This window comes from Hyphomonas sp., from assembly GCF_046313735.1.
GTDB lineage: Bacteria > Pseudomonadota > Alphaproteobacteria > Caulobacterales > Hyphomonadaceae > Hyphomonas.
Window position 1 is genome coordinate 1 of record NZ_JBKBXW010000022.1, and the last position, 53,571, is coordinate 53,571.

Annotated in this window: 58 protein-coding genes; 32 read left to right on the top strand and 26 right to left on the bottom strand. The window is 66.4% G+C overall.

All coding sequences use genetic code 11. From position 1 onward, the window contains the following. On the top strand, nt 1-297 hold a 297-nt coding region (locus ACK4SV_RS11535), incomplete at its 5' end, for an NtrZ family periplasmic regulatory protein (RefSeq protein ID WP_409917981.1). Here ACK4SV_RS11535 and ACK4SV_RS11540 read toward each other — a convergent pair. Next, nucleotides 280-924 carry a thiamine phosphate synthase gene (locus ACK4SV_RS11540; protein ID WP_409917982.1) on the bottom strand — a complete coding sequence of 215 codons (645 nt, stop codon included), beginning with the start codon at nt 922-924 and terminating at the stop codon, nt 280-282. The genes ACK4SV_RS11535 and ACK4SV_RS11540 overlap by 18 nt on opposite strands. Before the next feature lie 4 nt (nt 925-928). On the opposite strand from ACK4SV_RS11540, the gene ACK4SV_RS11545 reads away from it, so the two are divergent. Next, nucleotides 929-1,591 carry a YggS family pyridoxal phosphate-dependent enzyme gene (locus ACK4SV_RS11545; RefSeq protein ID WP_409917983.1) on the top strand — a complete coding sequence of 221 codons (663 nt, stop codon included), beginning with the start codon at nt 929-931 and terminating at the stop codon, nt 1,589-1,591. 156 nt (nt 1,592-1,747) lie between these two features. Here ACK4SV_RS11545 and ACK4SV_RS11550 read toward each other — a convergent pair whose 3' ends face one another. Further along, nucleotides 1,748-2,275 (bottom strand): L,D-transpeptidase, encoded by a 528-nt coding sequence (locus ACK4SV_RS11550; protein WP_409918051.1) that lies wholly within the window; start codon nt 2,273-2,275, stop codon nt 1,748-1,750. A 90-nt stretch (nt 2,276-2,365) separates the two neighbouring features. On the opposite strand from ACK4SV_RS11550, the gene ACK4SV_RS11555 reads away from it, so the two are divergent. Further along, complete coding sequence (locus ACK4SV_RS11555; RefSeq protein WP_409917984.1) at nt 2,366-3,055, top strand: response regulator transcription factor; 690 nt, start codon at nt 2,366-2,368, stop codon at nt 3,053-3,055. Nucleotides 3,056-3,213: 158 nt separating this feature from the next. On the opposite strand, the gene ACK4SV_RS11560 is transcribed toward ACK4SV_RS11555, so the two are convergent. Both ACK4SV_RS11560 and ACK4SV_RS11565 read right to left on the bottom strand, forming a co-directional pair. Further along, nucleotides 3,214-4,023 carry an exodeoxyribonuclease III gene (locus ACK4SV_RS11560; protein ID WP_409917985.1) on the bottom strand — a complete coding sequence of 270 codons (810 nt, stop codon included), beginning with the start codon at nt 4,021-4,023 and terminating at the stop codon, nt 3,214-3,216. A 261-nt stretch (nt 4,024-4,284) separates the two neighbouring features. Further along, nucleotides 4,285-4,947, bottom strand: a complete 663-nt coding sequence (locus ACK4SV_RS11565) for a LolA family protein (protein WP_409917986.1) — start codon at nt 4,945-4,947, stop codon at nt 4,285-4,287. Between the two features lie 181 nt (nt 4,948-5,128). Between ACK4SV_RS11565 and ACK4SV_RS11570 the strand changes: the two genes are divergently transcribed. From ACK4SV_RS11570 to ACK4SV_RS11585, 4 genes are read left to right on the top strand one after another with little or no spacing between them, the layout of a single operon-like run. After that, entirely contained in the window at nt 5,129-6,016 is an 888-nt protein-coding gene (locus ACK4SV_RS11570) for a tetratricopeptide repeat protein (protein WP_409917987.1), read from the top strand. A 53-nt stretch (nt 6,017-6,069) separates the two neighbouring features. Next, nucleotides 6,070-6,717: an LON peptidase substrate-binding domain-containing protein gene (locus ACK4SV_RS11575; RefSeq protein WP_409917988.1), complete on the top strand. Its 648-nt coding sequence runs from the start codon at nt 6,070-6,072 to the stop codon at nt 6,715-6,717. A gap of 14 nt (nt 6,718-6,731) precedes the next feature. Then, nucleotides 6,732-7,004, top strand: coding sequence for a Trm112 family protein (locus ACK4SV_RS11580; RefSeq protein ID WP_409917989.1), 273 nt, complete (start codon nt 6,732-6,734; stop codon nt 7,002-7,004). Continuing rightward, complete coding sequence (locus tag ACK4SV_RS11585; protein WP_409917990.1) at nt 7,001-7,306, top strand: gamma-butyrobetaine hydroxylase-like domain-containing protein; 306 nt, start codon at nt 7,001-7,003, stop codon at nt 7,304-7,306. Before ACK4SV_RS11580 ends, ACK4SV_RS11585 begins: the two co-directional genes overlap by 4 nt. Here ACK4SV_RS11585 and ACK4SV_RS11590 read toward each other — a convergent pair. Next, nucleotides 7,303-8,562, bottom strand: a complete 1,260-nt coding sequence (locus tag ACK4SV_RS11590) for an FAD-dependent monooxygenase (RefSeq protein ID WP_409917991.1) — start codon at nt 8,560-8,562, stop codon at nt 7,303-7,305. The two genes, ACK4SV_RS11585 and ACK4SV_RS11590, sit on opposite strands and share 4 nt — an antisense overlap. A 256-nt stretch (nt 8,563-8,818) precedes the next feature. Between ACK4SV_RS11590 and ACK4SV_RS11595 the strand changes: the two genes are divergently transcribed. Both ACK4SV_RS11595 and ACK4SV_RS11600 read left to right on the top strand, forming a co-directional pair. Then, a complete protein-coding gene (locus tag ACK4SV_RS11595; RefSeq protein ID WP_409917992.1) occupies nt 8,819-10,138 on the top strand; it encodes an ammonium transporter in 1,320 nt (439 codons plus the stop codon). Between the two features lie 195 nt (nt 10,139-10,333). Further along, on the top strand, nt 10,334-12,796 hold the full coding sequence (locus ACK4SV_RS11600; RefSeq protein ID WP_409917993.1) for a DNA translocase FtsK 4TM domain-containing protein: 2,463 nt from the start codon (nt 10,334-10,336) through the stop codon (nt 12,794-12,796). A 164-nt stretch (nt 12,797-12,960) separates the two neighbouring features. On the opposite strand, the gene ACK4SV_RS11605 is transcribed toward ACK4SV_RS11600, so the two are convergent. Together ACK4SV_RS11605 and ACK4SV_RS11610 are read right to left on the bottom strand one after the other, a co-directional pair. Then, on the bottom strand, nt 12,961-13,665 hold the full coding sequence (locus ACK4SV_RS11605; RefSeq protein WP_409917994.1) for a hypothetical protein: 705 nt from the start codon (nt 13,663-13,665) through the stop codon (nt 12,961-12,963). 155 nt (nt 13,666-13,820) lie between these two features. Continuing rightward, nucleotides 13,821-14,837 (bottom strand): aldo/keto reductase, encoded by a 1,017-nt coding sequence (locus ACK4SV_RS11610; RefSeq protein WP_409917995.1) that lies wholly within the window; start codon nt 14,835-14,837, stop codon nt 13,821-13,823. A 149-nt stretch (nt 14,838-14,986) separates the two neighbouring features. On the opposite strand from ACK4SV_RS11610, the gene rarD reads away from it, so the two are divergent. Continuing rightward, nucleotides 14,987-15,895, top strand: a complete 909-nt coding sequence (rarD, locus tag ACK4SV_RS11615) for an EamA family transporter RarD (RefSeq protein ID WP_409917996.1) — start codon at nt 14,987-14,989, stop codon at nt 15,893-15,895. 143 nt (nt 15,896-16,038) lie between these two features. Here the strand turns inward: rarD and ACK4SV_RS11620 are convergent, their stop codons facing one another. After that, the gene (locus ACK4SV_RS11620) at nt 16,039-17,163 is read right to left on the bottom strand and encodes a serine hydrolase domain-containing protein (RefSeq protein ID WP_409917997.1); all 1,125 of its coding nucleotides are present in this window, start codon (nt 17,161-17,163) and stop codon (nt 16,039-16,041) included. Between the two features lie 89 nt (nt 17,164-17,252). Here ACK4SV_RS11620 and ACK4SV_RS11625 point away from each other — a divergent pair, with 89 nt between their 5' ends. The 10 genes from ACK4SV_RS11625 (at nt 17,253) to ftsY (ending at nt 25,217) form a co-directional block, all read left to right on the top strand. After that, complete coding sequence (locus tag ACK4SV_RS11625) at nt 17,253-18,134, top strand: HpcH/HpaI aldolase/citrate lyase family protein (protein ID WP_409917998.1); 882 nt, start codon at nt 17,253-17,255, stop codon at nt 18,132-18,134. Nucleotides 18,135-18,408: 274 nt separating this feature from the next. Then, complete coding sequence (locus ACK4SV_RS11630) at nt 18,409-18,756, top strand: ArsC/Spx/MgsR family protein (protein WP_409917999.1); 348 nt, start codon at nt 18,409-18,411, stop codon at nt 18,754-18,756. Nucleotides 18,757-18,850: 94 nt separating this feature from the next. Further along, nucleotides 18,851-19,120 (top strand): hypothetical protein, encoded by a 270-nt coding sequence (locus ACK4SV_RS11635; protein WP_409918000.1) that lies wholly within the window; start codon nt 18,851-18,853, stop codon nt 19,118-19,120. Nucleotides 19,121-19,178: 58 nt separating this feature from the next. Next, complete coding sequence (locus ACK4SV_RS11640) at nt 19,179-20,231, top strand: MaoC family dehydratase (protein WP_409918001.1); 1,053 nt, start codon at nt 19,179-19,181, stop codon at nt 20,229-20,231. 31 nt (nt 20,232-20,262) lie between these two features. Further along, nucleotides 20,263-20,679 (top strand): hypothetical protein, encoded by a 417-nt coding sequence (locus ACK4SV_RS11645; RefSeq protein ID WP_409918002.1) that lies wholly within the window; start codon nt 20,263-20,265, stop codon nt 20,677-20,679. A gap of 76 nt (nt 20,680-20,755) precedes the next feature. Next, complete coding sequence (gene dapF, locus ACK4SV_RS11650) at nt 20,756-21,565, top strand: diaminopimelate epimerase (protein WP_409918003.1); 810 nt, start codon at nt 20,756-20,758, stop codon at nt 21,563-21,565. An 87-nt stretch (nt 21,566-21,652) separates the two neighbouring features. Beyond that, nucleotides 21,653-22,099: a hypothetical protein gene (locus tag ACK4SV_RS11655; protein ID WP_409918004.1), complete on the top strand. Its 447-nt coding sequence runs from the start codon at nt 21,653-21,655 to the stop codon at nt 22,097-22,099. Nucleotides 22,100-22,190: 91 nt separating this feature from the next. Continuing rightward, nucleotides 22,191-22,640, top strand: a complete 450-nt coding sequence (locus ACK4SV_RS11660; RefSeq protein WP_409918005.1) for a hypothetical protein — start codon at nt 22,191-22,193, stop codon at nt 22,638-22,640. A gap of 61 nt (nt 22,641-22,701) precedes the next feature. Then, nucleotides 22,702-23,979 (top strand): tRNA (N(6)-L-threonylcarbamoyladenosine(37)-C(2))-methylthiotransferase MtaB, encoded by a 1,278-nt coding sequence (mtaB, locus tag ACK4SV_RS11665; protein WP_409918006.1) that lies wholly within the window; start codon nt 22,702-22,704, stop codon nt 23,977-23,979. Then, nucleotides 23,976-25,217, top strand: a complete 1,242-nt coding sequence (ftsY, locus tag ACK4SV_RS11670) for a signal recognition particle-docking protein FtsY (protein ID WP_409918007.1) — start codon at nt 23,976-23,978, stop codon at nt 25,215-25,217. The genes mtaB and ftsY overlap by 4 nt, the downstream gene beginning before the upstream one ends. Before the next feature lie 158 nt (nt 25,218-25,375). On the opposite strand, the gene ACK4SV_RS11675 is transcribed toward ftsY, so the two are convergent. The 3 genes from ACK4SV_RS11675 to ACK4SV_RS11685 form a co-directional block, all read right to left on the bottom strand. Then, nucleotides 25,376-25,591 carry a helix-turn-helix transcriptional regulator gene (locus ACK4SV_RS11675; protein ID WP_409918008.1) on the bottom strand — a complete coding sequence of 72 codons (216 nt, stop codon included), beginning with the start codon at nt 25,589-25,591 and terminating at the stop codon, nt 25,376-25,378. Between the two features lie 6 nt (nt 25,592-25,597). Continuing rightward, nucleotides 25,598-26,005: a hypothetical protein gene (locus ACK4SV_RS11680; protein WP_409918009.1), complete on the bottom strand. Its 408-nt coding sequence runs from the start codon at nt 26,003-26,005 to the stop codon at nt 25,598-25,600. Nucleotides 26,006-26,237: 232 nt separating this feature from the next. Further along, entirely contained in the window at nt 26,238-27,977 is a 1,740-nt protein-coding gene (locus tag ACK4SV_RS11685; RefSeq protein ID WP_409918010.1) for an N-acyl-D-amino-acid deacylase family protein, read from the bottom strand. A gap of 118 nt (nt 27,978-28,095) precedes the next feature. Here ACK4SV_RS11685 and ACK4SV_RS11690 point away from each other — a divergent pair, with 118 nt between their 5' ends. Together ACK4SV_RS11690 and ACK4SV_RS11695 are read left to right on the top strand one after the other, a co-directional pair. Next, nucleotides 28,096-28,956 carry an EamA family transporter gene (locus ACK4SV_RS11690; protein WP_409918011.1) on the top strand — a complete coding sequence of 287 codons (861 nt, stop codon included), beginning with the start codon at nt 28,096-28,098 and terminating at the stop codon, nt 28,954-28,956. A 112-nt stretch (nt 28,957-29,068) separates the two neighbouring features. Continuing rightward, nucleotides 29,069-29,830, top strand: coding sequence for an inner membrane-spanning protein YciB (locus tag ACK4SV_RS11695; protein ID WP_409918012.1), 762 nt, complete (start codon nt 29,069-29,071; stop codon nt 29,828-29,830). A 15-nt stretch (nt 29,831-29,845) separates the two neighbouring features. Here the strand turns inward: ACK4SV_RS11695 and ACK4SV_RS11700 are convergent, their stop codons facing one another. After that, nucleotides 29,846-30,397, bottom strand: a complete 552-nt coding sequence (locus tag ACK4SV_RS11700; RefSeq protein WP_409918013.1) for an NUDIX hydrolase — start codon at nt 30,395-30,397, stop codon at nt 29,846-29,848. Between the two features lie 143 nt (nt 30,398-30,540). Here ACK4SV_RS11700 and ACK4SV_RS11705 point away from each other — a divergent pair, with 143 nt between their 5' ends. Next, complete coding sequence (locus tag ACK4SV_RS11705; protein WP_409918014.1) at nt 30,541-31,068, top strand: MarR family winged helix-turn-helix transcriptional regulator; 528 nt, start codon at nt 30,541-30,543, stop codon at nt 31,066-31,068. Nucleotides 31,069-31,093: 25 nt separating this feature from the next. Here the strand turns inward: ACK4SV_RS11705 and ACK4SV_RS11710 are convergent, their stop codons facing one another. The 5 genes from ACK4SV_RS11710 to ccmA are packed head-to-tail and all read right to left on the bottom strand — an operon-like array spanning nt 31,094 to nt 33,774. Then, the gene (locus tag ACK4SV_RS11710) at nt 31,094-31,615 is read right to left on the bottom strand and encodes a redoxin family protein (RefSeq protein WP_409918015.1); all 522 of its coding nucleotides are present in this window, start codon (nt 31,613-31,615) and stop codon (nt 31,094-31,096) included. Further along, nucleotides 31,612-31,770 (bottom strand): heme exporter protein CcmD, encoded by a 159-nt coding sequence (gene ccmD, locus ACK4SV_RS11715; RefSeq protein WP_409918016.1) that lies wholly within the window; start codon nt 31,768-31,770, stop codon nt 31,612-31,614. The genes ACK4SV_RS11710 and ccmD overlap by 4 nt, the downstream gene beginning before the upstream one ends. 4 nt (nt 31,771-31,774) lie before the next feature. Further along, the gene (ccmC, locus tag ACK4SV_RS11720) at nt 31,775-32,503 is read right to left on the bottom strand and encodes a heme ABC transporter permease CcmC (RefSeq protein WP_409918017.1); all 729 of its coding nucleotides are present in this window, start codon (nt 32,501-32,503) and stop codon (nt 31,775-31,777) included. Between the two features lie 24 nt (nt 32,504-32,527). Next, nucleotides 32,528-33,193 (bottom strand): heme exporter protein CcmB, encoded by a 666-nt coding sequence (ccmB, locus tag ACK4SV_RS11725; protein WP_409918018.1) that lies wholly within the window; start codon nt 33,191-33,193, stop codon nt 32,528-32,530. Next, nucleotides 33,190-33,774, bottom strand: a complete 585-nt coding sequence (gene ccmA / locus ACK4SV_RS11730) for a heme ABC exporter ATP-binding protein CcmA (RefSeq protein WP_409918019.1) — start codon at nt 33,772-33,774, stop codon at nt 33,190-33,192. The genes ccmB and ccmA overlap by 4 nt, the downstream gene beginning before the upstream one ends. A gap of 173 nt (nt 33,775-33,947) precedes the next feature. On the opposite strand from ccmA, the gene acnA reads away from it, so the two are divergent. Both acnA and ACK4SV_RS11740 read left to right on the top strand, forming a co-directional pair. Beyond that, nucleotides 33,948-36,713 carry an aconitate hydratase AcnA gene (acnA, locus tag ACK4SV_RS11735; protein WP_409918020.1) on the top strand — a complete coding sequence of 922 codons (2,766 nt, stop codon included), beginning with the start codon at nt 33,948-33,950 and terminating at the stop codon, nt 36,711-36,713. A gap of 103 nt (nt 36,714-36,816) precedes the next feature. Further along, nucleotides 36,817-37,470 carry a DUF1223 domain-containing protein gene (locus ACK4SV_RS11740; RefSeq protein ID WP_409918021.1) on the top strand — a complete coding sequence of 218 codons (654 nt, stop codon included), beginning with the start codon at nt 36,817-36,819 and terminating at the stop codon, nt 37,468-37,470. Here ACK4SV_RS11740 and ACK4SV_RS11745 read toward each other — a convergent pair. The 4 genes from ACK4SV_RS11745 to ACK4SV_RS11760 are packed head-to-tail and all read right to left on the bottom strand — an operon-like array spanning nt 37,467 to nt 41,899. After that, nucleotides 37,467-38,519 (bottom strand): DUF4340 domain-containing protein, encoded by a 1,053-nt coding sequence (locus tag ACK4SV_RS11745; protein WP_409918022.1) that lies wholly within the window; start codon nt 38,517-38,519, stop codon nt 37,467-37,469. The genes ACK4SV_RS11740 and ACK4SV_RS11745 overlap by 4 nt on opposite strands. Further along, nucleotides 38,516-40,420 carry a GldG family protein gene (locus ACK4SV_RS11750; protein ID WP_409918023.1) on the bottom strand — a complete coding sequence of 635 codons (1,905 nt, stop codon included), beginning with the start codon at nt 40,418-40,420 and terminating at the stop codon, nt 38,516-38,518. The genes ACK4SV_RS11745 and ACK4SV_RS11750 overlap by 4 nt, the downstream gene beginning before the upstream one ends. Further along, the gene (locus tag ACK4SV_RS11755) at nt 40,413-41,171 is read right to left on the bottom strand and encodes an ABC transporter permease subunit (protein ID WP_409918024.1); all 759 of its coding nucleotides are present in this window, start codon (nt 41,169-41,171) and stop codon (nt 40,413-40,415) included. The genes ACK4SV_RS11750 and ACK4SV_RS11755 overlap by 8 nt, the downstream gene beginning before the upstream one ends. Next, on the bottom strand, nt 41,168-41,899 hold the full coding sequence (locus ACK4SV_RS11760) for an ABC transporter ATP-binding protein (RefSeq protein ID WP_409918025.1): 732 nt from the start codon (nt 41,897-41,899) through the stop codon (nt 41,168-41,170). Before ACK4SV_RS11760 ends, ACK4SV_RS11755 begins: the two co-directional genes overlap by 4 nt. A 154-nt stretch (nt 41,900-42,053) precedes the next feature. On the opposite strand from ACK4SV_RS11760, the gene ACK4SV_RS11765 reads away from it, so the two are divergent. Next, entirely contained in the window at nt 42,054-42,929 is an 876-nt protein-coding gene (locus ACK4SV_RS11765) for a hypothetical protein (RefSeq protein ID WP_409918026.1), read from the top strand. 48 nt (nt 42,930-42,977) lie between these two features. On the opposite strand, the gene ACK4SV_RS11770 is transcribed toward ACK4SV_RS11765, so the two are convergent. From ACK4SV_RS11770 to purE, 3 genes are read right to left on the bottom strand one after another with little or no spacing between them, the layout of a single operon-like run. After that, the gene (locus ACK4SV_RS11770) at nt 42,978-43,733 is read right to left on the bottom strand and encodes a creatininase family protein (RefSeq protein ID WP_409918027.1); all 756 of its coding nucleotides are present in this window, start codon (nt 43,731-43,733) and stop codon (nt 42,978-42,980) included. 6 nt (nt 43,734-43,739) lie between these two features. Next, nucleotides 43,740-44,819: a 5-(carboxyamino)imidazole ribonucleotide synthase gene (locus tag ACK4SV_RS11775; protein ID WP_409918028.1), complete on the bottom strand. Its 1,080-nt coding sequence runs from the start codon at nt 44,817-44,819 to the stop codon at nt 43,740-43,742. Further along, nucleotides 44,816-45,322: a 5-(carboxyamino)imidazole ribonucleotide mutase gene (gene purE, locus ACK4SV_RS11780; RefSeq protein ID WP_409918029.1), complete on the bottom strand. Its 507-nt coding sequence runs from the start codon at nt 45,320-45,322 to the stop codon at nt 44,816-44,818. The genes ACK4SV_RS11775 and purE overlap by 4 nt, the downstream gene beginning before the upstream one ends. A gap of 123 nt (nt 45,323-45,445) precedes the next feature. On the opposite strand from purE, the gene ACK4SV_RS11785 reads away from it, so the two are divergent. From ACK4SV_RS11785 to ACK4SV_RS11795, 3 genes are all read left to right on the top strand, one after another. After that, nucleotides 45,446-46,135, top strand: a complete 690-nt coding sequence (locus ACK4SV_RS11785; RefSeq protein WP_409918030.1) for a GGDEF domain-containing protein — start codon at nt 45,446-45,448, stop codon at nt 46,133-46,135. A gap of 101 nt (nt 46,136-46,236) precedes the next feature. After that, entirely contained in the window at nt 46,237-46,404 is a 168-nt protein-coding gene (locus tag ACK4SV_RS11790; RefSeq protein WP_409918031.1) for a YdcH family protein, read from the top strand. 110 nt (nt 46,405-46,514) lie between these two features. After that, nucleotides 46,515-47,273, top strand: a complete 759-nt coding sequence (locus ACK4SV_RS11795; protein WP_409918032.1) for an SDR family NAD(P)-dependent oxidoreductase — start codon at nt 46,515-46,517, stop codon at nt 47,271-47,273. 12 nt (nt 47,274-47,285) lie between these two features. Here ACK4SV_RS11795 and ACK4SV_RS11800 read toward each other — a convergent pair whose 3' ends face one another. After that, on the bottom strand, nt 47,286-48,983 hold the full coding sequence (locus ACK4SV_RS11800) for an alkaline phosphatase D family protein (RefSeq protein ID WP_409918033.1): 1,698 nt from the start codon (nt 48,981-48,983) through the stop codon (nt 47,286-47,288). Nucleotides 48,984-49,076: 93 nt separating this feature from the next. Here ACK4SV_RS11800 and ACK4SV_RS11805 point away from each other — a divergent pair, with 93 nt between their 5' ends. Next, entirely contained in the window at nt 49,077-50,093 is a 1,017-nt protein-coding gene (locus tag ACK4SV_RS11805) for an RluA family pseudouridine synthase (RefSeq protein WP_409918052.1), read from the top strand. Between the two features lie 176 nt (nt 50,094-50,269). Here ACK4SV_RS11805 and ACK4SV_RS11810 read toward each other — a convergent pair whose 3' ends face one another. Beyond that, entirely contained in the window at nt 50,270-51,166 is an 897-nt protein-coding gene (locus tag ACK4SV_RS11810; RefSeq protein ID WP_409918034.1) for a DUF3108 domain-containing protein, read from the bottom strand. A 271-nt stretch (nt 51,167-51,437) separates the two neighbouring features. Here ACK4SV_RS11810 and rpmB point away from each other — a divergent pair, with 271 nt between their 5' ends. Together rpmB and ACK4SV_RS11820 are read left to right on the top strand one after the other, a co-directional pair. Continuing rightward, complete coding sequence (rpmB, locus tag ACK4SV_RS11815; protein ID WP_409918035.1) at nt 51,438-51,725, top strand: 50S ribosomal protein L28; 288 nt, start codon at nt 51,438-51,440, stop codon at nt 51,723-51,725. Nucleotides 51,726-51,870: 145 nt separating this feature from the next. Then, nucleotides 51,871-53,547: an amidohydrolase gene (locus ACK4SV_RS11820; protein ID WP_409918036.1), complete on the top strand. Its 1,677-nt coding sequence runs from the start codon at nt 51,871-51,873 to the stop codon at nt 53,545-53,547. The last annotated feature ends 24 nt before the right edge of the window (nt 53,548-53,571 follow it).

Here is a 53,571-nt window from a genome sequence, read left to right on the forward strand (position 1 = left end):
TCCGAAGGCCGGCCCGCTGAATCCCGCCTCGAATGGCAGGCAGAGCCGAACCATGATTTCTCGGTCCAGATCGGCCAGAACTCCCGCTGGCAGCTCAGCCTCGACAAGGTGACGCGCACCGGCGAAACGCCCCTGCCGCGCGAGGAAGTCCAGGCCGGCGCCAGCTTCCGCATCACGCCCCGCCTCTCGGTCGGCGGCGAAGTCCGCTTCGGCACCGATGAGGTGGACTCCTCCCGCCGTTGGGACAATTCGGACGTCGAAGCCGGCATCCGGCTGAAGTCAGCTTTCCGCTTCTGAAGCGGGCTGCCCCCCGAAACATCGCCATCCCTCGATTGCGGCCAGCCCCGCAAACCCGCTGATTCGGCGGGCATTGTCAGCGTTAACGCCGCCGAGGCCATAGACCGGCACCGGGCTCAGCCGCGCGAGCTGCCGCAGCCGCAGCGGGCCCATCGCCGCCCCCGCGCTCGGGCTCGCGGACGGGAACACCGCCGAGACCAGCGCCGCCTCAACCGGCAACCCCGCCAGCCGCGCCAGCTCCGCCCGCCCATGCGCGCTCGCGGTCTGCATCCCGAACCGCCCGGCCCAGCGCCGGGCCGCTCCCGCCAGCCGGCTGGGCCAGTGCACCCCGTCCGCGCCAACCTGCATCGCCAGCCGCGCATCCGCCCCGATCAGCAGCACCAGGCCCCGCGCCCGGCAGGCCGCTGCCAATTCCAGCGCCGCCGCCTCCTGGTCCGGCGCCCCGAAATGCCGGTAGATCACCCCCCAGCCGCGCGGCAGGCCGGCAGCAATCGCCGCCGGGTCCGGCGTCCGGGCCGGGTCTGTCAGGAAAAAAGCCGGCGGCAAACCGGCGGGCAGGTGCCGGCCGGCCTCGCGCGCCGCGCGCGCCGCCTTGCGCCTTGCGCCGGTTTGGGGTTCTTCGCTCATCATTATGACTGATAGCCTGAACGACGCCCTTGCCAATCGGCGCGCCGCGCTGCTCGCAGAACTTGCCGAGGCGCATGACCCTGCGCCGGTCCTCATCGCCGTCTCCAAATCCCAGCCCGACGAGGCGATTCTGGCGATGCTCGCCGCCGGCCAGCGCGTCTTTGGCGAGAACCGCGTCCAGGAAGCCCAGCGCCACTGGCAGGCCCGCCGCGAAGCGTATCCGGATCTCGAACTCCACCTCATCGGCCCCCTCCAGTCCAACAAGTCGGAAGATGCCGTCCGCCTGTTCGATGTCATCCAGACGCTCGACCGGGAAAAACTGGCAGGCGCCCTCGCCGCCGCCATGGAAAAGGTGGGCCGCCGCCCCCGCCTGATGATCCAGGTCAACACAGGCGAGGAGCCCCAGAAAGCCGGCATTGCGCCCAAGGGCGTCGGCGCGCTGCTGCGCCATGCGCGCGAGGAAGCCGGCCTTGAGATCACGGGCCTCATGTGCATCCCCCCGGCCGATGAGCCGGCAGGCCCGCACTTCGCCCTCCTGGCAAAAATCGCCCGCGATTATGGCCTCGCCCAGCTCTCCATGGGGATGAGCGGAGACTACTGCCTCGCCGCCCGCTACGGCGCCACCCATGTCCGCGTCGGCACCGCGCTCTTCGGCGAGCGGTCCTGACAAATCCGCGTCCATCCTATGTACTGTAGAAGGCTCATCCTGAGCGAAGTCGAAGGACGAGCCGGGGCGCGGGGCACCTCTGCTTGGCCCATCCTTCGACTTCGCTCAGGATGAGTACTGGGTCACTCAGGGTGAGCCTTAAAAAAACGCAGGCCACTAACCCCCCAAAATCCGGATCCGGCTGCCCCCGCCGAGCTGCTTCAGCACGGCCCGCAGGTCCTCCGCGCTCACCGCCACACAGCCCTCGGTCGGCGTATAATCTTCCTGCGCCACATGCAGGAAAATCGCGCTGCCCCGTCCAGGCACCGGCGGGTCGTCATTATATCCAAGCTCGACCACCAGGTCATAGAGCCCGTCCTCCCGCCACATCCGTTCATGCCGCGCGCGGTAGGGCAGGGGCACCCTGCGGTTATACTCCGGGTCTTCCGGCGCGTCGCACCAGCCATCCTCGGGCCGCAGCGCAATGACCGGCAGTCCCGTCTCCGGCGCCGGCCCCCGGTCGGCCCGGTACCAGACGCGGCGCACCTTCCAGTCGCCCGCGGGCGAAGCCCCGTCGCCCTCGCGCTTCTCATCGGCCGCCACAATCCCGCTCCGGCCGAGCGCGCAGCGGCAGGAAATCCCCGCGCCCTCAAGGCGCCCATCGGCATGGGCCGTAAAATCCGCTGGCAGGGGCCACCTCCCGATCCTGTTATTGGATCAGCCCGCCGGTTTCGCCTAAGGCGGGTTCACCCCATATATAGAGTGGGAAAACCCCTCCGCCAGCATGAGGCGCGCATGACGACCGGCCGGAAATTCATTCTCATCGCCGATGATGAGGCAGACCTTCGCGATAGCCTCGCCGAGCAGTTCGAGCTCAGTGATGGCTTTGTGGTCCTCACCGCCGCCGATGGCAATGAGGCCCTCGCGCGGCTCACCTCCGAGCGCGTCGATCTCGTCGTCCTTGATGTCGACATGCCCGGCCTCACCGGCCATGAAGTCGCCCGCCGGATGCGCGAGCAGGGCATCCGCATTCCCGTCATCATGCTCACGGGCCGCAAGGGCGAGGCCGATGCCGTCACCGGGCTCGATGCCGGCGCCAATGATTATGTCACCAAGCCGTTCAGCGTGTCGGTGCTGCTCGCCCGCGTCCGCGCCCAGCTGCGCGCCTTCGAGCAAACCGAGGACGCCACTTTCGAGATCGGTCCGTACGAGTTCCGCCCCTCCACCAAGGTCCTGCGCACGAAGGAAGGCCGCCGCATCCGCCTGACGGAGAAGGAAACCGAAATCCTGAAATACCTCTACCGCGCCGGCGGCAAGCCGGTCCCGCGCGAAACCCTGCTCACCGAAGTCTGGGGCTATAACGCTGCGGTCACCACCCACACGCTGGAAACCCACATCTACCGCCTCCGCCAGAAGGTCGAACCCGACCCCTCCAACGCCCAGCTCCTCCTGACAGACGCCGGCGGCTACCGGCTGCGGCCTTGAGCGCCGCCCTCTTGAGCGGCTCATCCTGCGCATAACCGAAGGCTCATCCTGAGCGAAGTCGAAGGACGAGCCGGGGCGCGGGACAGCCCGGCTGGGCCCATCCTTCGACTTCGCTCAGGATGAGCTCGGAGTTGCTGTGCGCGCCATCGCCCCCGGTGTCAACCGCTCACCTCAACACTCAGCGGCGCATGATCCGATGGTTTCCATCCGCCCCGCCAGGCGAGGTGGATGCGGTAGCTTTCCACCTTCACATCCTCCAGCGCCGCCTTGTTCGCCCAGATATGGTCCAGCCGCCGGCCCCGGTTGGAGGCCGCCCAGTCCGCTGCGCGGTAGCTCCACCATGTATAGAGTTTCTGCGTCTCCGGCACGGCGAGGCGCGCAATGTCATGGAAGGCGGCGGCCTTGCGGGAGGCCTCCAGCCGCTCGGTCTCCTCCGGCGTATGCGAGACGATGGACAGGAGCTGCTTGTGCGACCAGACATCATTCTCGTGCGGCGCCACATTGAGATCGCCGACCAGGATGCGTTTCACCCCCTTTTTCAGCGTCTTGTAGCCGGGCCCCAGCCGCTCGAGGAAATCGAGCTTGTGGGCAAACTTCTCATTCGCCGCCGGGTCCGGAATATCGCCCCCCGCCGGCAGGTAAATATTGTGCACCTCAAGCCCAGACGGCAGCCGCGCGGCAATCGTGCGCGCCTGTCCCTCCCGGCAGAGGTCGGGCATGTCGACCAGTTCCAGCGGCAGGCGCGAGGCAATCGCCACGCCCGCATGTCCGCCCCGCTGGCCGCGCATCACCACATGCGGCAAGCCCATCTCGCGAAAGGCCTTCAGCGGGAATTCCCCGTCCTGGCATTTCGTCTCCTGCAGGCAGACGACATCGGGCCGTTCGGCCGCAACAAAGGTTTCGACATTGGGCGCACGCAGGCGCACCGAGTTGATGTTCCAGCTGACGATTTTCAGGGGAGGGGCCATGCCTCTGGCTAGCAGCTTGCCCCCAAACGTCAACGCGCCCGAACGCGGGGAGTTCGGGCGCGCCGGACGCGGCAATTCGCATCTTTGTTCCGGACGACAGGGCATCCGGTTCGATCGGGCAGTGGGTTCACAGCGGGGGGTCGATGCTGCGCGAGGTTTCTGTCCCATCGATAGTGGCATTTATGTCACGCCGGGCCGGATTCAGCAAGTTAACTCGACGTAATTGCATACCTCCGGCCCAATACCCGTACCCGGCGCGCCTCAGCGATTGTCCAGGTCCCGCAGGATGAACAGGCGCGGATTGAGGCGGATGCCCGTCTCCACCCCGTTCAGCATCACAGACGTGCGCCCGCCATTGCCGTCCACCGTGCGCCAGCCGATCAGCGATTTGTCGCCCGCCGCCAGCACAAGGGTCAGCGTGCCGTCCATCTCGCCGGCGCGGTCGCGCACGGTGATGTTCAGCTGGTCGCCATTGACCCGCACATCGGTCACTTCCGCCTGCCGCTCGAAATCGATCCGGTCGGACAGGAGGATCGACAGCGGCGTCGAGGCCAGCGGCACCCGGTCGGTCGTCTCGAGGTCGAGGTCCTGCAGCGCAACCGTCGTCCCGTCGCTGACCAGCAGCAGCGGCACAGGGTCGTCATAGTCGAACCGCACCCGGCCAGGCCGCGAAATCGCGAACTGGCCCGTGGAATAGGATCCGTCCGGCGAGTATTGCTCGAACTTGCCGCGCGCGGTGCGCACGGCGCTCAGCGCCGAAGCGGCCTCGGTCAGCATCCGGGCGCGCTCCGCACCGCTCAGCTGGGCTGCGGCAACCGGGGAGGCAGCCACCGGGACAGCGGCCGTCTGTTGCAGGGCCGGCAGCATCGGGACGCCGGCGAAGAGCGCGGCGGCTGCCGCCATCGGAGCGATAAGATTCATCATGTTCGTTGGCCTCCTTATGACCAGACGTGTCAGCGCTACACTTAGGCGGCTGAACCGGGCCTAAACAGGGCTGTTAGCGGATTTTCATGTGGCGGCGGCTACGACCGTCCCGGCAAACCGGCTTGCGCTCACAGGCCTCGCGCCCCATCTTCGGGCAAGGAAATTCAGGGACACGTCTGACATGAGCACCGCCGGCCTCCAGCATACCAAAGACAGCACGGACAAGGATTTCATGGCCGATGTCGTCGAAGCCTCGATGACACAGCCGGTTATCGTCGATTTCTGGGCGCCCTGGTGCGGCCCGTGCCGCACGCTTGGCCCCATCCTCGAGCGCACGGTCGAGGCCAAGAAAGGCGCGGTCAAGCTCGTCAAGATCAATACCGAGGAACACCAGGCCTATGCCAGCCAGCTCGGCGTGCGCTCCATCCCGGCCGTCTATGCCTTCGACAAGGGCCGGCCGGTCGATGGCTTCCTCGGCGCGCTGCCCGAAAGCCAGGTCAAATCCTTTGTCGAGAAACTGCTGACCGGCACCGACAGCGCCGAGGTGATCGCCGAAGCCCTCGCCCAGGCCGAAGCCGCCAGCCAGGCCGGTGACATCGCCCTCGCTGCAGAGATCTATGCCGCGATCATCCAGGAAGACCCGGAAAACCTCGCCGCGATTGCCGGCCTCGCCCGCTGCTACCTCGCCAATGGCGACAAGGAACGCGCCGAGGCGACCCTCGCCATGGTGCCCGAGGACAAGAAGAACGACTCCGCCATCAAGGGCGTGCGCACCGCCATCGCCATGATGGCCGATGCCGCTCCGCCGAGCGCGCTCGATGAAGCCCTCGCCGCTGTCAGCGCCGCCCCCGACGATCACGCCAAACGCTACGAGCTGGCCGAGCAATATGCCGCCGCTGGCCGCTATGGTCCGGCTGCGGATCATCTGCTGATCATCCTCGGCGCCAAGCTCGACTGGGAAGGCGGCAAGGCAAAGGAGAAACTCCTGCAGGTCTTCGAAGCCGCAGGTGCCACCGATCCGGTCACCATAGAGGGCCGCCGCCGGCTCGCCTCGCTGATGTTCGCCTGACACCAAACCGCACCGCCCCCGCGCCGGGGCAGGCCGGGGAAGGGAGGACCGCCATGGCGCAGTACCGCAAGACATCCGACCTTCCGGCCGATGCGCTGGCCGTGTTCCCGCTGCCCGGCGCGCTGGTCTTCCCCCGCTGGCAGCTGCCGCTCAACATTTTCGAGCCGCGCTATCTCAACATGATCGATGATGCGATGCGCGGCCACCGGCTGATCGGCATGGTCCAGTCCTTCGGTGGCCCGCGCCATGCGCCGGAACTCGCCGATGTCGGCTGCGCCGGCCGCATCACCAGCTATGCCGAAACCCCGGATGGCCGATACATCATCACCCTCACCGGCATTTGCCGCTTCGCGGCCGCCCGGGAACTCGATGTCACCACGCCCTACCGGCAGGTAGTGCCGAACTGGTCGGCCTATGCCGGCGACCTTGATCCGCCTGCGGACGGCCCAGAGGGCGAGCGCCGCGCGCTTATCCGCGCCTTCCGCGACTATGCGACCCAGAACCGTCTGGAGGCGGACTGGTCGGCCATGGAAGATGCCGGCCTTGAAACCATCGTCCACGCCCTCGCGACCGGCTGCCCGTTTACGCCGGCGGAAAAACAGGCGCTGCTGGAAGCGCCGGACCTTGCCGCGCGCGCCTCTGCGCTGACGACCCTTCTCGAGTTCGGCGCTGCCCCCGGCGGCCCCGGCCCGGTCCAGTAGGGGAGGCAGGCCTGATGGCTGCAGACGCACGCGACACCGATGATCCGGTCCTGCCCCCGGCAGGGGTGGATCCGCGCCTCCTCGAAATCCTGATTTGCCCGCATACGCGCAAGCCGCTCGCCTATGACCGTATACGGAGCGAACTTGTGTCGAAATCCGCCGGTCTCGCCTACACCATTCGCGGTGGCATTCCGGTGATGCTGCCGGAAGAGGCCCGCGATCTCGAAGCGCCCGAAGATGCCCCTCCGGATACTCCGAAGACAGATGACGGGGCTGGCGCGCCATGAGCCGGCAGTCCTGGCCCACGCGTCTCACCTTCCGCGCCGGCGCGCAGGAGCTCCTCGCCGAGTTCGATGATGGCGCCTCCGGGCGCGTGTCCTATCGCACGCTGCGCCTCGAAAGTCCGTCAGCTGAGGTTCAGGGTCATGGCAGCGGCCCGAAACCGCCCCCGCCAACCGTGCCCGAAGACATCCGTATCCTGAAGGCCGAACCGGTCGGGCGCTATGCGTTGCGCCTCTTCTTCTCCGACGGCCATTCCAGCGGCCTCTACACCTGGAATATACTCCGCTCCCTGACGGTCGGGGATTAACGCATCAGGCTCGGCAGATGGTCCTGGTCGGCGCTCGCCTGCCGGGCCAGCATCTGGCGCAGCGGCGCAATCCGGCTTGCCGCCGCCATCGCAAGCGCGCGCGCCGGCTTCAAGAGAATGTTGTCGTTCGAGAAGGCCCGGTCGAGCGCGTCCATGAACAGCGCCGTTGCCGCCGCATCAAAGCGCCGCCATTCGCGGTAACGCGCCAGCACGGTCTCGCTCCCGGGGTCGAGGCCCGTTTCCCGCGCCTCGAGGATCACATCGATCAACGCGGCCGCATCCTTGAAGCCAAGGTTCAGGCCCTGGCCTGCCAGCGGGTTGATCCGCCGCGCAGCATCTCCTAGCAGGGCGACACGTGGGCCGATCATGTCCTCCGCAATCTGCAGCACCAGCGGATAGGCCAGCGGCGGTCCGTCCAGCACCATCGGCCCGGCAAATTCTGCAAACCGGGCATTCAGCTCGGCTTCGATCTCTTCCTTCGGCCGCTTCGCCAGCGTCTCGGCGGCGCCGGATTTCATATACCAGGCAAGGTTTGCGCGGTTGTCCGGCAAGGGCAGGGTGGCAAACGGCCCCTCGGGCGTGAACAGTTGCCGGGCAATGCCGCCATGCGGGCGGGTGAGTTTCACATCCGCCGCGAACACCGACTTGCCATAGCTGCGCCCCTCGGTGCGGATGCCGGACGCTTGCCTGACAGCCGAATGAAAGCCGTCACACGCAGCCACCAGCGCCGCGCGGATCGTGCAGCCATCTTCCAGCGTGACCGACGTTCCCGCCGGGCCGGCCTCACAGCCTGAAAACCGGGCGCCGCGCAGCCAGAGGAGTCCTTCGGTGGCCCCTGCCTGCCGGTCGAGCGCGGCCTGAAGCGCGCGCGCGGGCACCAGCTCTCCCAGCGGCTCACCCTCCGGGTCCGGCAGGTCTTCCCGGGTAAAGGCGGCTTGCGGCGCGCCAAACCAATGGGTGCCGCCATCAACTGCCTCAAGAACGTTCAGCGGTTCGGTCAGTCCGGCGAGGTCATCATGCACGCCTGCCCGGCCCAGAAGCCGCCAGCTGCCCCGCACAATCGCGAAACTCCGCGTGTCTGCTGCAGCTTCACCGGTTTCCGGCCGCGCATCAATGAGCACCGTGGGCACACCGGCCCTTGCGCTTAGAACGGCCAATGCGGTGCCCACCGGGCCTGCCCCGGCGATTACAAGGCAGGCCTCGAGTGCCGGGCTGCCGGAGTGTCTTTCAGGGGGCGAGGCCTCGGTTTCAGACATGTGTCTGAGGTAGCCCCGGGGCCTCAGAAGGTCCAGCACTGGCGAGCCTTTGGGCGATTGGCCGCAACCATGCTTAACATTTGGTCAGCGGGCGCGGGTTTGCGGGAGCGCCGCTGCGTCGAGTGCGACTTTTCCGGGCAGAGGCAATCATATCGCCGTGGGAGAGCGCGGGGGGTCCCGGGCTCTGCGTGTCGAGAACGCAAGTAACATGGAGGGGCCAATGGGCCGATTGACTGGACGATGGATCCGCGGGGCCATGCTAGCACCGCTGTCACTGCTCACGATGGGCATGGCGTATGCACAGGAAGGCGATATCGCCGAGCGCCTCGCCGCGCTTGAGGAAGCGGTCGCAGGGAGCGCGAGCTCCTATGTCGACAACAGCTACCTGTTCCTGATCGGTGGCCTCATCGTCATGTTCATGGCGGCCGGCTTCTGTATGCTCGAGGCTGGCCTCGTGCGCTCCAAGAACGCCGCGATGCAGGTGACGAAGAACGTCTCGCTGTTCGCTGTTGCCGGCCTGATGTTCTGGGTCGTCGGCTACAACATGGCCTATCCCGGCGCGTTCCTGTTCGACTTCATCGGCACGACCCCCGGCCCATGGGACACTGCCGATACCTCGATCGAGGACGAGGCAGGCTATGCCCCGGCCTCTGACTGGTTCTTCCAGATGGTATTCGTGGCGACTTGTGCCTCGATCGTCTCGGGCACGGTGGCAGAGCGGGTCAAGCTGTTCCCCTTCCTGATCTTCACTGCGGTTCTGACCGCGTTCATCTATCCCGTCGTCGCCGGCATCACCTGGGGCGGCGGCTACCTTTCTGAAACATGGGGCTTCTCCGACTTTGCCGGCTCGACCATCGTGCACTCGACAGGTGGCTGGGCGGCTCTCGTCGGCGCCCTCATCATCGGCGCACGCAAGGGCAAGTATTTCGGCAAGCAGGTGAACCCGATGCCCGGCTCCAGCATCCCGCTGGCTGCGCTGGGTACCTTCATCCTCTGGTTCGGCTGGTTCGGCTTCAATGGCGCCTCCGAGCTTGCGGCCGGCACGGCTGAGAGCATCAACAACGTCTCGAAGATCTTCGCCAACACCAACATGGCCGCTGTCGGCGGTGTCCTCGGCGCGCTGATCCTCACGGCCATCCTCTATAAGGGCAAGGTCGATGCAACGATGGTGTTCAACGGCGCGATCGGCGGTCTCGTCTCGATCACCGCAGAACCGCTGGCCCCGTCGATGGGTCTCTCTGTTCTCATCGGCGCCGTTGGCGGCGTGCTGGTTGTCCTCACGGTGCCGCTGCTCGACAAGTTCAAGATCGACGATGTCGTCGGCGCGATCCCGGCCCACCTTGTGTGCGGCATCTGGGGCACGATTGCAGTTGTCATCTCGAACGGCGATGCGACCATCGTCGGCCAGCTGGTCGGGATCGTTGTGGTCGCCGTCTGGGTTGTCGTCACTTCGGCGATCTTCTGGATGGCGCTGAAATTCACGCTGGGCCTGCGCCCGAGTGAAGAGGATGAAGAGCTTGGCCTGGACCGGGCAGAGATCGGCCTGGAAGCCTATCCGGATTTCTCCAGCCGCTGAGCGGTAACCGGAATTCCACAGGACAAACAGCCCCGGCGGAGCGATCCGCCGGGGTTTTTCCGTTTGCCCACAAGGGCAGGGCAGGCCTGCAGCTGAAGCAATCTCTGCGATTTTTAACGGCTTCGTTTGCCGGGTGTTAAGGCTAAGGACCGATGGTGCAGGTCCCGATCCAGCGACACCGGAGCGCCCTCGAAGATGACAGATTATGCCAGCCGCGAGCCAGAACTGCGCACCGTCAGCGACCCGGTGTGGCGGATTCTGACGGGCGCTGCCGCCTTTGCGGCCGGGGTGTTCGTGTGCGGCGCGGTGGGCTCCTATGCCCCCACCGATCCCAGCTGGAATGCGGCGACCAATGCGGCCGTCCAGAACCTGTTCGGCCAGCCGGGGGCAGTGTTTGCAGACCTTGCCCGGCAGACCCTTGGCTGGTCCGGCTGGATCGCCGGGGTGGCGCTGATGATCGGCGGGGCCATGCGGGCCGTGCTGGTCGGGCAGCCGCGCGTGCGCCGCTGGGTGTTCGGCTTTGTGGCCGTGCCCTTGTCGGCGGCCTGCTTTGCCGCCTGGCCGGTGCCGGAGAGCTGGCCGCTGAGCGCGGGGCTCGGCGGCATGTTCGGTGACGGGCTGTTTCACCTGTCTGTCCTCCCGTTCCGGGCGCTGATGTTGCCGACCCCGGATGTATGGGCCGGGTTCCTTCTGGGCGGGGCCGCGCTGTGGGCGGCGCTGTCGGCGCTGGGCTTTGGAAAGCGCGATGCGGTGCTGCTGCAGGAAACAGCTGCGCGCAGCAGCCGGCGGATGGCGCTCAGCGCCGCCGGGGCCGGCGGCCTGCTGATCCGAATGGGCCAGAAACTGTCCAACGCCAAGGAAGAGACCCACGCGCCGGAGGAACGCCCGAGCCGGACGCTGATCATCAAGTCGGACGAGGACTATGTGCCGACCTCCCGTTACCTGCCCTCCGATGATGAGGATGAGGACGGGTATGACGCCCGCTGGGACGAGGATGAAGACGAGGACGAGGCCGGCTTCGAGGCGGCGAACGACCAGGATGATGACAGCCGGCCTGCGCCGCCGCCGCGCTTTGCCCGGCCGCCATCGGCGCAGCGCGCAGGCGCGCCGCGTGTGACCGCGGCCCGGCGAATGTCGACACGGCTGCCCTCGATGGACCTGCTGCAGGAACCCGAAGAGCGCCGCGAGGCGGTGGACGAGGACGCCCTGATCGCCAAGGCCGCGCGCCTGTCCGAAGTGCTGAAGGAATTCGGCATCCGGGGCCGGATCAAGGAAGTGCGCCCCGGCCCGGTGATCACCCTGTTCGAGATGGAGCCGGCGCCCGGGGTGAAATCGAGCCGCGTGATTTCGCTGGCCGATGACATTGCCCGCTCGATGAGTGCGGTGTCTGCCCGCGTGGCGGTGGTGCCCGGCAAGAATGCCATCGGCATCGAGCTTCCGAATGAGGAGCGCGATACGGTGTACCTGCGCTCGCTGCTCGAAGCCGACGCCTATTCCGGAACGCGGGCGAGCCTGCCGATGGCGCTGGGCGAGGATATCGGCGGGGTGCCCACGGTGGTGGACCTGGCCAAGATGCCTCACCTGCTGATCGCGGGCACGACGGGTTCGGGCAAATCGGTCGGCGTCAATGCGATGATCCTGTCGCTGCTCTACCGGCATACGCCGGAACAGTGCCGCTTCATCATGATCGACCCGAAGAAGCTCGAACTGTCCGTATACGACAATATCCCGCACCTCCTCGCACCGGTGGTGACCGAGGCGGACAAGGCGGTGAACGCGCTGAAATGGGCTGTGCGGGAAATGGACAGCCGGTATGAGCTGATGTCCAAGGCCGGGGTACGCAACCTGGCGGGCTATAATGAGAAGGCCGCGAAATATCGCAGCGCCGGGGAAGAGATGACCCGGAAGGTCCCGACCGGATATGACGAGTTCGGCAAGCCGGTCTATGAGACCGAACTTCTGCCGACGGATCATATTCCGAACATCGTGATCGTCATTGACGAGATGGCCGACCTGATGCTGGTGGCGGGCAAGGAGGTCGAGGCCTGCGTGCAGCGCCTGGCGCAGATGGCGCGGGCGGCGGGCATCCACCTGATCACCGCAACGCAGAGACCGTCCGTGGACGTCATCACCGGCACGATCAAGGCGAACTTCCCGACACGGATTTCCTATATGGTGACCAACCGGGTGGACAGCCGGACGATCCTCAACGAGCAGGGCGCCGAACAGCTGCTGGGCATGGGCGACCTCTTGTATCAGGCGCCCGGCAAGAAATCCCAGCGCCTGCACGGGCCGTTTGTGTCGGATGAGGATGTCGGCGCGGTGGCCGACTGGCTGCGCAGCCAGGGCGAGCCGGACTATGTGATGGATATTCTCGAATCGCCGGAGGAAGGCTCCAGCGGCTCGGCGGTGATGGACGCGATCCTCGGCACCGGCGGCGGCAATGGCGATGAGGATGAGGAACTGTTTGCGCAGGCGGTGCAGATCGTCGTGCGCGACCAGCGGGCCTCGACCTCCTACCTGCAGCGGCGCCTGAAAGTGGGCTATAACAAGGCGGCCGGCCTCATCGACCGGCTTGAGGAAGAGGGCGTCATCTCTGCGCCCAACCATGCCGGCAAGCGCGAAGTGCTCGGCGGCGGCAAGGCGAGCGCAGCCTGAGGGCGGCTGTGCTGCGTGCTTGTCGCACACGAACTCAGTAGCAATACGAGCTCATCCTGAGCGAAGTCGAAGGATGGGCGGGCGGCAGGGATGGCCTCCGGCTCGTCCTTCGACTTCGCTCAGGATGAGCCTTCCGTAGACGAATTATCTGACCTCAATCCGCTTCAGGAGGAGTTCCAGAGGCCGCTGAGGGCGGCCTCGGCGCCCCAATGGGTATAGGTGAGGGAGGAGCGGTTTACGCTGTCGAGGGCGGCCGAATGCCGGCCCGGAATGTAGCCCGCCGGGCGGATGGGGAGGCGGCGGCGGATTTCGTGTGGCGGGGCGGCGCGGGCGCGGGAGAGCCAGCGGGCGAGGCGGGCGGTGAAGGGGTCCGGGTCCGCGAGGGCTGCGGCGAGGCGTTTTGCGCGGGCGAGGAAGCCGGCGGCGTCGATGCGTTCCAGAGGGTCCGGCCCGGTGACATCGAGGTTTTCGACCCGGACCTGGCCGGGTGACCAGATGCTGGGCCAGACGGTAGGCCGGGGCGCGGGCGGCTCTGTCCGGAAGGACAGGGCGGGATCGAGCAGAGAGAAGGTCAGGAAGGGCGGGCGTACAGGCCCATCCGCAGACTGATTTCTTTGGCCGGCCCGCGCGGGGGAGGCGGCAAGGGCGGGCGGATCTGAGAGCAGGCGCTGGCAGGCGAGGATGACGAGCATCCGGCGGACGAGGGATTCGGCCGGGCGGAGGATGCGGGCAGCCTCGTTGAGGCGCCAGCGTTCGGCGCGCCCGTCCTCGTCGAGCTTCAGCACACTGACGGCCCAGTCCACCAGTCGTTTTGCGCGCGGCCAGTTCGCCATCAGCAGCAGGAAGAGGTGGACCGGCGTGAAAGTCATGCCCGCGAGGCTACCCCCGGCGCGGACCCGGTCGGATAAATATTTCTGCAAAGCGGCGAAGTGCTTGAGTCTATTGAGACATTGCCGAGCGAAGGATGAGGATAGAGCCTCGCGAACCCCGCAGACTTTTGTGGCCTGCAGGGGTGCTGCGCGCCTCAGCCCATGGGGTAGAGGATGTCCTGCGAGACCTTGTCACACGCCTTCATGACATCGGCAGGAAGGACAAGATCGGCCGCGGCGAGAATGTCCGCCAGCTGATCAAAGGCAGAGACACCGACAATGGTGGAGGCAACAAAATCATGCTGCTTCGACCAGGCGGTGGCGAGCGTCACCGGGCTCATGCCGGCTTCCTTTGCGATGTCCATATAGCGCGCGGTGGCAGCGAGGGAGCGCTCGTTTACGAAGCGCTGGGTCATCAAAACATGCCGCCCACCCAGGCCGATATAGCGCGAGAAACGCGCGCCTTCGGGCGTCGCACCGCCCTGATACTTGCCCGAGAGCACGCCGCCGGCGAGGGGAGAATAAGGGATGAGGCTGACGCCTTCGCGCAGGCAGATCTTTGACAGCGCGTCCTCGAACCGGCGATTGTTGAGGGAGAAATTGTTCTGGATCGTCTGGTAACGGATCGTTCCGAGCCGGCTTGAAGCCTCGATGGATTTCATCAGGCCCCAGGCGTCTTCATTCGAGCAGCCGGAAATGCGGATGAGACCCTCGCGGGCAAGCTCGTCCAGGGTTTCCATCGTCTCGTCGAAGTCTGTGCCATGGTCGGGCCAGTGGGTCTGGTAGAGGTCGATATAGTCCGTCTGCAGACGGGTGAGGCTCGCTTCGACGGCGCGGCGGATATTGTGGCGGTCGAGCGCGGTCATGCCGGCGCGCTGGGAGCCCTTGATCCAGCCATGGGAGGGGCCGCAGACCTTGGTGGCCAGGATGATCGCGTCGCGGTCCTTTGTCTTCATCCAGCGGCCGAAGATTTCCTCCGTCAGGCCGCCATATTTGAGGTCGGGCGGGACGGGATAGTTTTCGGCGGTGTCGAAGAAATTGATGCCGGCATCGAGGCTGGCATCGAGAATGCGGAAGGCTTCCTTTTCGTCCGTCTGGGTGCCGAAGGTCATCGTGCCCATGCAGATGTCGGAGACGTAGATGGCGCTCTTGCCAAGGCGGCGGTGTTTCATGGCGGGGTCCTCGAAGCAGGGGTCTGGATGCACCCTAGCGCCGCGCGGGGCGAGGGGAAGGGGCTGACGCCGGGGCAGGAACTCTGCCTTTCGGGCCGACGGCAGGAAGCGGGTGGCGCGGATTTCAGGGCAGGCGTATAGCGCCGCGCATGAACGCTGCGCTCCGCCTTGGCTTTCCTGCCGCCCTCCTGTCCTACCTCATCTGGGGGAGCCTGCCGCTCTATATCCGGGCGATGCAGCATATCGGGGCGGTGGAGCTGCTCGCGCACCGGGTGATCTGGTCGGTGCCGACGGCGATCCTGTTCATTGCGGTGGCGGCGAACTGGAAGGATGTGAAGGCGGCGTTCTCGGGCGCGCATATCCGCTGGCTGGCGCTGTCGGGCCTGCTGATCGGGGCGAACTGGGCGATCTATATCTGGGCGGTGAATGCGGGCCGCACGATGGAAGCCTCGCTGGGGTATTACATCAATCCGCTGGTCAATGTGCTGTTCGGGATGCTGATCTTTTGCGAGAAGCTGCGCCCGGCGCAGTGGGTAGCGGTGGGCATTGCGGCGGTGGGGGTCGGTGTGCTGGCGCTGGCCTTCGGGCGGCTGCCCTGGGTGGCGCTGGTGCTGTGCCTGACATTCGCGTGCTATTCGGTGATCCGGAAGAAGGTGGCCATCGACAGCCGGGCGGGGTTCCTCGTGGAGGTGGCGCTGCTGGCGCCGGTCGCGCTGATCTGGCTCACATGGTTTGCGAATACGCCGGAGGGGCGCTGGATGGGCGGGGGCGGCTGGGACATCGCGCTCCTGATGGCAGCGGGGCCGATCACGGCGGTGCCGCTGATCCTCTATGCGCTGGCGGCCAAGCGGCTGAAGCTCTCCACCATCGGGATGATGCAGTATATCGGGCCGACGATACAGTTTGGAATCGCGGTGATGGTCTTCCGCGAGCCGTTCGGGCTGGTGCATGGGGCCGCGTTCGCCTTCATCTGGGCGGCGTTGGTGGTGTTTACCGCCGACAGCCTGATGGGGGACGCCAAGGCGCGGCGGCTGGCGCGGACGGCGCGGCCGGCCTGAGCTGCGGTCTTCAGGCAAAAAAAGAGCGGTTCCGGCGGGGGCCGGGAGACCGCTCTTGAAGGCTAGGCATGATGGACGGAAGTTTCCGGCCATCCGGGCAGTTGCAAGCCGCGCGCCGTAATCTGTAGTAAATACAGCAGAATTCAAAGGCAACCATAAACTGCTGAAACGAGTCGCACGGCGCGGGGATCGCCGACGAGGGACGGGCTCTGCCGGTTCATGACATAGGCGGCCGCCAGTTCGCGGGCCGGGTCTGCGATGGCCATGGAGCCGCCCCAGCCGCAATGGCCGGCCGTTTCAGGGTTCGGGCCGAAGAAGCCGTGCTCGTTCAGCATGATTCCGGCGCCAAAACGCGTGTGCATGGGCAGGACGAGGTCCGGCCCGTCCACGCGGGGGGCGAGGAGGGCGTAGAGGGCCGAACGGCTGAACAGGGTCTTGTCGCCGATCCGGCCTTCGCGGGCATAGGCTTCATAGAGGCGGGCAACGCCGAGGGCGGTGCCGTGGCCATTGGCGGAAGGGATCTCGATTTCGCGCCATGCGGCGCCGCCGCGGTCGGGCGCGGCCCATTTTGACACGAAGGCGGCGCGGCGCTCCGGTGTGACCGTGCCAAACTTGGCCAGGGCCTTGGGGCGCAGCATGTCGGCGATGCGGGCAGTTTCGGCCTCCGGTGTGCCGATGCGGAAGTCGATACCTTCAGGACCGCAGATGTCCTCGCGCAGGATCGCGCCGACGCTGCGTCCCGTAATGCGTTTGACGACTTCGCCGACAAGGTAGCCCCAGGTGAGGGGGTGGTAGCCATGGGCGCTGCCCGGCGGCCACATCGGGGGCAGGGCGGCGAGGGCGGCGGCGCAGGCGGGCGGGTCGAGCCAGAGGGCGGGGTCGATCTCCTCGGCGAAGCCGGGCAGGCCGGCCTGGTGGCTGACCATTTCGCCGATCGTGACGGCGGCTTTGCCCTCTGCAGCAAATTCCGGCCAGACATCGGCGACGGGGGTTTCATAGCCTGCGGGGAGCGCATCGACGGCCATGGCCACGATGAGCGCGGAGATGCCCTTGGTGGTGGAGTAGATCGGCAGGATCGTGTCTTCGGCCCAGGGGCGTTCCTGCGCGCGGTCGGCCCAGCCGCCCCAGATATTGACGAGGGTTTCGCCTTCGATGCGCAGGGCAAAGCCGGCGCCATGCTCCTCGCGTGTCGCAAAATTCTCGGCGAAGGCGTCCATCACCGGCTCGAAGCCGGGGGCGACATGGCCGGAGATCTTCACTTGGCTCATCGCTGCCTCTCCTCGCCGCATTGATTTCACGGCTGAAACAGGTCACCCCTCGCCCGTAACCGGTCAACCCGTCAAGGAGCGCTCCGCCCATGTCCAGCCTGCATCGTCCCCGCCGGTCCTGCCTGTATATGCCGGGCGCCAATGCCCGCGCGCAGGAAAAGGCGCGCGACCTGCCCGCCGATACGCTGATCCTCGACCTTGAGGACGCGGTCGCCCCAGAGGCGAAGGAAGACGCGCGCGGCGCGGTGGCTGCGGCGCTGGCGGCGGGCGGTTATGGCAAGCGCGAGATGGTCGTGCGGATGAACGGGCTCGACACCGAATGGGGCCGGGCGGACCTTGCGATGGCGGCGGCTTCGGGCGCAGCCGCCGTGCTGGCGCCGAAGGTGACGTCGGCCCGCGACGTAGAGCGGCTGGAAGCGGCGCTGAAAAGCGCGGGCGCGCCGGAGGGCTTTGCGCTGTGGATCATGATCGAGACGCCGCTGGCGATCCTCAACATCCGCGAGATTGCCGCCGCCTCCATCGGCTCGCCGCTGACGACCTTCGTGATGGGCACGAATGACCTTGCCAAGGATTACCGCGCGCGGATGACGCCGGACCGGCTCGCCTTCCAGGCGGCGCTGCAGCTGAGCGTGGCGGCGGCGCGGGCGTATGGGCTGGTGGCGATCGACGGGGTCTATAACGACATCAAGAATGAGGACGGCTTCCGCGCCGAATGCGAGCAGGGGCGCGACCTCGGGTTCGACGGCAAGACGCTGATCCACCCCTCGCAGCTGGAAGACGCCAACCGCATCTTCGCGCCAAGCGGGCATGATGTGGAACAGGCGAAAGCCGTGATCGAGGCGTTTGCCGACCCGGCCAATGCGGGCAAGGGCGTGCTGAAAGTGAACGGCAAGATGACGGAGCTGCTGCACCTGGAAGAGGCGCGGCGGATCGTGGCGATGGATGAGGCGATAAGGGCTTTGGCGGGGTAGGGTAGGCCCTCACCGCTTTTCGCCCTTCGGGCGCCCTCACCTCCCATTGCTGCGCAATGGGCCTGCTCGGGGCGTTTGCAATGCAAACGCTGATCCCTCGCAGCCTCTCCCGCGAGCGGGAGAGGGGTCAGGGGTGCCACTTAACCCCTCTCCCACAAAGTGGAAGAGGAGGGGCCCGCCGCCGGAGGCGGTGGGAGGTGAGGGTCTTTCCGGAGCGACTCGACACGGGGCCGCGCTCGCCTAATTCCCGGTTCAAACCAGCAAGGAGCCTCCCATGCCATACATCCTCATCCATAATCCCGGTTGCGGCTCTTCGAAGAAGGGGCTCGAGCTCCTGCAGGCCAATGGGGTGGCGCCGCAGGTGCGCAAATATATGAGTGCGGCGGAGCGGTTGTCGGTGGAGGAGCTGAAGGACATCGCGAAGAAGATGGGCGGGGTCAGCCCGCGCGTGTTCCTGCGGGAGAAGGATGCAGCGGCTGCGGGGCTCTCCGAGAGCGCCGGGGATGAGGATGTGTTTGCCGCGATGGCGGAGAACCCGAAGCTGATCCAGCGGCCCATCGGCATCAACGGCAAGAAGGCCGTGCTGGGCCGGCCGAATGACCGGTTGCTTGAAATCGTCTGATCCTGCTGCAATTACGGCAGATGGGCGCGGAGTTCGGTGAAATTTCATCGAATCCGTAAGGCCCATATCAGGCCTCGCCTGCGATAAGCAGAGCATGGTCCTCGTTTCGCTGATCTTCGCCGGGCTTCTGCTCGCCTTTGCCGCTTTTGCCGCGTTCGGCCTGCCCTGGCTGATCGCCGGGGGCCGCGCGTTCGAGGAATTTTCCGAGCGGCGCGACCAGAAGGTGATGGCCGGCACGCTGGCGGCGCTGGTGCTGGCGATGGTGAGCCTGCCTTTCGTCGCGTCCGCCTTCGAGGCGGCAGGGCCGCATCTGGCGCTGATGGCACAAACCGTGCTGGGTGTGCCCGAACGCTTCTGGAGTTGAAGCGCGAGGCGCGCTAGAGGCTCGCCCCGAGAGTATCAGAGGGCAGGGCCAGAGCAGCATGAGCGCGAGTGTCAAATCCAATACCGGCAATTTCTTCGAGGATTTCCGCCCCGGCCAGACGCTGGTGCACGCGACGCCCCAGACGCTGACCGAGGGGGATGTGGCGCTCTACCGGGCGCTGACGGGCGGGCGGTATGCGCAGTATTCCTCCGCCGAGTTTGCCAAGGCCGCCGGCCTGCCGGGCCTGTGCATTGATCCGCTGCACGCTTTCCATGTGGTGTTCGGCAAGACGGTGCCGGATGTGTCGCTGAATGCGGTGGCAAACCTTGGCTATGCCGATGGACGGTTCCTGCGGCCCGTGATGCCGGGCGATACGCTGCGGGCAGTTTCCGAGGTGATTGGGCGCAAGGAGAATTCGACCGGGCGCACAGGCGTTGTCTGGGTGCGCACGACGGGGCTGAACCAGCGGGAAGAGGAAGTGCTCTCCTATGTGCGCTGGGTGATGGTGAACAAGCGCGATCCGGAAACGCCATCGGCGGAGACCGTGGTGCCGGAATTGCGGGAAGCGGTGCCCGCTTTGGCGCTGGCAGGGTATCCGGCCATGAAGGAATGGGATTTTGCGGCCTCGGGCAGCCGGCATGTGCTGGAAGACTATGAGATCGGCGAGCGGATCAACCATGTCGATGGCATGACCGTGCAGGAAGCCGAGCACCAGACCGCGACGCGGCTCTACCAGAACACAGCCAAGGTGCATTTCGATTTCCATGGCCAGAAGCAGAGCCGGTTCGGCAAGCGGCTGGTCTATGGCGGGGTGGTGATCTCGATTGCGCGCTCGCTGGCGTTCAACGGGCTGGGCAATGCCGGGCAGATCCTCGCGATCAATGGCGGCACCCATGCCGGGCCGCTGTTTGCCTGGGACACGATCTATGCGTGGAGCGAAGTGCTGGATAAGGCGGAGCTGTCGGAGACCTGCGGGGCGCTGCGCCTGCGGCTCGTGGCGGTGAAGGATACCGATCCGGGCGCCTTCGCCTGGAAGGATTCGGCCGGCAAGTATGACCCGGCCGTGCTGCTCGATTTCGACTATTGGGCGGCGATTCCGCGGGCCCGCTGACGAACGCCTCCCGGCTTCCTATATCGCTGCGATGGGCGGCTATCCTCCTTATTCCGGGTTTACCGAATTTGCGGTCGCGCTGGGCGTGATCCTGTCGGCGATTGTCAGCCTGCTCGGCACCTCCAGCCGCAAGCGGATGATCGCGCAGGGCGAGGCGCGGCTGCAGGACCTCGCGGAGATGGCAGGGTTCCTCGATGCCAGGCAGGTGCTCGCCGTGTTCGGGCCGCCGGATATGGGCCGCACCTGGCGGAATGTGACGCTGCTGGATGTGCGCCGGGCGCGCACGCCGATGGGCTGGCTGATGTCGAGCGATCTCGTGGACTATGTGTGCATCGCGGCGGTGGTCATCGCGCTGATGGTGGATCACAAGCTGATGCCGCTGGTGCTTCTGACCGCGCTGGCCGTGCAGGCCTCGGGCTGGGTTGTGTCCATGCGGGTGCCGCGCTAGGGCGTGGGGATTCCCGCCTGAGGGGAATGGGCCTGAGCGGAATGGGCCTGAGGGGAATGGGGATGGAGACGCCGCCATGAAAGTCTGGAAGATGAACGGGGCGGGTAACGCCTTTGCGATCTTTGACGCACGCTCGGCGCCGTTCTCCCCGACGCCAGATCAAGTGCGCGCGATTGCCGCCGACCTGAAGGCGGACCAGGTGATCGCGATGGAGCGCGACGCCAGCAAGGACGTGTTCATGCGGATCTGGAATTCCGATGGCACGGAGGTCTCCGCCTGCGGGAATGCGACGCGCTGTGTGGGCCTCCTGATGCTGGAGGAGACCGGCAAGGACCGGGTGACCATCCAGACCGAGGCCGACATGCTGCGCGCCTTCCGGGCCGGGGACGGCCTGATCACGGTGGATATGGGCTCGCCGCTGATGGGCTGGGAGGACATCCCCCTGTCGGAGAAGATGGATGTGCGCGGCGTGGACGTGAAGATCGGGCCGATCGATGCGCCGATCCTTGCGCGCCCGGCGGTCGTCTCGATGGGCAATCCGCATGCGGTGTTCTTCGTCAGGGATTTGGACGCCTATGACATCCCGGCCATCGGGCCGCTGGTGGAGTGGCATCCGCTGTTTCCCCAAGGCACGAATGTGGGCTTTGCGCAGGTGATCGACCGCGAGACGATCCGCCTGCGCGTCTGGGAGCGCGGGGCCGGGCTGACGAAAGCCTGCGGCACCGGGGCGTGCGCAGCGCTTGTCTGCGCCGCGCGGGCCGGGCTGACCGGGCGCAAGGCGCGGCTCGTCCTAGATGGCGGGGACCTGACCATCGACTGGCGCGAGAGCGACGACCATGTCTACATGACCGGACCGGTGGAGCTGGAATTCGAGGCGCAGATCTGATTGCGCCCACTGCCTCCATGATCGGGGGCGTTGCGCTGGCGGGCGGCCCGGCGCAACATGTTCCTACTACTGTGGAGGACATTGCAGATGCGGCCGATCCCAATCCTTGCCAGCCTTGTCATCCTGGCCAGCGCCGCATCTGCGGACCAGATCATTCTCGAGAAGGGGGAGTGGACGATGACGTCCGACTTCTATCTGACCATCGAGGAAGGCGGCCGGCTGCTCGATGAGGAATCCGACAGCGAGACCGTCACCGAATGCTGGAGGCTGGATGAGGAAGTTGTGATCGACGAGTCCATGGTGGTGTCACCGGACTGCCGGGTGCTGGACCGGGGCAGCGTGCGCACGGACTATCTGATCGAATTGCAGATGGTCTGTGTCATCGACGGCCTCGACATGGATGGCGCAATTCTGATGACAACCAACAAGGCGCGCAACATGCTGAGCGCGCGCTACTGGCTGAAGAGTGCTGATTACAGCACCACAGTACGCTCCGACGGGATCATAATGGGGCGCCGCAACGGGGCCTGTTGAGGGGGCGTCTGAAAGGTGGCGCATGGGAATCTTGCGCCCAGACGCGGGTGCCTCCAGTGTGGGCAGGCCAATAATGTAGGATGGCTCCTGTATGCGCAGACTGATATTTCTCTTTCCTGTCCTGGTGCTGGCGGGAGCCGCCGCAGCCGAGGGGCTGACCCTCGAAAAGGGCCGCTGGACGCTATCGACGGACATATGCACGACAGGATGGGCGTCTGGACGGGCGTTCAGCGAGCCGCCGATACATGACTCGATCACCGAGTGCTGGATGCAGGATGATGAGGTTCACTTGGATGCCGGCATGCTGGTGATCGACGGATGTACCGGTACGCCGCTGGGCGAGATGCCCTACAGCCTCGAAGTGGGCCTGACATGCGTGCTGGAAGGCATCCCGATGTCCGGTTCTGCGCTCATGTTGACCAACGACCGGCGCGATCACTTCGCTGGCCGCTTCTGGATCGGGGGCGGCGACGAGGACGTGGAGCTGCAGGTGGAAGGGATCCTTCTCGGCCACCGCATGGGCAGCTGCACCGCGCCCTGAAGGCGCGCATTCCAGCCGCCTGCTTGCTTTTTCGGCGCTTCAGGGCGATTTCAGCGCGCTGATGCCTGAAACATCCCCCCCTGCCGGCCCGGCGGTGATTACCCTCGGATGCCGCCTCAACACCTACGAGTCCGAGGTGATGCGCCGCCATGCGCGGGAGGCGGGGCTCGGCGAGGCCATTATCGTGAACACCTGCGCGGTGACATCGGAGGCCGTGCGGGGCGCCCGGCAGGCGATCCGCCGGGCAGCGCGGGAGAACCCTGGTGCGCCGATCATCGTCACAGGCTGCGCCGCGCAGACCGACCCGGAGATGTTCGCTTCGATGCCGGAAGTGACCCGCGTGATCGGCAATCACGAGAAGATGCAGGCCGAGACCTGGGCGCCGGCGGACCTCCTGGGCGGCGAGGAAAAAGTCCGCGTCAATGATATCATGAGCGTGCGCGAGACCGCCGCGCACCTGATCGACGGGATGGAGGGGCGGGCGCGCGCCTATGTGCAGGTGCAGACGGGATGCGACCATCGCTGCACCTTCTGCATCATCCCGTATGGGCGGGGCAATTCGCGCTCCGTGCCGGCCGGCGAGGTGGTGGCGCAGGTGCGCGCGCTGGCGGCGAGCGGGCATCATGAAGTGGTGCTGACGGGCGTGGACCTGACGAGCTGGGGCGCGGGCCTGCCGGGGGAGCCGAAGCTCGGCAACCTCGTGCAGCGTATCCTGAAACTCGTGCCGGAGCTGAACTGCCTGCGCATTTCCTCGATTGATGCGATCGAGATGGATGAGGCGCTGATCGAGGCGATGGGCGAGGCCCGCGTGGCGCCTTACCTGCATCTGTCCCTGCAGCATGGCGACAATCTGATCCTTAAGCGGATGAAACGGCGCCATGCGCGCGAGGCGGCCATTCAGCTGACGGATCAGCTGCGAACCATCCGGCCGGAGATTGCTCTGGGGGCGGATATTATTGCCGGATTCCCGACCGAGACCGAGGCGCAGTTTGAAAACTCGGTGCGCCTTGTGGAGGAGTGTGGCCTTTCATTCCTGCATGTGTTCCCTTACAGCCCGCGCCCTGGCACGCCGGCGGCGAAGATGCCGCAAGTGGCAAAGCCCGTGATCCGCGAACGCGCGGCGCGGCTGCGCGCGGCGGGGGAGGCGGCGCTGGCCCGGCATTTTGCCCGCCATGTCGGCGCAGTGCGCGAGGCGCTGGTGGAGCGTGGTACGGCGGCGCGGCTTTCGGATTTCACTCAGGTGAAGCTCGCGCGCGATACGGGCGAAGGCGGGCGGACCATGCGTGTACAGATCACCGGCCAAGACGGCAAACAGCTTCTGGGAGACCCCCTCGCATGATCCTCTGGTTCGGCAAGAAAAAGAAACTGGACGACGTGAAAGCCGCCGGCGCCGAGATGCCCGCGCCGGAGCTTTCGGCCGAGGAGCGTGCTGCGGCGGAAGCGGCGGCGGCGGAGAAGGCCGAGATCGAGCGGAAGGTGGCGGAAGCCAACCGCGCCTGGGAAGAGCGGCAAAAGCAGATTGCTCAGGAGGCGGAGGATGAAGCCGCCCGCGCAAAGGCTGCCGCTGAACTGAAACTTCTGGAAGAGCGCCGCGAGCATGAGCGCCTGCGCGCCGAAGCGGCAGAAGCCGCGCGGCTGGCAGCAGAGGCCGAAGCGAATGACCCCGGCCTGTTCGGCCGGCTGGGGCAGGGGCTTGCCCGCTCGACCGCGAAGATTTCCGAAGGCATCACCGCGCTCGGCCGCCGGAAGCTGGACGATGACACGCTGGAGGAATTGCAGGACCTGCTGATTACCTCCGACATGGGCGCGAAGGTCGCAGCCCGCGTTACGAAGGGAATCGCCAAGGAGCGGTTTGACCGGGAGGTTTCATCGGACGAGATCCGCCTGGCGCTGGCCGAGGAGATCGAGGAGATCCTCCGTCCACGGGAGAAGGTCGTCGATTTCTCTGACGGACCGCGCCCGCGCATTGTGCTGTTCGTGGGCGTCAATGGGTCGGGCAAGACGACGACGATCGGAAAGATCGCCTCGAAACTGCAGGAACAGGGCGCCAAGGCGCTGCTGGTGGCGGGCGATACATTCCGGGCCGCTGCCATCGAGCAGCTGAAAGTCTGGGGCGAGCGGGCGGGCATTCCGGTCATGCATGGCGCGCCGGGCGCGGATGCCGCCGGGCTTGTCTATGGCGCGGTGGAACGTGCGCGGGCGGAGGATCTGGACCTCGTGCTGGTCGATACGGCCGGGCGGCTTCAGAACAAGACCGAGCTGATGTCGGAGCTTGCCAAGGTCGTCCGTGTCGTGAGGAAGATTGACCCCGAAGCGCCGCATGATGTCATCCTCGTGCTGGACGCGACCGTGGGCCAGAATGCGCTCGGCCAGGTCGAGGCATTCCGGCACACGGCGGGCGTGACGGGGCTGGTTATGACCAAGCTCGACGGGACGGCGAAGGGCGGCGTGCTGGTGGCGATTGCCGAGGCGCATGACCTGCCGATCCATTTTGTCGGCATTGGCGAGCAGGCGCAGGATCTGCGGCCATTTTCTGCCGCGGCGTTTGCGAGGGCGTTGGTGGGGGTGAAGGGATAAATCGCGGTTGGGGGGAGGCCCTCACCTCCCATTGCTTCGCAATGGGCCCCTCCTATCCCGCAAGCGGGAGAGGGGTTAAGTGGCACCCCTGACCCCTCTCCCTCTGGGAGAGGAGGGGCCCGCCGCCGGAGGCGGTGGGAGGTGAGGGTCTTCCGGCTTTACTCCGCCGCTTCCGCCTGGCCGATCCCGTCATCGAAGATGTCCTCGATGCTGCGGTTGAAGAGGCGGGCGATGGCGAAGGCGAGGGGGAGGGAGGGGTCGTATTTCCCTGTCTCGATGGCGTTGACCGACTGGCGGGAGACGTCGAGCTGGTCGGCGAGCTGCTGCTGGCTCCAGCCGCGCTCGGCGCGCAGGATACGGATGATGTTGTGCATGGCGGCTCACACCGTCTTGCCAAGGCGCTGGCGGCAATGGGCGAGGCCGAAAGCAAGGAAGAAGAGCGGGCCGAACAGGAACAGCGGCACATCGTCAATCGCGTTGAAGATTTCCAGGAAACCGACGAGGAAGACGGCGCCCGTGGTGATTGCGCCGGCCTCGGCGAGAGCTTCGAGCTGGCGCAGGCGGGTATATTCGTCGGTCTCCTTCGTCTGGCGCAGCATGGCCCAGAGGATGCCGAACAGCGGCAGGGCGACGGCGACGGCAAAGCCGGCGCGCAGGTAAAGAGGCGACGTTTCCTTGTCCACGATGAAGACGCCGGCGAACAGCGCGGCGAGATAGGCGATCATCAGGGGCCAGAACACCATCATGTAGCGTCTGGCGGCGGTGCGAAATCCGAGCGGCTTGGTCATGACGGGCTCCTTGTCAAGTTTCCTTGTCTATATGGCAAGGGTGCTTGACTAGTCAAGGGAGCTTTACATGGGTTTTTCACATGGTTCGCCACGCTGGATGGGTGGGAGGTGCTGTTCGTTTGAAGAAGCGTGTTGGGGAGAGGTCGAAGCCCCTCTCCCCAACCCCTTGCTCAGGAAATCGCGATGCGATTTCTGATCTTCGCAAGCCCTCAGGGAGAAGGGGCTTTTGGCGTTATTCTGCCGCCATTGCATTTGCGGGCGCCGCTGTGGCGCCGCGGATGAGGCGGCCGGGTCTGGTGCCGGTGGGGGTGCCGTCCCGGTGCGTGATTTCGCCCTTGAGGATGGTGGCGGTGTAGCCGGAGGCGCGTTGCATCAGGCGGCGGCCGCCGGCGGGCAGGTCGCGGATCACGTCCGGCAGGTGGAGCTTCAGGTTTGCCAGGTCGATGACGTTGAGGTCGGCGCGGTAGCCGGGCGCGATCAGGCCCCGGTCCCAGAGGCCGATCCATTCGGCGGTCAGGCGGGCCTGGCGGTTCACGATGCTTTCCACGCTGAGCCTGCGGCCGCGCGCGCGGTCGCGCACCCAATGGGTCAGCATCGTGGTGGTGAAGGAGCCGTCGCAGATCATGCCGACATGCGCGCCGCCATCGGAGAGGCCCGGCAGGCTCGCAGGGCTTTCCATCATCTCGAGGATGGGGTCGAGCGTGCCCTGTGCGTAGTTGAGGAAGGGCAGGTAGAGCATCCCGCGCCCGCCGCGTTCCAGCATCAGGTCGAGGGCGACTTCCTCGGGGCTGACGCCGCGCGCCGCCGCCAGGGCGGCGAGGGTATGCTCGGGGCCGGGCTCATAGTTCACGGGGTCTGACAGCTGGAAAATCTTGCCGAAATTGCGCAGCATCGAGCGGGCAAACGGATTGTCCGTGGCCGGTGCATCGGCGAGGAGGCGGGCGCGGAAGGCCGGGTCGCGCAGGCGCGTCACACGCTCCGCCAGCGGAAGGTGGGCGATTTCCTGGTAAACGCCGTGGGCGCTGAACGGGTTCAGCGTCAGGTCGAGGCCGAGCAGCACCCCGACCGGGCGGGGGGCGACCTGCGCGCGCATCGGCAGGCCGTCTGCGGCAGCGGCTTCGATCGCGCCCAGCAAAAGCCGCCAGCCTTCGGGCGCCACATCCGACTGGGCGAGCGAGACAGACAAAGGCCGGCCGGACGCCTCGACAAGGCCCCGGAGGAGCGCGGCTTCCTTCTGCGGATCGTTGAAGTCGGAGACAAATTGCAGGACGCCCCGGCCGGCATCGGCAAGGCCCATGGCGATACCGGTGAGCTCTGCCTGCGAGGCGGTGAGGGTGGGTGTCGGCTGGCCATCTGACGTACGGTGGTTGAGCGTGCGCGAAGTGGAGAAGCCCATCGCGCCGGCGAGCATGGCGTCGCGGGCAAGCGCGCGCATCGCGGCGATGTCTTCGGGGGTCGCATCCTCACGGTTGGCGCCCCGGTCGCCCATGACGAAGACGCGCAGCGCGGCATGGGGCAGCTGGGCGCAGATGTCGGTGTCGAAGCGGCGGGCGGAGAGGAAATCGAGATAGTCGGGGAAACTCTCCCATTTCCACGGCAGTCCCTCGGCGAGGACGGGGAAGGGGATGTCTTCCACGCCCTCCATGAGGCGGATCAGCCGGTCATGGTCTGCCGGTTTGCAGGGGGCGAAGCCGACGCCGCAATTGCCCATGACGACAGTTGTGACGCCGTGCAGGGAGGACGGGCTGATCGCCTCGCCCCAGGCGGCCTGGCCATCGTAATGGGTGTGCAGGTCGACAAAGCCGGGGGTGACGATCTGGCCGCGCGCATCGATTTCCTCGATGCCCTTGCCGTTTACCTTGCCGATGCCTGTGATCACGCCGCCGGAGACGGCGACATCGCCCTCGAAGGCGGGCCCGCCGCTGCCGTCGATGATCGTGCCGCCGCGGATGATGAGGTCGTGAGTGGCCATGCCGGGCACCTCCCATGGTCTTTGATTGTTTATACGGGGCAGGATGCCTCAGGGGCAGGGGGAGTAAACCCCTGACGCGGCTTCCCCCGCTGTGATTTCGGGCCTAAGCGGGGCGCGCATGTCTGCCTCGCTCCTCCCGGTCCTCTTGTGCCTGTTCTCCGCGATCACGGTCGCGCTGACCAATGTGATGGTGAAGCGCGGCGGGGATGTGCTGACGACGCGGGCGCTGGTGGCGATTGTCATGGCGCTGACGGTCTTGCCGCTGGTGCCGTTCGTGCCGCCGCCGCCGGTGGAGACATGGGGGCTGATTGCGGTCTCGGTGGCCGTGCACTGGTTTTACCAGTTTGCAGCGATCCGTGCGCTGCACAGGGGCGCGCTGTCGCTGGTCTTCCCGGTGATGCGGGGGCTTGCCCCGCTGGCGACGGCGGCGTTCGCGGCGCTGTGGCTGAGCGAGACGCTGACGCTCTTGCAGGCGGCGGGGCTGGTGATCGCCTCGGTCTCGATCCTTGTCTTTGCGCTGCCGACCGGGCTGACGGAAGCGGCGCGGCGGATGGACCGGGCGGCGCTTTTCTGGGCGATCATGACAGCGGTGGGTGTCGGCATCTATGCGGTGGCCGATACGCAGGCCGCGCGCGCCATGCCGACGCCGCTGACCTTTATTGTCTGGCTGTTCCTGCTCGACTGGATCGGGGTGACGGCGGTGCTGCTCTGGCAGCGGGAGGGCAGGGTGCTGGCGGCGGTGCGCCCGGCGCTGCGAATCGGCGTGATCGGCGGGGTGGCGGGCGCCTTGTCCTACGGTACGGCGATCTGGGCCTACACGCTGACCGACGCTGCAATGGTGACGGCGCTGCGCGAGACATCGGTGGTGTTCGCCGCCGCGTTTGGTGCAGTCCTGCTCAAGGAAGGCTTCGGCGCGCGGCGCATCGGGGCAGCGGCGGCGCTGGCAGCGGGACTCGTCCTGATGCAGGCAGCCGGTTAGGCTCCCGGCAAGGAAGACATGCGATGCGCGCATGTGCTGGCCGCTGCGGCGCCTTCATGGCACAAGGGCCGCCTGCAGCATCCATGCAGCGCCCGTCTGCGTAAGGAAGATCATGAACGAGACGACCACCCCCCCGCCCGGAACTGGTAATGGCAACGGCATCGGCACGGCCGCCGGCAAGGCGAACCAGCTCTGGGGCGATTTCATTCCGGTCATCGGTTTCATCGTGACTTACAATGTGTTCCGCCGGGTCGAGCTTCTCGACGGGCTGATCAACAAGGATACGGCGATCTTCTGGGCGACCGGTGTGCTGATGGTGCTGATGGCGGGCTTCCTTGTGCGCCAGCTTGTGATGCGCGAGCCGGTCTCGCAGATGATGGTGTTCTCCTCCGCCATTGTCGGCGGCTTCGGCCTCATCGGCATCCTCCTGCAGGAGAAGGCCTTCATCTATGTGAAGCCGACGATCCAGCAGCTGTTCATGGCGGCGATGATCTTTGTGCCGATGGCTTTCGGGAAGAATCTCTGGAAGTCGCTGTTCTCCAAAGTGTTCGACCTGCCGGACTTTGCCTGGCGCACGCTGGCGATCCGCTGGGGCCTGTTCTTCATCGCGATGGCGGCGTGGAACGAATATCTCTGGCGGATGTACGCGCCGGGTTTCGAGGCGCCGCTGGTGATGGCGGGCATCCCGGTTGCGCCGGCGGGCAGCTATGAATTCCTGGGGCTGACATTCGGCGCGCGCGACGCGGAGGATGTCTGGGCCAACTGGAAGTTCGGCAATATGGTGATCGTGCTGATCTTCGGTGCGCTGAATACGCCGTACACGCTGAAACACCTGCGCACGCCCGAAGACGAGGCGCAGCCCGCCGCAGGCTGAAGCACCGCGGCGCTCTCAGCGCGTGAGGCGGTCCGTTCCCGGCGGATTGGAATAGGGCGGGAAGGCGGGCAGGTGCCGGCTCTCCGCATATTGTGTCAGCGCCCAGACGACAGTCGGGAAGGCAAGCTCTGACCATGGAATGTCCCGCCACGGCACAAGTTTCACCTCTGTGCTCTCCGGCCCCGGCGCAAAATCCGAAATCAGCCGCGCACGGAACATGACCTGGACCTGCGCGATGCGGGGCACGGAATAGACTGCGAGCAGCTGGTCTATCTCGATCTGTGCCATCGCTTCTTCGCGGGCCTCACGCTTTGCCGCCTCCTCGATACTTTCGCCCTCTTCCATGAAACCGGCGGGCAGCGTCCAGTATCCGATACGCGGGGCAATCGCGCGCTTGCACAAAAGGATCATGCCGTCCTGCACGACGACGGCGCCCGCAACGATCTTCGGGTTCACATAATCAATAAAGTTGCAGCGCGTGCACATACGCCGTACCCTGTCATCTCCATCGGGAACGGCGAGGCGAAAATCTGCATCCGGGAAAGAAGTTGGCAATTGATCAGTCATCCTATTTTCACTCCATCGCCTGTATGGGGAATGTGTTTGATCCGCCTACGGGATTGTTGTCCTGACACCCGGAACCCGGATCGGCCCGCTTCGCAATCCCGTCCTTCGCCGGACCAAGACCCAACCAGACAGGAATTCTTCCCATGACCTTCACGCTCAACACCTCCCCCAGCCACCTTCTTCACCGCGCCCAGCAGATTGCCGCCAACCAGTCTGCCGCCACCCTGAAAACTGCCGGCGTCACGCTGCGCCAGTTCTCCGTGCTCGCCGCCCTCTCGGGCAATGAAGGTGTCAGCCAGTCCGATCTTGTCAATGCCACCGGCATTGATCGCTCGACCCTTGCCGACATGGTTGCCCGCATGGAAACCGCCGGCCTGATTAAGCGCACCGATTCCAAGACCGATGCCCGCGCCAAATCGGTCAGCCTCACCGCGAAAGGCAAGAAAGCCTATGACAAGGCCCTGCCGGCTGTGACGAAGGCGGATGAAGCCCTGTTCGCAACGCTCGCCAAGGCGAAGCAGGATGCGCTGATGCAGGGCCTCGCTGGCCTCGTCGAGGATTCGGAAAAGAAAGCCGCTCCGGTCAAGGCTGCGCGCGCGCCGCGTGCCCCGAAAGCCGTGAAGGCCGAGAAGCCTGCCAAGGCAACGCGCGGCCGCAAGAAAGCGAAGTAAGGCTCGCTCCATCCGTCGTGATGTTTCAGGAGCGGGGCGCCCCAAGCGCCCCGCTTACTTTTTCGGTGAGGGCCGGATCAAGCTGGCCGCCGATGTGCAGGAGGATCTCGCCCTCGGCCGAGATCACGAAGGTCTCCGGAACGCCGGTCAGGCCGAAATCGAGCCCGCCGCGCCCCTGCGGGTCCAGGGCGATGTCCGTGAACGGATTGCCGAGCCGGGCGAGGAAGGCCTCCCCATTCTCCACGCTGTCCTTGTAGAGCACGCCGTAAAGCTGGCCGGGATGGCGCTGGCCGAGCTCGATCAGGTATTTGTGTTCCAGCTCGCACGGGCCGCACCAGCTGGCGAACAGGTTGACGATGACGGCTTCTCCGCCGGGCGGGGGCGCGAATGAAATCTCGCCGCCATTGATCAGCGGGAAGACATGTTCGGGCGCTGCGCGCGAGATGCGCTGGAATTCGGATTTCGATGGCTGCGCCATCTGCCAGGCGCCGAAGGCGGCGATCACAGCCAGCGCGCCGGCAGGAAGGGCATAGACCCAGCGGTTCATGGCCCGGTGTCCTCATCATTGGCGGCGAGCGTGTCCAGCGTGCGCCGGGCGGCGCGGGCGCTCAGCCAGGCGTGCAGGACCGCGGCGCCGATCGTCAGCGCACCGACCAGATAGCAGGCCCAGATATAAGCGGCGTTCTTGTCAAACTCCGGCATCGGCTCAGGCCTCCAGCATCGCGGCGCGCAGGCGGGCAATGCGCCGCTGGCGGATTTCCGTGCGCATATGGGTCATCACCAGCGCGCCGAAGAGCAGGCTGTGGCCGAGCGCGCTGACCATGAGCGGCACGAGATAGACCGCCGCCATCTTCGGCCCCTCGGCGGTGATGACGCTGGCGGGCTGGTGCAGCGAGGTAAAGAGATCGACCGAGAATTTGATCAGCGGCACATTCACCGCGCCCACCATGGCGAGGATCGCGCCGGCGCGGGCGGCCTTCTGGCGCGTGTCCATCGCGGCGCGCAGGGCCATGTAGCCGAGGAAGAGGAAGAGGAGGAACAGGACCGACATCATCCGCGCATCGTCCCATTGCCACCAGGTGCCCCAGGTCGGCTTGCCCCAGATGGCGCCGGTCGCGAGGCAGATGACGGTCCAGGCTGCGCCCAGCGGCGCGATGGATTTCGCCGCGATGTCGGCCAGTTCATGGCGCCAGATGAACCAGATGAAGCTGGCGATGGCGAGGGCGGAATAGCTCGCCATGGCGAGCCAGGCAGCGGGCACGTGGATGAACATGACGCGCATGATGTCGCCGCCCTGGTATTCATCCTTCGGCACGATCCAGAGGCCCTGCCAGAGGCCCCAGAGGATGCAGAGCGCGCCCGCGCTATAGAATAGCGGCGCCGCAATCGCGGAGAATTTCAGGAAGCGGTGCGGATTGGCGAGGTATGACCACATGACGCTTTCCGAGATAGCCCTCCCTCAGTCCGCCGCCAAGCGCAGCGCCGCCGCCATCGCATAGGGCGCAACAGCGCAGGCGAACAGGCTGGAGGCGGCGAGCAGCATCGGCGCGCCTTCTGATCCGGGTCCCCCCGTCATGGCGAGAGCGCCGAAGATCGCGGTCGGCACAAAGAGGGGCAGGGCGATGAGCGCGATCAGCAGCCCGCCCCGGCGCACCGTGGCCGAAAGCGCGGCGCCCACACCGCCCCAGAAGAAGAAAGCGAGGCTGCCCAGCGCATAGAGGCCAAGGTTCACCAGCAGGGCAGGGCCGGCCTCGGCCTGGAACATGAGGGCGATGACAGGTGAGGCGAGCGCCAGCGGCAGCCCGGCGGCCAGCCAGTGCGCCAGCGTCTTTGCCGCCGCAATCGCCGCCACAGGCGCGTCGGACTGCAGCCACAGGTCCAGCGTGCCATCCTCGGTATCAGCCTGGAAGATGCGTTCCAGCGTGACAAGGCTCGACAGGGCAAGGGCCACCCACAGGATGCCGGGGCCAACGGCGCGCAGCGTCTCGCCCTCTGTGCCGATGCCGAGGGGGACGAGGACGCAGGCCCCGCCCAGGAAGCCGAGGGGCAACAGTGCGCCCGCCCCGCCGGCCCAGGCTTCGCTGAGCGCCTGCCGGAAAGCGGCGAGGATCGGCGCGGCGCTCACAGCGTGATCTCGCTTGTAATGGGGAAACCGGCCTCGCCATGGATGGCGGCGATGATCGCCCCTCCACCAGCGCGGTGCGCGGCGATCAGCCGGTCCACGAGCTGGCGGCCTTCTGCGTCAAGCGCAGTGTAGGGCTCATCAAGCAGCCAGACGGGCCGGTCCACCAGCTTCAGCCGGGCGAGCGCCGTGCGCCGTCTCTGCCCGGCGGAGAGATAGCGCCCGGGCACGCCGGCCGCGCGGGTCAGCCCCATTTCAGAGAGGATGGCGGGGATATCCGCGCCGCTGCCCCAGGCTCGCGCCCAGAGGGACAGGTGGGTGGCCGGGGTTTCGTTCGGCTTCAGCCCTTCGCGGTGGCCTGCCCAGTGATGGGGCACGTGGCGGGTGATGGTGCCGGCTTCCGGCCGGGTCAGTCCGGAAAGCATACGCAGCAGGGTTGTCTTGCCGCTGCCATTGGCGCCCGACAGGCGGATCGCCTCGCCGGGGGCCAGCGCCAGGCTGACACCCTTGTACAACAGCCGCTCGCCCCGCATCACGGCGAGGCCGGTCGCTTCGATCAGCGGGGCAGGGGTGTCAGCAGCCATTGCTTCATGGCTTATCCTGTTCCGCCCGGCCTGCAAGCGCTGCGGGATGTCGCGCGGGTTTGATGGCCCGCGCCGATTGCGCCCGGAAGGCCGCGCCTATAAGAGGGCCGCAGCGACGAAAGCAGGGCCATTGCCAAGCCGTTGGCCCATACATCAGGAGGCAATGCGCACACATGCCGTCGAAGGACAGCTTCAAATCGAAGAGCACGCTCACCGCCGCAGGCAAGAGCTACACCTATTACTCGCTGGAAGCGGCGGCAAAGAATGCCGGCCTCGGCGACATCTCCCGCCTTCCGGCCGCGCTGAAGGTTCTGCTCGAGAACATGCTGCGCTTCGAGGACGGGTTGACGGTCGTGGAAGACGATATCCGCGCCTTCGGGGAATGGGCAGATAAAGGCGGCCAGAACCCGCGCGAGATCGCCTACCGCCCGGCCCGTGTGCTGATGCAGGATTTCACCGGCGTTCCGGCGGTGGTGGACCTCGCCGCGATGCGCGACGGCATCAAGGCCCTCGGCGGCGACGCCAAGAAGATCAACCCGCTGGTCCCCGTTGATCTGGTGATCGACCATTCGGTGATGATCGACGAATTCGGCACGCCGCGCGCCTTCCAGGCGAACGTCGACCTTGAATATGAGCGCAACATGGAGCGCTACACCTTCCTCAAATGGGGCCAGAAGGCCTTCAACAATTTCCGCGTCGTACCGCCCGGCACCGGCATCTGCCATCAGGTGAACCTCGAATACCTCGCCCAGACGGTCTGGACGGATACGGACACTGACGGCTCGGTCGTCGCCTATCCCGACACGCTGGTCGGCACCGACAGCCACACCACGATGGTCAACGGCCTCGCCGTGCTTGGCTGGGGCGTCGGCGGGATCGAGGCAGAAGCCGCCATGCTCGGCCAGCCCGTCTCGATGCTGATCCCGGAAGTCGTGGGCTTCCGCATCACCGGCGCGCTGAAGGAAGGCGTCACGGCGACTGACCTTGTGCTGAAGGTCGTGCAGATGCTGCGCAAGCACGGCGTCGTGAACAAGTTCGTCGAATTCTATGGCGAAGGGCTCGACAACATGCCGCTCGCCGACCGGGCGACGATTGCCAACATGGCGCCCGAATATGGCGCGACCTGCGGCTTCTTCCCGATCGATGACGAGACGCTGCGCTACCTGCGCCAGACCGGCCGCGAGGAAGAGCGCATTGCTCTCGTCGAAGCCTATGCCAAGCAGAACGGCTTCTGGCGCGGCGCGGACTATGCCCCGGTCTATACCTCGACGCTGCACCTCGATCTCGGCGATGTCGTGCCCGCCATCTCCGGCCCGAAGCGCCCGCAGGACCATGTCGCGCTCGACGCGGCGGCGAAAGTCTTTGGCGATTATATCCGCGGCATCCGCACGCCTGCCTCTGCGCCGGCGCTTGAGAAAGCCGAGATGACCGCCGAAGGCGGTGCGCCGGCCCCGAAGACCCTGCCCGGCAATGCAGACGGCCTCAGCTATGGCGAGGTCGAAGGGCAGAGCTACAAGCTGCGCGATGGCTCTGTCGTGATCGCCTCGATCACCTCCTGCACCAACACCTCGAACCCCTACGTCCTGATCGGCGCCGGTCTCGTCGCCCGCAAGGCGCGTGCGCTGGGCCTCACCCGCAAGCCGTGGGTGAAGACCTCGCTGGCGCCGGGATCTCAGGTCGTTTCCGAATACCTTGAAGCGGCAAACCTGCAGGAAGACCTCGACGCCCTCGGCTTCAACCTTGTCGGCTATGGCTGCACGACCTGTATCGGCAATTCCGGCCCGCTGGCGCCGGAGATTTCCAAATCAATCAACGAGAACGACCTCGTGGCCGTCTCGGTGCTGTCGGGCAACCGCAACTTTGAAGGCCGGATCAGCCCGGACGTGCGCGCCAACTATCTCGCCTCGCCCCCGCTGGTCGTTGCTTACGCAATTGCCGGCGACATGAATATCGACATCACGAAGGACCCGATCGGCACCTCCAAGGATGGCCAGCCGGTCTACCTGAAGGACATCTGGCCGACGTCGCAGGAGATCTCCGATCTCGTCAACACGGTCGTCACCCGCGAGATGTTCATGTCGAAATATGCCGATGTGTTCAAAGGCGACGCCAAATGGCAGGGTGTTCAGACCACGGACGCCGAGACCTATGACTGGCCGGCGGCCTCGACCTACATCCAGAACCCGCCCTATTTCCGCGGCATGTCGCCGGAGAAGGGCGACATCAATCCGGTCAAGGGCGCGCGCGTGCTCGCCCTCCTGGGCGACATGATCACCACCGACCACATCTCGCCGGCGGGTTCCTTCAAGGCATCGAGCCCGGCAGGCAAATACCTCACCGAGCGCCAGGTGCCGGTGAAGGATTTCAACTCCTATGGCTCGCGGCGCGGCAATCATGAGATCATGATGCGCGGCACCTTCGCCAATATCCGTATCAAGAACGAGATGCTGGACGGTGTGGAGGGCGGTTACACCCTCGGTCCGGATGGCCAGCAGACCTCGATCTATGATGCGGCGATGGCCTGGATTGACCGGGGCGACCCGCTGGTCGTCATCGGCGGCATCGAATATGGCGCCGGCTCCAGCCGTGACTGGGCGGCGAAAGGCACGAACCTGCTGGGCGTGAAAGCCGTGATCGCCGAGAGCTTCGAGCGGATCCACCGCTCCAACCTTGTCGGCATGGGTGTCATCCCGTTCGAGTTCACCGGCGGCGACAACCGCAAGTCGCTTGGTCTGAAGGGTACCGAATCCTTCGATATCGAAGGCCTCGATAACGACATCCGCCCGCTCTCGACCGTTCCGGCGAAGATCACCTATGCCGATGGCACGGTGAAGGAGATCCAGCTCAAATGCCGGATCGATACCGAGATCGAGGTCGATTACGTCAAGCATGGCGGTGTGCTGCACTATGTGCTGCGCAACCTTGCCCGCCCGAACTGATGCCAAAAGCCCGCCGCCCGCTTGCGGCGGCGGGCGGCAATTGGCAGTGTCTCACGCGGGTGTGACTGTTAGCCGTGGGGCAGGGGACGTATAATCCGGCGCAATGAGATTTTTGCTTGCCTCCGTCCTGTTCCTGTTCGCGGCCCTCGCCGGCGGCGGGCAGGCGCGCGCCGAAGGCCCGGTGCTGGTTGAACTCTTCGCCTCGAAGAATTGCCGCGCCTGCCCGGCAGCGCACCGGAACATGGCCGAAATCAGCGCCTCGCGCAGCGACCTCCTGATCCTCACCTGGTCGGTCGATTACTGGGACTATCTCGGCGGCAAGGATCCGCTTGCCCTGCCGGAATCCAAGCATCGCCAGCGCGGCTATGTGGAGCGCTTCTCGCTGCGCGGGCCCTACACGCCGCAGGCCGTCTTTGCGGGCAGCCAGCAGGCTGCCGGCAACCGTCAGGCGCGCGTCATTTCCGGTATTTCAGCGGCCGCCGCCCTCGCGCCCGCGCCAGTCACGCTGACCCGGCAGGGCCGCCGCGCTGCGCTGGACGGCGATCCGGGCGGCCTCGCCGATATCTGGTGGGTCAGCTACATGTCCGGCGCCGCCAATACGACCGATCTCGTCAATCCGGTCACCTCGGCCCGCCAGATTGCTCCCTGGCTCGGCGGGCGGGCGGAGATCGAGCTTCCGGCCTGCGAGTCCGGCTGCGCGCTGATCGTGCAGGAAGCCGGCTTTGGCCGCGTCCTCGCGGTGCTCGACGGGCGCTAATCGCTTCCGCTCTGGCCGGGTCCGGGTGTGCCGGGCGCCGGTGTGCGGATCATCGAGCTGACGCGCGGCGTGAAGTCCGCCCAGTCGATCTCAGCTATCCGGAAGGCCCAGCCCCGCGCCTTGGTATTGATGGCCGAAGCGCGGTTTGCGCCCTGGCCCGCCTCGACGGCGCGCAGCGTCAGGTAAAGTCCGTCCCGCTCGCGCCAGGCCAGGGTCTCGACCTCCAGCCCGTCGAAGGTCTCGGTGATGTGGCGGGCCACCGGCTGGGTGCGCAGGGCGCCGGCGGGCTTCACCCCGATGGGCTGCAGCCGCGTCAGCGCCAGCGCGGGGCCCGTCGTCACCAGCCGGTTTGTCAGCTCCAGCCCCTGATAGGGCGGGGCCGGGCGGAAGGCGCGGTCGCTCTCTCCCGGGCGCCGGATCAAGTAGAGCGAGGCGCCGGTCTCGTCTGTGATGCGCAGCGCGCTGATGGCATCGGGGTTCAGCGAGATGATGTCGAGGTCCATCCACGCATCCGCCGAATAGAGCGGGGGCAGCTCGCCCGTCACGCGGAAGGCCTGGTCATCGCCGGGCCGCCGGGCATAGATCCGCCCCTCGCGCCGCCCGGTGATCAAACTGGCTTTCACGTCTCCCTCCGCGCCGATCACTTCGATCAGCGCGCCGGTGCCGCCCTCGCGGGGATCGCCAAGGCCGATCCGGTTGAACTTCGCCGGGTCGCGCGTGCGGGGGCCGTCCCAGGCGAGGTCCTCAAGGCCCGTCACCAGCGTGTTCAACCGGTCGGCGCGGATCGGATAGCCAGCCGCCTCTGCCAGCTGCCAGCCGGCGGGGCCAAGGGTCAGTTCATAGCTTTCCCCGGCAACGGTCACGCGGATGGCGCGCGTCTCGCTGCGGATTGCGGCAAAGCCGGGAATGACGGGCGTGCCGGTCAGCTCATGGCGCGGCGCGGGCGGGCGGGCGAGCAGCTCCGCGCCCAGCGCGATCACGGCCAGCCCGCCGGCAAGAGCGGCCATCAGGCGGATGCGGCGCTGGCGCTCGGGGCTGCGCGCGGTCATGACGATCTCTTCCGGCGGCGGCGCTGGCGGTGCCAGACAATGAGACCGGCCAGCGCCACCAGCACCGGTCCGCCCCAGATATTGATGGCCTTCAGCGTGCTCTCCAGCTGGTCGATGCCCTGCCGGTAATCGCGCTCGATAGCGCGCAGCCGGGCGCGGTAGCCGAGGATATCGGCGCGCAGCGAGGTGAGCTCGGCGCGCTCGGCTTCTGACAGCGCGCTTTCCGGATCGCTCGCCGCGAAGCGCTCCCCGGCGGCGGCCTGAAGCACGGACAGGCGGGATTCGGCCGTTTCCAGCCGCACCTCAAGATCGCGCTGTTCGCGCAGGAACCTCGCCTCCGCCTCGGCGCGCATCTGTTCGATCCGCTGCATCGGCCGCAGGGACGGCGCCCGCGCGCGGAGGCTGGCGAGCTCCCCGCCGCCTGACAGGGCATCGAGCGCGTTCAGCACCAGCGCGCCATTGTCCGCAATCGTCACCCCGCTGCCGGGCATGACATAGAATCCGTCATCCATGAAATCGGCGTCCGCAATCAGGATGATCTCGGCGGACACCTCGCTGCGCGCAATATGCGGCGGCAGGTTCGCGGCGGCGGCAAGCACCGCTTCGGCCTCGGCGGCATCGCCGGGCAGGTCCGGCTGGGGCGGGCCCGCGGGGAAGGCGGTTGGCAGGGTGCCGGACAGGCGCGCCGCCAGCGTCAGCGGTTCCGCTTCGGCGCGGTAGGCGCGCAGCACCTCCGGCGGCGGCGGATTGCGCGCGGCAACTGCTGCGTCGATATAGGCCGGCGCCGGGCCGGTGGTGATGAGCGGCGACAGCGTTGCGCCCGCCGGCAGTTCGCCCGCCACCAGCGCGCCCGGTGCGCCGAAATTCACGCCCCGGCGCAGGCCCGCCGTCACCGGGTCTTCCTGGCTGAACAGGCCTGCCGGCGCGCCGACGAAGAGCGGATTTGCCATCTCCTCCACGCGGCCCGGCCCGGTCTCCACCGGCACGGGCAGGGCGTTGGCCGCATCTGCGACCGCCGCCGGCGACAGCGTGATGCCCCAGGCCTCCCCCAATCGTCCGAGCCCGGAGCGTGCGAGGCCCGCGCCCGGCATGAACGCCCCGGCGGAGGCGACCGTCAGCGCGGCCGGGTCCACCGCGATCACCGCCCGGCCCTGGCGCAGGATGAACTGGTCGACCAGCCATTCCTGCCGCGATGTCAGCGCCGGGGGATGCGCCATCAGCAGGATGTCCACCTCCGGCAGCGCGCTGAAATCATCGGGGATCAGCTCGGCCCGGTAGCTGCGGGCAATATCCTGCAGCACGGTATGCCCGCTCTCGCCATCGGGCACGCGCATCCCCGGCAGGGTGCTCAGGATGCCGATGCGCGGCGGCTCCGGCTTGTCCAGCCGCACGATCATCCGTGTCAGGTCATATTCCAGCGAGGTTTCGCGGTCCGGCGAAAGGAACGGGATGATCCGCGTCTCGTCGATGCTGTTGCGGCCGATCAGGCCGAAATAGAGCGGATCACTCCCGCCCGGCCCGACCGGCGGAATGCCGGCGGCGAGGGCCTCATCCTCGGCTTCGGAAAAGGGGCGGGGGTCGATCTCGGTGACGCGCAGGTTCGCCCCGCCGATGGCCTGATAGGCAGCGAGAAGCTCGCGTACCCGCGCGGCATAGGCGCGGACCTGCGGATAGTCCTGCGCCGCGCGCGGGGTATAGACGAGCGTCAGCTCCACCGGTTCGGCAAGCTCCTGCAGCGCGGCGCGGGTCGCGGGCGAGAGCGTGTAGAGCCCACCAGAAGTGAAATCGATCCGCGCGCCCGCCAGCAGCTTCTGCTGGGCAAGATTGCCCGCCAGCAGGGCAAGGCCCGCCAGCAAGGTCATCAGCACAAGATAGCGCCGCGCACTCATCGCTTCAGCCAAGCCTCCGGCGCGACACCCAGAGGCAATTGAGAAACGCGAAGGTGGCCGTGAAGCCCAGGAAATAGGAGACCACCCGCAATTCCAGCACGCCGCGCTGCGCGCTCTCGAACTGGGTGATGAAGGAAAACTGCGCGATCCGCTCAGCCACGCCCGTGCCCATCAGCCCCTGCACGGTCGAAAGCACCAGTGGCCAGCCGGCCGCCGTGAACACGAAGGCAATCAGCATGCTGAGGATAAACGCCGTCACCTGGCTGGAGGTCAGCGCCGAAACTGCCGCGCCGATGGAAAGATAGGCCCCCGCCATCAGGAAGCTCGCAAAATAGGTCAGCGCAATCGCCGCATTGTCGGCAGCCCCGAGGAAGTTGATCGAGATCCACACCGGGAAGGTCAGCACGAGGCCCGCGCCCGCCACGGCCCACGCCGCACACAACTTTCCCAGCACGAGGCCGGGAAGCCCGACGGGCAGCGACAGCAGGAGTTCATCCGTCCCCGCCGCCCGTTCATCCGCCCACAGACGCATCGCCAGCGCCGGCAGGAAGATCATGTAAAGCCAGGGATGCCACACGAAGAAGGGCGACAGGTCTGCCACGCCGGTATCGAACAGCCGCCCCGCTTCCCAGGTAAACAGGCCCAGCGCCAGCAGGAACACCGCGAGGAACACATAGGCAATCGGCGTCGTCACATAGGCGGCCAGCTCCCGCCGGAAGGTGGGCGCAAAGCCGCTCATCTGCTGGCGGATCGCGCCGGTCACAGCGTTTCCTCCTCGACCTGACCAGTCAGGCGGGCAAAGGCGGCCTCCAGCGTTCTGTCCTCGGAACGTCTGGCGAGGCCTTCCGGCGTGTCATCGGCAACGATCCGTCCCCGGTCGATCAGGATGGCGCGCTGGCACATCGCGGGCACTTCGGTCAGCGTATGGGTGGAGATGATGATGGCTTTCGTCGGCGCCATCCGGGCGATCAGCGCGCGCACGGCGAGTTTCTGGTTGGGGTCGAGGCCATCGGTCGGCTCGTCCAGCACCAGCACCGGCGGATCATGCAGGATCGCGCCCGCCAGCCCCACCCGGCGGCGATAGCCTTTCGACAGCGCGCCGATCCGCTGGTCGAGAACCCCGGAAATCCGCGCGTCCGAAATCGCCCGGTCGATGGCGTCCTTCCGCCCGGCCTTGGCCATGCCGCGCGCCTCGGCCATGAAGCGCAGGAAGTCCGGCGGCGTCATGTCACTATACAGCGGCGCGCCTTCCGGCAGGTAGCCGAGGGCCGACTGCGCCGCGCGCCGGTCGGTCAGGATGGAGTGGCCGTCGATCCGCACATCGCCCTTGTCGGGCTCCAGCACGCCGGCGATCATCCGCATCGTGGTCGACTTGCCCGCCCCGTTCGGCCCCAGGAAGCCGAGCACCGTGCCGCGCGACACCGTGAACGACACGCCCCGCACGGCCTGTTTCGGCCCATAGGCTTTTTCGAGCGACATTACGTCCAGCATTGGTGTCCCACACCTTCCCGGTCCCTGTGATAGCGAGCGACTTAGTTTTTGGGCTCCTTCGATAAACAGTATTGAGCAAAGTTTGCCAATTGCCAAAGTTGGACCTAAAACCTAAAGTAGCACAGGGTATTAAATCGAAACTTGGGAGTGACGGATGCAGAGAGGTACCGAAGGGGCAACTACCTTTCCAAATGCGCAGGCAAGTGAGCCACGAAGTGCAATATCTGCTTTAGGTGCGACGGTGGGTTCGCTGTTCACTATTGGTTGGGTAGCGCTCGTTTCCTTCTCTTTCACCACAATGCTGGGCGGCGCGCAGAACGATATTGAGCTTTTCAAAGCAATGTTGTGGCCGTTTGTCGTTTTGGGTTTAGGCGTTCCTTTGATCGTCTTTGTCTGGTTTGGTGGAGTTGGCATTGTTTCAGAGTTGGCTCGATTGCGAGGGCAATTGTCGAAATTGGATCAGTACATTGAGGGGTTTCGGCGGATGGAAGAAACAAGCGTCAAAATTCGGGACAATTTAGCTTCATCAACAACCGATATCGACACATCGGCGTCGCAAATCACGGATGCATCAAACGCCCTCAACGCGCATGCCGAACAGATTAAGCGTGAGGCTGCCCAACTAGTAGCGACTCTGGAGAAACGAACACAACTGACAACAAGCAGCAGCGCTTCTGCCGGGGACGCAGCTTCAAAACAGGACGGGATCAAAGAGCGATTTTCTGATATTCTTCGTGCTGCAGACGAAATCTTTTATGCAAGGTTGGCTGAGCGAAACGACAGCCCTGGTCGCGGCAATCGTCGATTGGTGGTGGCGCCGGGCGGGACAAATAAGTCGCAGCTAACAGGTGCGCTTCTCGAGCGCCTTGATGAAGTGGAACAAAAATTTCTTTCAAAGACTTACAGGCTTGATATGAGGTCAAGGATGACAGGTCGGAGCAATATAACCGAGGATCAGCTTGCCGAATTAGAGTCGCTTCGTGACACTTTGTTTCCGCAGAACAATCTTGACGAGCGAGATGATCCATAAGCCAGCTACTAGAATTGGCTTGTGCCCAAGCTTCGAGGCTTCTGCCAATTACGCAGAGAAGCGCGCCACTTCCTCCAGCACGCACTTTGCCGCCACCGCCACGATCTTCCCGCCATCCTCGACGCTCGACTGGGTCGGGTCCGATCCGATGCGGCCATCCGGGAAGTCGCGGCGATACTGCACCGCGTCGCCAATCGTGCCGGCGGGCGCGATTTTCGGGCTCATTTCGGTCTTCGAGCGTTCGCGCTCCGGATAGCCCCAATAGGTGACCGAGACTTCAGACGGCGTCGCATGGCTGCCATGGCCAACGGGGTAGAGCTGATTGCAGATGCCCATAACGTCCTTGAAATCCCACCAGTCGCGCCGTTTCAGGCTGAGGCCGGGGCGATTGTCCGCGCCTTTCGGGTCGAAGCTGCGCCGGGCATGGATCTCGGCAAATGCTGTCTCGATGGTGGCGATGTTGCCGCCATGCCCGTTCAGCCAGTAGAGCCGCTCGAAGCCATGGCGCATCAGGCTCTCGGTCCAGTCGACCATCGCGGCGATCATCGTCGTCGGGCGCAGCGTGATCGTGCCGGTGAAGCCGAGATGATGCTGCGCGCAGCCGATATTGAAGGTCGGCCCCACGAGGATGTCGCCGGGCGCCAGGCTCTCGGCATGGTTGGCGATGATCTCCGGGCAGAGGGCATCGGTGCCGATGAAACCGTTCGGCCCATGCTGCTCGAACGAGCCGATAGGGATGACGATGGTTTTTGACTTTTGCAGCCAGCCTTCAATGTCAGGCCAGGTCGAAACGGGAAGGCGCATGGGCGGTCAGTCCTTTCGCGGGGCGAGGCGGCGGGTGATATGGCCCATCTTGCGGCCGGGCCGCGCCTCGCGCTTGCCATAGAGGGTCAGCACATCTTCGGGGCCGAGCTTTGCGGGGTCAACATGGCCCGCCTCGCCGATCAGGTTGATCATCTCGGCATCGAACAGCCGGTATGTATCCCCCAGGGGCCAGCCGGCGACGCAGCGAATATGCTGCTCGAACTGGCCGGTCTTGCACGCCTCCGGCGTACAGTGGCCGGAATTGTGCACGCGCGGGGCAAATTCGTTCGCCAGCAGCGTCCCGTCCGGCAGCACGAAGAATTCCAGCGCCAGCACGCCGACATGGCCCAGCGCCTCGGCAAGGTGCATCGCCTTGCGCCGCGCCTCCTCCTCAACGCCTTTCGGCAGGCCGGAGGGCACCACGGAACGGTCAAGGATGCCATCCTTGTGCGTATTGCGCGGCGGCGCCCAGCTGGTCGTCGTTCCGTCCTGCCCGCGCGCGACGAGGACGGAGATTTCGCAGTCAAAGGCAATGGCGCCTTCGAGGATGGCCGGCGCAGCGCCGATGGCTGCCCAGGCTGCTTCGGCTCCCTGCGGGCTGCGCACCCAGGCCTGTCCCTTTCCGTCATAGCCGTCGCGCCGCGTCTTCAGCACGCCTGCCGTCCCCAGCGATGCCAGCGCCGGCGCGATATCGCCCGCCGCATCAATCCGGTGGAAGGGCGCGGTTGCGATGCCATGCTGGTTGAGGAAGGTCTTCTCCGCCAGCCGGTCCTGCGACACCGACAGTGACGCCGCTCCCGGCAGCACGCGCTTGCCGGCCACCTCTATGATCCGGACGCTCTCGACCGGCACATTCTCGAATTCCAGCGTGATGACATCGCAGGCCGCTGCAAACTCGCGAAGTGCTTCCGCATCATCCCAGTCGGCCTGGAAGGCGCCCGCTGCAACCCGTCCCGCCGGCGGGTCATCCTCGGGCGAATAGATCAGCACATCAAAGCCAAGCTGCGCGGCGGCGCCCGCCAGCATACGGCCAAGCTGGCCGCCGCCGAGGATGCCGATGGTTGCGCCAGGGGGCAGGGGGGTCATGCCCCGGTCGCCTCCGGAGGGGCCTCGCCGACGGCCTCGGTCTGCGCCTTGCGGAAAGCGTCCAGCTTCGCAGCCACGCCCGCATCGTCCAGCGCAATGATCGCGGCGGCCAGCAGGCCCGCATTCGCCGCGCCCGCCTCGCCGATGGCCAGCGTGCCGACGGGAATGCCCTTCGGCATCTGCACGATGGAGAGCAGGCTATCGAGGCCCTTCAAAGCCTTCGACTGGACCGGCACGCCGAGGACCGGCAGCGGCGTCATCGCCGCCGCCATGCCCGGCAGGTGCGCGGCCCCGCCGGCCCCGGCGATGATCACCTTCAGGCCGCGCTCTTTCGCGCTTGTCGCATAGTCCACCAGCCGCTGCGGCGTGCGGTGGGCCGAGACGATCTTCGCCTCATGGGGGACCCCGAGATCCTCAAGAACCTTCGCGGCCTCACGCATCACCGGCCAGTCCGACTGGCTGCCCATGATGATGCCCACGACCGGGGCGCGCGGCTTGTCCATGCCTGCCTCGCTGTTGGAAAGCGCGCACAATAGAAGGGCGCGGGGCCGGGTCAACCGTTCGCGTAAGCGGGGAAAGCGCTGGCGGCACTCGGCGGCGCGGTCGAACAATTGTATCGTAACGTCATGCCCGCCGGAACGATCCCCCCTGAACAGGCCGAGCTCCGCGCCCTGATGGATGCGCTGGGGATTGACCTTGCCCGCCTCGACCGGCGCACCCGCGCCGCGCTGGAAGCCCTTGCCGAGGAGGTGCTCGCGCTGCGCGAGGAGGCCGAGACGCTGCGCCGCGACCTCACAGATGCTGCCCAGCTGGCCGACAACGACACCCTGTGCCCGGTCTTCAACCGCCGCGCCTTCGAGCGGGAGCTGCGCCGGGAAATCGCTCTCGCCAGCCGCTTCCAGACACCGCTGACGCTGATTTTCGTCGATCTCGACAATTTCAAGCGCGTTAACGATGTCTATGGCCATGCTGCCGGCGACCGCGTGCTGCTGCGCGTCTCGGAAATCCTGCTCACCCGCACCCGGGAAACCGATATTGTGGGCCGGCTCGGCGGGGATGAGTTCGGCATCGTGCTCGCCCATGCGGGGCTGGAGGACAGCCGCCGCAAGGCCGTCCAGCTCGCCAATGTCATAGATGCGCTGGAAGTGCGCAGCGGCGAGCCGGAAGGGCCGGAACCCGTCCGCGTCGGGGCTTCCTGCGGTGTCGTCGAATGGCAGGCAGGCCAGAGCCCGGCAGCGCTCATTGCGCGGGCAGATCAGGCCATGTTTGCCGAAAAAGCCCGCCGAAAGGCTGCCGGACGCGCCGCCCGCCCATAAAATTCCGTAGCTTTCCGGGCAGGCCCATGACTCGCCTGTTCATCTGTGGCATCCTCACTCTCCGGCCCAAAACCGGGCCGGAGACGAAAAGGAGACTGCCTATGTCGCTCAATGGTCGGATCAGTGAGCTTGCTGCCAAGCACCGCCACCTGGACCAACAGATTGCCGCCGAACAGAAGCGCCCCTCTGCCGACGACCTCATCATCAAGGATTTGAAGCGACAGAAACTCAGGATTAAGGAGCAGCTGCGAAACCTGAAAACCAGCTAGCCCCCACCGGCTGCCCCGTTCCTTCCGGGGCCCGGGCGGGCCACACGGAAGGGACGGGCCTCATGCAAACTGGAACCTGCCACCCGGCCCGCCGGCCCGGTGCCTGATACATGGCCCGGCCCGTCACGCTGATCCTCGGCCTCGGCCGCGAAATCGGGGAAGCCGTCGCCCGGCGCTTTGCCGAGGAAGGCCACCATGTCCTCGTCGCAGACCCGTCGGATGACCGGCTCGAAGCCGCCCGCGACGCGCTCGAGGATGACGCCGCCTTCCATCACGGCGAACTCCACTCCAGGCTCGGCCTGCGCAACGCGCTGACGGCGGCGCTGGAAGCCTTCGGCCGCATAGACCATGTCGTCGTGCTGCCGCTGGCCGAAGAGGGTGACCGGCTGCTGGATTTTGCGCAGGACCGGTTCGAGAAAGCACTCGCCCGCTCCGCCCGGGGCGCAGCGCTCGCCCTCCGGGTCGCAGCCGAGCAGATGCTGGAGCAGGAAGACCGCCCCGAAACCGGCGCCGAGCACCGCTCCCAGAAGGGCAGCATCACCTTCGTGCTGCGCTATTCGGCCGCCGCCGCCATGCCCGGCCAGTTCACCGATACCGTCTCCCAGGCCGCAATCCTTGGCGTGGTCCGCGCCGGCGCGCTGGAGCTGGCCGAGCACGCCATCCGCGTCAATGCCATCATCGCCTCCCGCCCGGGGGATGAACGCGGCGCGCCGGGCGGCTTTGCCCGCGTGCCGCTTGGCCGCGCCATCCAGGCTGACGAAATTGCCGGCGCCGCCTGGTTCCTCGCCTCGCCGGACGCCGCCTTCGTCACCGGCCAGACCCTGATGATGGATGGCGGGCGCGCCATCCTCTCCGGCAATCTCGGTTAGTCAGCCTTCGGATCAGACCGCGCGCAGCTCGGAAACCCCGCCCGGCTCGGCAGAGGCTTCATAGGTCGCCGCCGTCTCGGTCGTGAAGCTCTCGCCATAGATGTCCGACACCTTGCGAAAAACGGCCCGCGCGCGCGACGGCGTCAGGCTGACCAGCGTATATCCGTGCCCGAACGGATCGTGCCAGACCACTTCCTTGTTCACGTCCGCGATCCGCTGGCCCAGGTCAGGCACCGCCTTCACATAGGCGCCCATGCCGGGCGAGGTGATCGAGGTGCAGCCGAACTCCACGCCCCGGCGCATGTCGCGCCCGTCATAGAGCTCATTGGCATAGGCCGTATGCGTATCACCTGCCAGCGCGATCAGGCGCGCGCCCGCTGAGGCTACGCTCTCATACAGCCGCTCGCGCGCCGCCGGATAACCGTCCCACGCATCCAGGTTCCACGGCAGGCCCAGCGCAGAGAAGGGCAGGAAGGCGCGCACTTCCGGCATGTCCTGCGCCGCGATCTGCGCCGGGGTCAGCGTCGCGGCAAAGTTCGGCAGCACGACGCGCGCCATGATCACCTGCGAAGCCAGCATCTGCCAGGCCGCGCCGGCGGCAACCGAGTTGGCAAGCTCCTGATTCAGCCAGGCTTCCTGCTCGGCGCCCAGCATCGTGCGCGCCGGATCCGCCGCTTCCTGCAGTGTCGCCTGCACCCGCGCGCCGACTCCCGCCGGATCGCTCGCCCCCGCCAGCGCCGGGCCCCAGCTCATGCTGGGAGACCGCCCGGTGAGCCGCGTTTCCAGCGCATGCAGCGTCGCCACATCGCCAAAGCGGAACGTGCGCCACACCGCAGACGTCACTTCGCCCGGCACCGGTTCGCGGATCGGCATCCATTCGAAATAGGCCTGGATCGCCACCTGCTTGCGGTCGCTCCACTCGCCTTCGCCTTCTTCCGGATTGTGGTTCTGTGCGCCGGTCCGGTAGGAATCGTTGGCGCTTTCATGATCGTCCCAGGTGCAGATCCAGGGCGCGGCGGCATGGGCGGCCTGCAGGTCTGCATCGGTCTTGTATTGCGCATGGCGGCGGCGATAGTCGGCCAGCGTGATGATCTCGGTCGAGGGCTCATGCAGCCGGCCGAGCTGAGCGCCCACCTCACTGCCATAGCCGTCGATGCCATACTCATAGATATAGTCGCCTAGGTGCACGATGGCGTCCAGGTTGCGCTCCGCCGCCATAGCCCGGTAGGCGTTGAACCGGCCAAAGGAATAGTGCGAGCAGGACGTGATCGCGATGTTCACCGCGCTCGTGCCGGAAGCGGCCGGCGTGCGCGTGCGCCCCTCGGGCGAGGTTATATCGCCATGCTCGGTCAGCGCCGTGAACCGGTAGACATAGTCCGAACCCGGAGCAAGCCCGCCGGCATCCACCTTCACCGTGAAGTCGCGCCCCTCGGCCGCCTCGACCATGCCGGACGCCACCGGCTCGCTCTGGCCGGGGCGCAGCACTTCCCAGCGCACGGGGATCGGCCCGGCGCCTGAAAGGGGCGTCACCCGTGTCCACAGGATTACCCGGTTGGGCAAGGGATCGCCGGACGCCACCCCATGCTGGAACGCCACCTCGCCGGAATAGGTCCTCGCTGCCGCGCTCCCGCAGGCCGCCAGCCCGATCGTGCTCCCGATCGTTCCAAGGGCAGCCCCGCCCAGAAGTCCGCGCCGTGTTACCTGTGTCATGCCGATAAGCCTCCCGGATGCCTCACGCGTCTCTTCGCGCGAATTTGCGACAGGAGCATGACGCGCGCCGCCTGCTTCGTCTATAACCCGCCGATGAACCGTATTGAGATCACTGCGGAGACCGGAGATGCCGGCCAGCGCCTCGACGCTTTCCTCGGCGCGCGGGCAGGGGGGATCTCCCGCTCCCGCGCCAAGGGGCTGATCGAGGAAGGCGCCGTCACGGCCGGCGGGCGGCCCGAAACAAACCCGCGCGCGCCGGTCAAGGCGGGCCTCGTCTACGCCGTCACCCTGCCGCCGCCCGTCGCCGCCACGCCTGAGGCCGAGGACATTCCCCTCGAAATCCTGTTCGAGGACGAACACCTCCTGATCCTCAACAAGCCTGCCGGCCTCGCCGTTCATCCCGCGCCGGGCAACGAGACGGGCACGCTGGTCAACGCGCTGCTCCATCATTGCAGGGGTCAGCTTTCCGGCATTGGCGGCGTCGAGCGCCCCGGCATTGTCCACCGGCTCGACAAGCTCACCTCCGGCGTCATGGTCGCCGCCAAGACTGAAGCGGCCCACACCGGCCTCGCCGCCCTGTTCGAGCGTCATGATATCGACCGGCTCTACCGCGCCGTCACGCGCAGCGCGCCGCGCCCGCTTTCCGGCATGGTGGACGCGCCGATCGCGCGTTCAGAATCCGACCGCAAGAAAATGTCGGTCCACAAGAACCCCGAAAGCCCTGTCGCCCGCCACGCCGTCACCCATTACCGCGCGGTCGAGACCTTCGGATACAAAGACCGCGCCACACGCCTGCCGGCCGCCGCGCTGATCGAATGCCGCCTCGAAACCGGCCGCACCCACCAGATCCGGGTGCACATGGCCCATATCGGCGCGCCGCTCATCGGCGATCCGGTCTATGGCCGCCAGTCCGGCATCATCGCCTGGGGCTCCGGCGAGACGCACGCCGCTGCCCTCACCGCCGCCCGCGCCTTCCCGCGCCAGGCGCTCCACGCCGCAGTCCTCGGCTTCGTCCATCCGGCAACAGGGGAAACGCTCCGCTTCGAAGCGCCCCTGCCGGACGACATGAGCACGCTGATCGCCGCCTTGCGCAAACTGCCGGTGGATTAGGGGGGGTAGGGGGAAGGGGACGGCGTGCCCCAACCTTCGTCACTCCCGACCGGCAAAGCCGGTCAGGGAGCCCATCTCCCAAACACCCCACGGAAAGTGGCAGTCACGGCAGAAGATGGGCCCCCAGATCCGCTGTCGCGGACCGGGGGTGACGCAGGAAGCGGAACGTGTTGCCCTTACCGCCCGCCGCTGCCGCCCGCCTGCGCGGCGGTCGTCTGGATCGGTTCGAAGCGCAGGGTGCGCGCCTGCAACGTGACCCGGCCGATCCGGTCGGTATCGGCCACCATCCGCACCGGCACATAGGCGCCATTGTCCAGCGGGGCGAGATACATCCGCAGCGGGCCGTTGATGCCCGTCAGCGTGTCATTGTTCGTCTCGCCGGGCTTGTAGCCAGCCACCCGCTCCATCCGCACATGGCATTCGATGGCTTCGCCGCTCCAGGCCGGGCTGCGCACGTTCGATTTGCCGACATTCGTCAGGTGGAAATAGGTCAGCTGGCGGCCGTCAAACGAGCGGATCGGCCCGCCGCACGGGTCCGCGCCCGGCGCGCGCGGCTCCAGCGCAAAGGTGATCAGCGCGGTCAGCGGATCATTCGCCTTGGCGGCCTGTTCCTGCGTCGCCGGCGGATCGCCCAGATTGCCGAAGCGCGGGGTCGCCGTCATCGAGAAGCCACGATCGGTCATCGTCATTTCCACGCGGCGGTTCTTGCCGCCATCGCGGTTCTGCGAGATGTAGCCGGTCGTGCGCAGCTGGTCATTGCGCACGCGGCCTGAGGCCGCCAGCTGCATGTCATAATTGACGAAGATGTCAGCCAGGCCCGTCGTGCGCACGCGCGACTGGATCGTGTAGGTGTCGGGGCGCATCTCCACGGTGAAGCTCGCGCGGCCCGTCGCCGGGATGATCACGATCATCGCCCGCGCGTCCAGCTCATACACCATCCGTGTCGGCGTGCCGGCCTTGACGGTGGAAATCACATTCTTGCCGGCAGGCGCAGCCGGGCGCGCCGTGTCAGCGGTGGAAAGTCCGGCCAGCACAAGCGTGGCGGCGGCGGTGAGGAGGAGGCGGCGCTTCATGTCGTGTCGTATCCTTTGACTGGCCCGTCTCCGGGTCTGCCTGTTCCTATTACGCCCCATCCCAACGCGGCCTGAACGGAATTGCCCATAAGATGCCGCAATCAGCGCCCCCCGCCCACTGACATAAAATGACAGGCGATGACAGGGGAGGGGTCAAACTCAGCGGGCGCAACAACCGCGATGCCTGAATCGCAGCGGTTGACACGGCCCCCCTCCACGCATTAGACGCGCGCCTTCAGATCAAAAGACACTCTTTACCGGAGCGAGGCCAATGTCCCGCGAATGTGAACTTACTGGTACCAAGCCGATGGTTGGCCATCTCGTCAGCCACTCGCAGGTCAAGACCAAGCGCCGCTACCTGCCGAACCTCGTGCAGGTCACGCTGCATTCCGAAACGCTGAACCAGGATTTCCGCCTGCGCATCGCGGCCAAGGCCCTGCGTACGGTGGACAAGCTCGGCGGCCTCGACGCTTTCCTCGCCAAGGCGAAGGACGAGGCGCTGTCTGACAAGGCCCAGAAGATCAAGCGCGACATCGCCAAGAAATCCGTCGCCGCCTGACCCCTCTTTGCCTCCCCATCAGGCAATGAACAGGAAACCGCCGGACCCAGTGTCCGGCGGTTTTCGTTTCAGGGCTCAGGCGGCCTTTTGGCGGCCTCCGATCCGTGGCACCACAGCCGCCAGACTGGAACTGAAGGAGAGCCTCATGCGCCTGACACTTATCGCCGCCGCCGCTGCCATCCTCGCGGCCTGCGCGCAGGGGCCTCAGCCGCGCGCCGTTGAGGCTGCGCCGGATGCCGCGCCCATCGCGCCGAAACTGCGCATCTTCACCGGCGGCACGATCTATACCGGCCTCGAGGATCCCTCGACCGTCAGCGCCGTCATCGTGGACGAGTCCGGGCGGATCATTGGCACGGCCCCGCCGCTGTCACAGGACTGGAGCGAGGACGAGGCCGAGATCATCGATCTCGCCGGCGCCGTCATGTTCCCCGGCTTCACCGACGCCCACGCCCACCTCCTCGGCATCGGCCAGCGCGAGATGACGCTGAACCTTGATGGCGTCCGCTCCGTTGCAGAGCTCGTCGCCATCACTGAGGCAGAGCTGCAAGGCAAGCCGCCGGGCTATGTCCTCGAAGGCCGGGGCTGGATCGAGACCGGCTGGCCCGAAGGCCGGATGCCCACCGCCGCCGATCTCGATGCCGTCAGCCCCGCCAATCCCGTCATCTATATCCGCGCCGATGGCCACGCCCTTGTCGCCAATTCCGCCGCTCTGACCGCCGCCGGCATCACGGACGCAACCGGGAACCCGCCCGGCGGCAAGTTCGAGCGCGATGCGAATGGCCGCGCCACCGGCATCCTGATCGACACCGCCATGGGCGCCCTTGCCGCCCTGCGCTCCCGGCCGGACGAGTTCGCGATCACAGAGGCCTATGAAACCGGCGCGCGCCTCTATGCCTCACGGGGCTGGACCGGCATCCACAATATGAGCGCCGTGCCCGAACACGCGATGCTGATGCAGCAGCTGAGCCGGCAGGGCCGCCTGCCGCAGCGTGTCTATAATGCCTTCGACGCCTCCGGCATGGAGATCGCCGCCAGCCGGCGCTTCCAGACCCCGCTGATCACCAACCGCGCCGTGAAACTCTATATGGACGGCGCCCTCGGCAGCCGGGGCGCGCTGCTGATCGAGCCTTATGCCGACCGGCCGGAAACCAGCGGCCTCGCCCTGATGGAGCCCGGCGAGCTGGAAGCCGTGATGGCCGAAGCCGAAGCCGCCAATGTGCAGCTCGCCATCCACGCCATCGGCGACCTTGCCAACCGCCGCATCCTCGACGCCTATGCCGCAGACCCGCGCGGGCGCGACCTGCGCTGGCGCATCGAGCATACCCAGCTGCTGCATCCGGACGATATCGACCGCGTCGCCGCCTCCGGCCTCATCCCCTCGATGCAGCCCTCCCATGCCATCGGCGACCTGCATTTCGCGCCCGCCCGTGTCGGCATCGCGCGCCTGCGCGGGGCCTATGCCTGGTCGAGCCTTATCGGGGCAGGGGCCATCATCGCCGGCGGCTCGGATGCCCCGGTCGAGGTCGGCTCACCCCTCATCGAGTTCTATGCCGCCGTCGCCCGGCGCGACCTTTCCGGCTTCAGCGGCGAAGGCTGGCACCCCGAAGAAGCCCTCACCCGTCAGCAGGCGCTGAAACTCTTCACCCTTTGGCCCGCCCATGCCGCCTTCCAGGAAGACATTCTTAGCACCATTCAGGCTGGGAAAGTCGCCGACTTCACCGTCTTCGACCGGGACCTCATGACCATCCCCGAAGCCGAAATCCTGGAGGCGCGCGCCGTGATGACCGTCATCGGCGGCGAGATCGTCTGGAAAGCGGACTGAGCTGCCCTCACGCCCCGCACTTTC

Excerpts from the sequence above, each read along its gene's own strand:
- ACK4SV_RS11540 (WP_409917982.1), bottom strand. The coding sequence starts at position 924 with ATGAGCGAAGAACCCCAAACCGGCGCAAGGCGCAAGGCGGCGCGCGCG.
- ACK4SV_RS11545 (WP_409917983.1), top strand. The coding sequence starts at position 929 with ATGACTGATAGCCTGAACGACGCCCTTGCCAATCGGCGCGCCGCGCTG.
- ACK4SV_RS11555 (WP_409917984.1), top strand. The coding sequence starts at position 2,366 with ATGACGACCGGCCGGAAATTCATTCTCATCGCCGATGATGAGGCAGAC.
- ACK4SV_RS11560 (WP_409917985.1), bottom strand. The coding sequence starts at position 4,023 with ATGGCCCCTCCCCTGAAAATCGTCAGCTGGAACATCAACTCGGTGCGC.
- ACK4SV_RS11565 (WP_409917986.1), bottom strand. The coding sequence starts at position 4,947 with ATGATGAATCTTATCGCTCCGATGGCGGCAGCCGCCGCGCTCTTCGCC.
- ACK4SV_RS11570 (WP_409917987.1), top strand. The coding sequence starts at position 5,129 with ATGAGCACCGCCGGCCTCCAGCATACCAAAGACAGCACGGACAAGGAT.
- ACK4SV_RS11575 (WP_409917988.1), top strand. The coding sequence starts at position 6,070 with ATGGCGCAGTACCGCAAGACATCCGACCTTCCGGCCGATGCGCTGGCC.
- ACK4SV_RS11580 (WP_409917989.1), top strand. The coding sequence starts at position 6,732 with ATGGCTGCAGACGCACGCGACACCGATGATCCGGTCCTGCCCCCGGCA.
- ACK4SV_RS11585 (WP_409917990.1), top strand. The coding sequence starts at position 7,001 with ATGAGCCGGCAGTCCTGGCCCACGCGTCTCACCTTCCGCGCCGGCGCG.
- ACK4SV_RS11590 (WP_409917991.1), bottom strand. The coding sequence starts at position 8,562 with ATGTCTGAAACCGAGGCCTCGCCCCCTGAAAGACACTCCGGCAGCCCG.
- ACK4SV_RS11595 (WP_409917992.1), top strand. The coding sequence starts at position 8,819 with ATGCTAGCACCGCTGTCACTGCTCACGATGGGCATGGCGTATGCACAG.
- ACK4SV_RS11600 (WP_409917993.1), top strand. The coding sequence starts at position 10,334 with ATGACAGATTATGCCAGCCGCGAGCCAGAACTGCGCACCGTCAGCGAC.
- ACK4SV_RS11605 (WP_409917994.1), bottom strand. The coding sequence starts at position 13,665 with ATGACTTTCACGCCGGTCCACCTCTTCCTGCTGCTGATGGCGAACTGG.
- ACK4SV_RS11610 (WP_409917995.1), bottom strand. The coding sequence starts at position 14,837 with ATGAAACACCGCCGCCTTGGCAAGAGCGCCATCTACGTCTCCGACATC.
- rarD (WP_409917996.1), top strand. The coding sequence starts at position 14,987 with ATGAACGCTGCGCTCCGCCTTGGCTTTCCTGCCGCCCTCCTGTCCTAC.
- ACK4SV_RS11620 (WP_409917997.1), bottom strand. The coding sequence starts at position 17,163 with ATGAGCCAAGTGAAGATCTCCGGCCATGTCGCCCCCGGCTTCGAGCCG.
- ACK4SV_RS11625 (WP_409917998.1), top strand. The coding sequence starts at position 17,253 with ATGTCCAGCCTGCATCGTCCCCGCCGGTCCTGCCTGTATATGCCGGGC.
- ACK4SV_RS11630 (WP_409917999.1), top strand. The coding sequence starts at position 18,409 with ATGCCATACATCCTCATCCATAATCCCGGTTGCGGCTCTTCGAAGAAG.
- ACK4SV_RS11635 (WP_409918000.1), top strand. The coding sequence starts at position 18,851 with ATGGTCCTCGTTTCGCTGATCTTCGCCGGGCTTCTGCTCGCCTTTGCC.
- ACK4SV_RS11640 (WP_409918001.1), top strand. The coding sequence starts at position 19,179 with ATGAGCGCGAGTGTCAAATCCAATACCGGCAATTTCTTCGAGGATTTC.
- ACK4SV_RS11645 (WP_409918002.1), top strand. The coding sequence starts at position 20,263 with ATGGGCGGCTATCCTCCTTATTCCGGGTTTACCGAATTTGCGGTCGCG.
- dapF (WP_409918003.1), top strand. The coding sequence starts at position 20,756 with ATGAAAGTCTGGAAGATGAACGGGGCGGGTAACGCCTTTGCGATCTTT.
- ACK4SV_RS11655 (WP_409918004.1), top strand. The coding sequence starts at position 21,653 with ATGCGGCCGATCCCAATCCTTGCCAGCCTTGTCATCCTGGCCAGCGCC.
- ACK4SV_RS11660 (WP_409918005.1), top strand. The coding sequence starts at position 22,191 with ATGCGCAGACTGATATTTCTCTTTCCTGTCCTGGTGCTGGCGGGAGCC.
- mtaB (WP_409918006.1), top strand. The coding sequence starts at position 22,702 with ATGCCTGAAACATCCCCCCCTGCCGGCCCGGCGGTGATTACCCTCGGA.
- ftsY (WP_409918007.1), top strand. The coding sequence starts at position 23,976 with ATGATCCTCTGGTTCGGCAAGAAAAAGAAACTGGACGACGTGAAAGCC.
- ACK4SV_RS11675 (WP_409918008.1), bottom strand. The coding sequence starts at position 25,591 with ATGCACAACATCATCCGTATCCTGCGCGCCGAGCGCGGCTGGAGCCAG.
- ACK4SV_RS11680 (WP_409918009.1), bottom strand. The coding sequence starts at position 26,005 with ATGACCAAGCCGCTCGGATTTCGCACCGCCGCCAGACGCTACATGATG.
- ACK4SV_RS11685 (WP_409918010.1), bottom strand. The coding sequence starts at position 27,977 with ATGGCCACTCACGACCTCATCATCCGCGGCGGCACGATCATCGACGGC.
- ACK4SV_RS11690 (WP_409918011.1), top strand. The coding sequence starts at position 28,096 with ATGTCTGCCTCGCTCCTCCCGGTCCTCTTGTGCCTGTTCTCCGCGATC.
- ACK4SV_RS11695 (WP_409918012.1), top strand. The coding sequence starts at position 29,069 with ATGAACGAGACGACCACCCCCCCGCCCGGAACTGGTAATGGCAACGGC.
- ACK4SV_RS11700 (WP_409918013.1), bottom strand. The coding sequence starts at position 30,397 with ATGACTGATCAATTGCCAACTTCTTTCCCGGATGCAGATTTTCGCCTC.
- ACK4SV_RS11705 (WP_409918014.1), top strand. The coding sequence starts at position 30,541 with ATGACCTTCACGCTCAACACCTCCCCCAGCCACCTTCTTCACCGCGCC.
- ACK4SV_RS11710 (WP_409918015.1), bottom strand. The coding sequence starts at position 31,615 with ATGAACCGCTGGGTCTATGCCCTTCCTGCCGGCGCGCTGGCTGTGATC.
- ccmD (WP_409918016.1), bottom strand. The coding sequence starts at position 31,770 with ATGCCGGAGTTTGACAAGAACGCCGCTTATATCTGGGCCTGCTATCTG.
- ccmC (WP_409918017.1), bottom strand. The coding sequence starts at position 32,503 with ATGTGGTCATACCTCGCCAATCCGCACCGCTTCCTGAAATTCTCCGCG.
- ccmA (WP_409918019.1), bottom strand. The coding sequence starts at position 33,774 with ATGGCTGCTGACACCCCTGCCCCGCTGATCGAAGCGACCGGCCTCGCC.
- acnA (WP_409918020.1), top strand. The coding sequence starts at position 33,948 with ATGCCGTCGAAGGACAGCTTCAAATCGAAGAGCACGCTCACCGCCGCA.
- ACK4SV_RS11740 (WP_409918021.1), top strand. The coding sequence starts at position 36,817 with ATGAGATTTTTGCTTGCCTCCGTCCTGTTCCTGTTCGCGGCCCTCGCC.
- ACK4SV_RS11745 (WP_409918022.1), bottom strand. The coding sequence starts at position 38,519 with ATGACCGCGCGCAGCCCCGAGCGCCAGCGCCGCATCCGCCTGATGGCC.
- ACK4SV_RS11760 (WP_409918025.1), bottom strand. The coding sequence starts at position 41,899 with ATGCTGGACGTAATGTCGCTCGAAAAAGCCTATGGGCCGAAACAGGCC.
- ACK4SV_RS11765 (WP_409918026.1), top strand. The coding sequence starts at position 42,054 with ATGCAGAGAGGTACCGAAGGGGCAACTACCTTTCCAAATGCGCAGGCA.
- ACK4SV_RS11770 (WP_409918027.1), bottom strand. The coding sequence starts at position 43,733 with ATGCGCCTTCCCGTTTCGACCTGGCCTGACATTGAAGGCTGGCTGCAA.
- ACK4SV_RS11775 (WP_409918028.1), bottom strand. The coding sequence starts at position 44,819 with ATGACCCCCCTGCCCCCTGGCGCAACCATCGGCATCCTCGGCGGCGGC.
- purE (WP_409918029.1), bottom strand. The coding sequence starts at position 45,322 with ATGGACAAGCCGCGCGCCCCGGTCGTGGGCATCATCATGGGCAGCCAG.
- ACK4SV_RS11785 (WP_409918030.1), top strand. The coding sequence starts at position 45,446 with ATGCCCGCCGGAACGATCCCCCCTGAACAGGCCGAGCTCCGCGCCCTG.
- ACK4SV_RS11790 (WP_409918031.1), top strand. The coding sequence starts at position 46,237 with ATGTCGCTCAATGGTCGGATCAGTGAGCTTGCTGCCAAGCACCGCCAC.
- ACK4SV_RS11795 (WP_409918032.1), top strand. The coding sequence starts at position 46,515 with ATGGCCCGGCCCGTCACGCTGATCCTCGGCCTCGGCCGCGAAATCGGG.
- ACK4SV_RS11800 (WP_409918033.1), bottom strand. The coding sequence starts at position 48,983 with ATGACACAGGTAACACGGCGCGGACTTCTGGGCGGGGCTGCCCTTGGA.
- ACK4SV_RS11805 (WP_409918052.1), top strand. The coding sequence starts at position 49,077 with ATGAACCGTATTGAGATCACTGCGGAGACCGGAGATGCCGGCCAGCGC.
- ACK4SV_RS11810 (WP_409918034.1), bottom strand. The coding sequence starts at position 51,166 with ATGAAGCGCCGCCTCCTCCTCACCGCCGCCGCCACGCTTGTGCTGGCC.
- rpmB (WP_409918035.1), top strand. The coding sequence starts at position 51,438 with ATGTCCCGCGAATGTGAACTTACTGGTACCAAGCCGATGGTTGGCCAT.
- ACK4SV_RS11820 (WP_409918036.1), top strand. The coding sequence starts at position 51,871 with ATGCGCCTGACACTTATCGCCGCCGCCGCTGCCATCCTCGCGGCCTGC.